The 55,938-nt window shown below is 68.9% G+C and carries 51 protein-coding genes (2 of these 51 only partly in view); 29 read left to right on the top strand and 22 right to left on the bottom strand.

The window, feature by feature from the left end; translation table 11 throughout:
• The 3 genes in view from HRJ34_RS07715 to HRJ34_RS07705 are tightly spaced (at most 11 nt apart) and all read left to right on the top strand, a layout consistent with a single transcriptional unit that may run on beyond the window.
• Positions 1–297, top strand: partial view of an alpha/beta fold hydrolase gene (locus tag HRJ34_RS07715; protein ID WP_208633764.1) — the end only. The gene continues 909 nt to the left of window position 1, outside the view; only the last 297 of its 1,206 coding nucleotides appear in the window; its start codon lies beyond the left edge, outside the window; the stop codon is at positions 295–297.
• Positions 298–308: 11 nt separating this feature from the next.
• A complete protein-coding gene (locus HRJ34_RS07710; RefSeq protein WP_011951859.1) occupies positions 309–1,118 on the top strand; it encodes an enoyl-CoA hydratase/isomerase family protein in 810 nt (269 codons plus the stop codon).
• Complete coding sequence (locus HRJ34_RS07705) at positions 1,115–2,275, top strand: acyl-CoA dehydrogenase family protein (RefSeq protein ID WP_011951858.1); 1,161 nt, start codon at positions 1,115–1,117, stop codon at positions 2,273–2,275. Before HRJ34_RS07710 ends, HRJ34_RS07705 begins: the two co-directional genes overlap by 4 nt.
• Positions 2,276–2,345: 70 nt before the next feature.
• Here the strand turns inward: HRJ34_RS07705 and HRJ34_RS07700 are convergent, their stop codons facing one another.
• The gene (locus tag HRJ34_RS07700; protein WP_208633763.1) at positions 2,346–3,140 is read right to left on the bottom strand and encodes an enoyl-CoA hydratase/isomerase family protein; all 795 of its coding nucleotides are present in this window, start codon (positions 3,138–3,140) and stop codon (positions 2,346–2,348) included.
• A 181-nt stretch (positions 3,141–3,321) separates the two neighbouring features.
• Here HRJ34_RS07700 and HRJ34_RS07695 point away from each other — a divergent pair, with 181 nt between their 5' ends.
• Genes HRJ34_RS07695 through HRJ34_RS07685 form a run of 3 tightly spaced genes read left to right on the top strand, consistent with a single transcriptional unit; the run spans position 3,322 to position 6,586 of the window.
• On the top strand, positions 3,322–4,209 hold the full coding sequence (locus HRJ34_RS07695; protein WP_208633762.1) for a crotonase/enoyl-CoA hydratase family protein: 888 nt from the start codon (positions 3,322–3,324) through the stop codon (positions 4,207–4,209).
• Between the two features lie 25 nt (positions 4,210–4,234).
• Positions 4,235–5,764, top strand: coding sequence for an enoyl-CoA hydratase-related protein (locus HRJ34_RS07690; RefSeq protein WP_208633761.1), 1,530 nt, complete (start codon positions 4,235–4,237; stop codon positions 5,762–5,764).
• 42 nt (positions 5,765–5,806) lie between these two features.
• Positions 5,807–6,586 carry an SDR family NAD(P)-dependent oxidoreductase gene (locus HRJ34_RS07685; RefSeq protein ID WP_011951854.1) on the top strand — a complete coding sequence of 260 codons (780 nt, stop codon included), beginning with the start codon at positions 5,807–5,809 and terminating at the stop codon, positions 6,584–6,586.
• A 46-nt stretch (positions 6,587–6,632) separates the two neighbouring features.
• Here the strand turns inward: HRJ34_RS07685 and HRJ34_RS07680 are convergent, their stop codons facing one another.
• Complete coding sequence (locus tag HRJ34_RS07680) at positions 6,633–7,355, bottom strand: alpha/beta fold hydrolase (RefSeq protein WP_029994024.1); 723 nt, start codon at positions 7,353–7,355, stop codon at positions 6,633–6,635.
• Positions 7,356–7,357: 2 nt separating this feature from the next.
• A complete protein-coding gene (locus HRJ34_RS07675) occupies positions 7,358–8,095 on the bottom strand; it encodes an SDR family oxidoreductase (RefSeq protein WP_208633760.1) in 738 nt (245 codons plus the stop codon).
• A 104-nt stretch (positions 8,096–8,199) separates the two neighbouring features.
• Between HRJ34_RS07675 and HRJ34_RS07670 the strand changes: the two genes are divergently transcribed.
• The 5 genes from HRJ34_RS07670 to HRJ34_RS07650 all read left to right on the top strand — a co-directional run bounded on the left by HRJ34_RS07670 (position 8,200) and on the right by HRJ34_RS07650 (position 13,985).
• Positions 8,200–9,375 (top strand): acetyl-CoA C-acetyltransferase, encoded by a 1,176-nt coding sequence (locus HRJ34_RS07670; protein ID WP_208633759.1) that lies wholly within the window; start codon positions 8,200–8,202, stop codon positions 9,373–9,375.
• Between the two features lie 90 nt (positions 9,376–9,465).
• The gene (locus tag HRJ34_RS07665) at positions 9,466–11,133 is read left to right on the top strand and encodes an FAD-binding protein (RefSeq protein ID WP_226949099.1); all 1,668 of its coding nucleotides are present in this window, start codon (positions 9,466–9,468) and stop codon (positions 11,131–11,133) included.
• A gap of 1 nt (position 11,134) precedes the next feature.
• Entirely contained in the window at positions 11,135–12,271 is a 1,137-nt protein-coding gene (gene ribB / locus HRJ34_RS07660; protein WP_208633757.1) for a 3,4-dihydroxy-2-butanone-4-phosphate synthase, read from the top strand.
• Between the two features lie 50 nt (positions 12,272–12,321).
• Positions 12,322–13,386, top strand: a complete 1,065-nt coding sequence (locus tag HRJ34_RS07655) for an NADH:flavin oxidoreductase (protein WP_226948671.1) — start codon at positions 12,322–12,324, stop codon at positions 13,384–13,386.
• On the top strand, positions 13,383–13,985 hold the full coding sequence (locus HRJ34_RS07650; protein ID WP_208633756.1) for an NAD(P)-dependent oxidoreductase: 603 nt from the start codon (positions 13,383–13,385) through the stop codon (positions 13,983–13,985). The genes HRJ34_RS07655 and HRJ34_RS07650 overlap by 4 nt, the downstream gene beginning before the upstream one ends.
• A 122-nt stretch (positions 13,986–14,107) precedes the next feature.
• Here HRJ34_RS07650 and HRJ34_RS07645 read toward each other — a convergent pair whose 3' ends face one another.
• Both HRJ34_RS07645 and HRJ34_RS07640 read right to left on the bottom strand, forming a co-directional pair.
• The gene (locus HRJ34_RS07645) at positions 14,108–16,204 is read right to left on the bottom strand and encodes a PQQ-dependent dehydrogenase, methanol/ethanol family (protein WP_208633755.1); all 2,097 of its coding nucleotides are present in this window, start codon (positions 16,202–16,204) and stop codon (positions 14,108–14,110) included.
• Positions 16,204–17,688, bottom strand: a complete 1,485-nt coding sequence (locus HRJ34_RS07640; RefSeq protein ID WP_208633754.1) for an aldehyde dehydrogenase — start codon at positions 17,686–17,688, stop codon at positions 16,204–16,206. The genes HRJ34_RS07645 and HRJ34_RS07640 overlap by 1 nt, the downstream gene beginning before the upstream one ends.
• 359 nt (positions 17,689–18,047) lie before the next feature.
• Here HRJ34_RS07640 and HRJ34_RS07635 point away from each other — a divergent pair, with 359 nt between their 5' ends.
• The 6 genes from HRJ34_RS07635 (at position 18,048) to HRJ34_RS07610 (ending at position 24,014) form a co-directional block, all read left to right on the top strand.
• Positions 18,048–20,162, top strand: a complete 2,115-nt coding sequence (locus HRJ34_RS07635) for a TonB-dependent receptor (RefSeq protein ID WP_226949097.1) — start codon at positions 18,048–18,050, stop codon at positions 20,160–20,162.
• A gap of 10 nt (positions 20,163–20,172) precedes the next feature.
• Positions 20,173–20,493, top strand: a complete 321-nt coding sequence (locus tag HRJ34_RS07630) for a 2Fe-2S iron-sulfur cluster-binding protein (protein ID WP_016746291.1) — start codon at positions 20,173–20,175, stop codon at positions 20,491–20,493.
• Positions 20,494–20,521: 28 nt separating this feature from the next.
• On the top strand, positions 20,522–21,724 hold the full coding sequence (locus HRJ34_RS07625) for a cytochrome P450 (protein ID WP_208633752.1): 1,203 nt from the start codon (positions 20,522–20,524) through the stop codon (positions 21,722–21,724).
• Positions 21,724–22,473 carry an SDR family NAD(P)-dependent oxidoreductase gene (locus HRJ34_RS07620; RefSeq protein WP_208633751.1) on the top strand — a complete coding sequence of 250 codons (750 nt, stop codon included), beginning with the start codon at positions 21,724–21,726 and terminating at the stop codon, positions 22,471–22,473. The genes HRJ34_RS07625 and HRJ34_RS07620 overlap by 1 nt, the downstream gene beginning before the upstream one ends.
• 209 nt (positions 22,474–22,682) lie before the next feature.
• Positions 22,683–23,081, top strand: a complete 399-nt coding sequence (locus HRJ34_RS07615) for a PRC-barrel domain-containing protein (RefSeq protein ID WP_011951840.1) — start codon at positions 22,683–22,685, stop codon at positions 23,079–23,081.
• 75 nt (positions 23,082–23,156) lie between these two features.
• The gene (locus tag HRJ34_RS07610; RefSeq protein WP_016746089.1) at positions 23,157–24,014 is read left to right on the top strand and encodes an alpha/beta fold hydrolase; all 858 of its coding nucleotides are present in this window, start codon (positions 23,157–23,159) and stop codon (positions 24,012–24,014) included.
• Here HRJ34_RS07610 and glcF read toward each other — a convergent pair.
• From glcF to HRJ34_RS07580, 6 genes are all read right to left on the bottom strand, one after another.
• On the bottom strand, positions 24,001–25,296 hold the full coding sequence (glcF, locus tag HRJ34_RS07605; protein WP_208633750.1) for a glycolate oxidase subunit GlcF: 1,296 nt from the start codon (positions 25,294–25,296) through the stop codon (positions 24,001–24,003). The genes HRJ34_RS07610 and glcF overlap by 14 nt on opposite strands.
• Positions 25,286–26,458 carry an FAD-binding protein gene (locus tag HRJ34_RS07600; protein ID WP_208633749.1) on the bottom strand — a complete coding sequence of 391 codons (1,173 nt, stop codon included), beginning with the start codon at positions 26,456–26,458 and terminating at the stop codon, positions 25,286–25,288. The genes glcF and HRJ34_RS07600 overlap by 11 nt, the downstream gene beginning before the upstream one ends.
• A complete protein-coding gene (locus HRJ34_RS07595) occupies positions 26,458–27,939 on the bottom strand; it encodes an FAD-linked oxidase C-terminal domain-containing protein (protein ID WP_226949096.1) in 1,482 nt (493 codons plus the stop codon). The genes HRJ34_RS07600 and HRJ34_RS07595 overlap by 1 nt, the downstream gene beginning before the upstream one ends.
• A gap of 301 nt (positions 27,940–28,240) precedes the next feature.
• Entirely contained in the window at positions 28,241–30,586 is a 2,346-nt protein-coding gene (locus HRJ34_RS07590; protein ID WP_208633747.1) for a TonB-dependent receptor, read from the bottom strand.
• A gap of 218 nt (positions 30,587–30,804) precedes the next feature.
• Entirely contained in the window at positions 30,805–31,842 is a 1,038-nt protein-coding gene (locus tag HRJ34_RS07585; RefSeq protein ID WP_208633746.1) for a phenylacetaldoxime dehydratase family protein, read from the bottom strand.
• A gap of 39 nt (positions 31,843–31,881) precedes the next feature.
• Positions 31,882–32,907: a carbon-nitrogen hydrolase family protein gene (locus HRJ34_RS07580; RefSeq protein WP_208633745.1), complete on the bottom strand. Its 1,026-nt coding sequence runs from the start codon at positions 32,905–32,907 to the stop codon at positions 31,882–31,884.
• A 188-nt stretch (positions 32,908–33,095) separates the two neighbouring features.
• On the opposite strand from HRJ34_RS07580, the gene HRJ34_RS07575 reads away from it, so the two are divergent.
• The 8 genes from HRJ34_RS07575 (at position 33,096) to HRJ34_RS07540 (ending at position 42,359) form a co-directional block, all read left to right on the top strand.
• Positions 33,096–34,058: an AraC-like ligand-binding domain-containing protein gene (locus tag HRJ34_RS07575; RefSeq protein WP_226949095.1), complete on the top strand. Its 963-nt coding sequence runs from the start codon at positions 33,096–33,098 to the stop codon at positions 34,056–34,058.
• 94 nt (positions 34,059–34,152) lie between these two features.
• Positions 34,153–34,626: an Lrp/AsnC family transcriptional regulator gene (locus tag HRJ34_RS07570; RefSeq protein ID WP_011951830.1), complete on the top strand. Its 474-nt coding sequence runs from the start codon at positions 34,153–34,155 to the stop codon at positions 34,624–34,626.
• A gap of 244 nt (positions 34,627–34,870) precedes the next feature.
• Entirely contained in the window at positions 34,871–35,509 is a 639-nt protein-coding gene (locus HRJ34_RS07565) for a YqaA family protein (RefSeq protein WP_011951829.1), read from the top strand.
• Between the two features lie 122 nt (positions 35,510–35,631).
• Positions 35,632–36,867 (top strand): FkbM family methyltransferase, encoded by a 1,236-nt coding sequence (locus HRJ34_RS07560; RefSeq protein WP_226949094.1) that lies wholly within the window; start codon positions 35,632–35,634, stop codon positions 36,865–36,867.
• Between the two features lie 56 nt (positions 36,868–36,923).
• Positions 36,924–37,307 carry an OsmC family protein gene (locus tag HRJ34_RS07555; RefSeq protein WP_029995217.1) on the top strand — a complete coding sequence of 128 codons (384 nt, stop codon included), beginning with the start codon at positions 36,924–36,926 and terminating at the stop codon, positions 37,305–37,307.
• A gap of 155 nt (positions 37,308–37,462) precedes the next feature.
• Entirely contained in the window at positions 37,463–39,886 is a 2,424-nt protein-coding gene (locus HRJ34_RS07550; protein WP_208633743.1) for a TonB-dependent receptor, read from the top strand.
• A 132-nt stretch (positions 39,887–40,018) separates the two neighbouring features.
• Positions 40,019–41,029 carry an AraC family transcriptional regulator gene (locus HRJ34_RS07545; RefSeq protein WP_226949093.1) on the top strand — a complete coding sequence of 337 codons (1,011 nt, stop codon included), beginning with the start codon at positions 40,019–40,021 and terminating at the stop codon, positions 41,027–41,029.
• Between the two features lie 73 nt (positions 41,030–41,102).
• On the top strand, positions 41,103–42,359 hold the full coding sequence (locus HRJ34_RS07540; RefSeq protein ID WP_208633742.1) for a bifunctional alpha/beta hydrolase/OsmC family protein: 1,257 nt from the start codon (positions 41,103–41,105) through the stop codon (positions 42,357–42,359).
• A gap of 106 nt (positions 42,360–42,465) precedes the next feature.
• Here the strand turns inward: HRJ34_RS07540 and pcaD are convergent, their stop codons facing one another.
• The 4 genes from pcaD to HRJ34_RS07520 all read right to left on the bottom strand — a co-directional run bounded on the left by pcaD (position 42,466) and on the right by HRJ34_RS07520 (position 45,888).
• Positions 42,466–43,254 (bottom strand): 3-oxoadipate enol-lactonase, encoded by a 789-nt coding sequence (pcaD, locus tag HRJ34_RS07535; RefSeq protein ID WP_030089608.1) that lies wholly within the window; start codon positions 43,252–43,254, stop codon positions 42,466–42,468.
• Between the two features lie 193 nt (positions 43,255–43,447).
• Positions 43,448–44,380: a catechol 1,2-dioxygenase gene (catA, locus tag HRJ34_RS07530; protein WP_029995212.1), complete on the bottom strand. Its 933-nt coding sequence runs from the start codon at positions 44,378–44,380 to the stop codon at positions 43,448–43,450.
• Positions 44,381–44,410: 30 nt separating this feature from the next.
• The gene (gene catC, locus HRJ34_RS07525) at positions 44,411–44,701 is read right to left on the bottom strand and encodes a muconolactone Delta-isomerase (protein WP_208633741.1); all 291 of its coding nucleotides are present in this window, start codon (positions 44,699–44,701) and stop codon (positions 44,411–44,413) included.
• The gene (locus tag HRJ34_RS07520) at positions 44,701–45,888 is read right to left on the bottom strand and encodes a muconate/chloromuconate family cycloisomerase (protein ID WP_029995211.1); all 1,188 of its coding nucleotides are present in this window, start codon (positions 45,886–45,888) and stop codon (positions 44,701–44,703) included. The genes catC and HRJ34_RS07520 overlap by 1 nt, the downstream gene beginning before the upstream one ends.
• Positions 45,889–45,964: 76 nt before the next feature.
• Here HRJ34_RS07520 and HRJ34_RS07515 point away from each other — a divergent pair, with 76 nt between their 5' ends.
• Positions 45,965–46,864 carry a LysR family transcriptional regulator gene (locus tag HRJ34_RS07515; RefSeq protein ID WP_011951819.1) on the top strand — a complete coding sequence of 300 codons (900 nt, stop codon included), beginning with the start codon at positions 45,965–45,967 and terminating at the stop codon, positions 46,862–46,864.
• Between the two features lie 3 nt (positions 46,865–46,867).
• Here HRJ34_RS07515 and HRJ34_RS07510 read toward each other — a convergent pair whose 3' ends face one another.
• Positions 46,868–48,058: an aromatic ring-hydroxylating oxygenase subunit alpha gene (locus HRJ34_RS07510; protein ID WP_011951818.1), complete on the bottom strand. Its 1,191-nt coding sequence runs from the start codon at positions 48,056–48,058 to the stop codon at positions 46,868–46,870.
• Entirely contained in the window at positions 48,055–48,402 is a 348-nt protein-coding gene (locus HRJ34_RS07505) for a hypothetical protein (RefSeq protein ID WP_226949092.1), read from the bottom strand. Before HRJ34_RS07505 ends, HRJ34_RS07510 begins: the two co-directional genes overlap by 4 nt.
• Before the next feature lie 258 nt (positions 48,403–48,660).
• Here HRJ34_RS07505 and HRJ34_RS07500 point away from each other — a divergent pair, with 258 nt between their 5' ends.
• On the top strand, positions 48,661–49,401 hold the full coding sequence (locus tag HRJ34_RS07500) for an aspartate/glutamate racemase family protein (RefSeq protein ID WP_029548834.1): 741 nt from the start codon (positions 48,661–48,663) through the stop codon (positions 49,399–49,401).
• 31 nt (positions 49,402–49,432) lie between these two features.
• Positions 49,433–50,464, top strand: coding sequence for an AraC family transcriptional regulator (locus tag HRJ34_RS07495; protein WP_011951815.1), 1,032 nt, complete (start codon positions 49,433–49,435; stop codon positions 50,462–50,464).
• Positions 50,465–50,578: 114 nt separating this feature from the next.
• Here HRJ34_RS07495 and HRJ34_RS07490 read toward each other — a convergent pair whose 3' ends face one another.
• Genes HRJ34_RS07490 through HRJ34_RS07470 form a run of 5 tightly spaced genes read right to left on the bottom strand, consistent with a single transcriptional unit; the run spans position 50,579 to position 54,152 of the window.
• Positions 50,579–50,884 carry a non-heme iron oxygenase ferredoxin subunit gene (locus HRJ34_RS07490; protein ID WP_011951814.1) on the bottom strand — a complete coding sequence of 102 codons (306 nt, stop codon included), beginning with the start codon at positions 50,882–50,884 and terminating at the stop codon, positions 50,579–50,581.
• Entirely contained in the window at positions 50,881–51,369 is a 489-nt protein-coding gene (locus HRJ34_RS07485; RefSeq protein WP_011951813.1) for a nuclear transport factor 2 family protein, read from the bottom strand. The genes HRJ34_RS07490 and HRJ34_RS07485 overlap by 4 nt, the downstream gene beginning before the upstream one ends.
• Positions 51,366–51,743, bottom strand: a complete 378-nt coding sequence (locus HRJ34_RS07480; RefSeq protein ID WP_029995209.1) for a hypothetical protein — start codon at positions 51,741–51,743, stop codon at positions 51,366–51,368. Before HRJ34_RS07480 ends, HRJ34_RS07485 begins: the two co-directional genes overlap by 4 nt.
• 17 nt (positions 51,744–51,760) lie before the next feature.
• Positions 51,761–52,954 (bottom strand): aromatic ring-hydroxylating oxygenase subunit alpha, encoded by a 1,194-nt coding sequence (locus tag HRJ34_RS07475; RefSeq protein ID WP_011951811.1) that lies wholly within the window; start codon positions 52,952–52,954, stop codon positions 51,761–51,763.
• A gap of 31 nt (positions 52,955–52,985) precedes the next feature.
• Positions 52,986–54,152 (bottom strand): acetamidase/formamidase family protein, encoded by a 1,167-nt coding sequence (locus HRJ34_RS07470; protein ID WP_208633740.1) that lies wholly within the window; start codon positions 54,150–54,152, stop codon positions 52,986–52,988.
• Between the two features lie 390 nt (positions 54,153–54,542).
• On the opposite strand from HRJ34_RS07470, the gene HRJ34_RS07465 reads away from it, so the two are divergent.
• Positions 54,543–55,938, top strand: partial view of a TonB-dependent receptor gene (locus HRJ34_RS07465; protein WP_226949091.1) — the 5' portion only. It continues 1,010 nt past the right edge of the window; the window shows 1,396 of its 2,406 coding nt (coding positions 1–1,396); its start codon is at positions 54,543–54,545; its stop codon lies off the right edge, out of view.

The raw sequence follows: 55,938 nt of genomic DNA, 5'->3' as shown, positions 1-55,938 counted from the left end.
AGCTACGACCATGCCCAGTTCGACTCGGTCGTCTCCGGCCCGCGCATCAGCGTGCCGGGCATGGTGATGACGGCCGGCGCCGACGATGCCTGCCCGCCCGAGCATACCGACAAGATGTTCGATGCGATGGGATCGCAGGACAAGGTCAAGATCACCATCGACCACGCCAACCATTATTTCAGCGGCGAGGACGGCAAGTCGCATCTGTCGGAGGCGGTGGGGATCATCTCCCGCTGGCTGGCCGACCGCGGCTTCGCCAACGACGCCGTGCTCGCCGGCATCGGCGCCGACGCCTGAGAGGAGTGACCATGTCCCTGTTCGACGATTACCAGACGATCCTCTTCAACCGCCGCGGCCGGGTGCTCGAAGTCACGCTCAACCGGCCCGACAAGCTCAACGCCACCGACGCGGTGCTGCATAGCGAACTGGCCCGCCTGTTCGTCGACATCTCGAACGATCCCGACAGCGACATCGTCGTGCTGACCGGCGCGGGCCGGGCCTTCTCGGCCGGCGGCGACGTCGCCTGGATGCAGGAGGCGATCGACGAGCCCGAGCGTTTCGAGCAGACGGTGCGCGAGGCCAAGCAGATCGTGTTCGGCCTGATCGACTGCGAGAAGCCGGTGATCGCCAAGCTCAACGGCCATGCCACCGGGCTGGGCGCCACCATCGCCCTGTTCTGCGACGTCATCTTCGCCGCCGACCATGCCAAGATCGGCGATCCGCACGTCAGCATCGGCTTCGTCGCGGGCGACGGCGGCGCGGTGATCTGGCCGCAGTTGATCGGCTATGCGCGCGCCAAGGAATATCTGCTGACCGGCGACCTGATGACCGCGACCGAGGCGGCGCGGATGGGGCTGATCAACCATGCCGTACCCGCCGCCGAGCTCGACGAGCGGGTCGACGCCTTCGCCGACCGGCTGGCCAACGGCGCGACCAAGGCGATCCGCTGGACCAAGATGTCGGTCAATATCGGCCTGCGTGACCTCGCCACCTCGATCATGGACGCCTCGCTCGCCTATGAGGCGCTGTCGAACGTCACCGCCGACCATGCCGAGGCGGTCAAGGCCTTCTCCGAGAAGCGGCCGCCGCTGTTCGGCCGCGCGCGGGGCGGCGCATGAACTTCGACGAGGGCGAGGTCATCGCGTCGCTGCGCGAGACGCTCGAACGCTTCGTCGAGAAGGAGATGCCGCGCAGCGCCGCCCAGGACTGGGACGCGCGCAACCATTTCCCGCGCGACGTCCACCGCAAGCTCGCCGACATCGGCGTGCTGGGGCTGACCATCCCGGAGGCTTATGGCGGCTTCGGCCGCGACATCGTCGCGACGATGGTGGTGATCGAGGAGCTGTCGCGCCGCAGCCTCGCCGTGTCGGTGCCCTATATCATGGCGGCCTGCTATGCTGGCATGAACATCGAGGAATGCGGCACCGAGGCGCAGAAGCGCGAGCTGCTGCCCAGGATCGTCGCAGGCGACCTTCTGTTCGCCTATGGCCTGACCGAGCCCGACGCCGGCGCCGACCTGGCCAGCATCAAGACGCGGGCCGAGCGCGATGGCGACATATTGCGCATCAACGGCGCCAAGCGCTTCTGCTCGGGCGCGGGGATCGCCGATTATGTCTATACATTGGTGCGCACCGGCCCGGCCGAGGACCGTCACCGCAACCTGTCCTTCGTGCTGATCCCGCCCGACGCGCCCGGCGTCACCATCACCAAGATCGAGTCGATGGGGATGAAGGGCGCGCCGACCACCGACACGAGCTTCGACAATGTCGAGGTGCCGATCGCCAATCTGGTCGGCGGCGAGGCGGCGTGGAACAAGGGCTGGCCGATGCTGGTCGGCCCCGGCCTCGACGTCGAGAAGCTGGAGGTCGCGGCGATCGGCATCGGCATCGCCCGCGCCGCGCTCGACGATGCCTGGGCCTATGCGCTCGAACGGCGGCAGTTCGGCAAGCACATCGCCGATTTCCAGTCGATCCAGCACAAGCTGGCCGACATGAAGACGCAGATCCACGCCGCGCGGCTGACCCTCTACCACGCCGCCTGGCTGGCGAACGAGCGGCGGCCGTGCAGCGTCGAGACGTCGATGGCCAAGCTGTTCGCGACCGAGGTCGCCAAGGCGGCGGCGCTCGAATGCCAGACGATCCTGGGCGCCTATGGCTATGTGAAGGACTTCGACGCCGAGCGCTACGTTCGCGACGCGCTGCTGATGCCGATCATCGGCGGGTCGTCGGCGGTCCAGCGCAACAACATCTTCAAGCTGGCCAACGCGCGGCGTTAAGGGGGCGTCCACGCCCTTTCGTCATTCCCGCTTTCGCGGGAATGACGATGGAGGAGGATGGTGCCGCCGATCAATAGCGCGCTGGCCGCTTCTCCCGGAAGGCGGCGATCCCCTCGGCAAGGTTGCCACCGAGCGCGCACAGCACCTGGGTGCGGTCCTCCATCGCGATCGCGCTTTCGAGGCTCGGCGCGTCGATGCTGGCGCGCAGGCATTCCTTGGTCATGCGCAGGCCGATCGGCGAGGCGGCGAGCATCGCGGCGATGAAGGGTTCGGCCGCCGCGACGAGATCGGCCTCCTCGACGACGCGCGATACGAGCCCGGTCGCGAGCGCGCGGTCGGCGGCGATGAAGTCGCCGGTGAACAGCAGTTCGGACGCGACCGACGCGCCGACCAGCCGGGGCAGCAGATAGGAGACGCCGACGTCGCAGCCCGACAGGCCGAGGCGGATGAAGGCGGCGTTCATCCGCGCGCCGGTCGCGGCGATGCGGATGTCCGACGCCAGCGCCAGGGCGAAGCCGCCGCCGCACGCCGCGCCGTGGATCAGGCCGACGATCGGCTGCGGCGCGCGGCGCAGCGCCAGGATCAGCCCCGATATCGCGGTCTGCCGGCGCAGCAGCGCGTCGGCGGTCAGCGCGTCGCCGGATCGCATCCCATCGAGGTCGAGCCCGGCGCAGAAGGCGCGGCCCGCCCCGCGCAGCACGACGACCCGCGGCGCATCGGCATCGTGCAGCCCGCGCGCATAGTCGGCCAGCGCCGCGACCAGCCGGTCGTCGAGCGCGTTGAGCCTGTCCGGCCGGTTCAACGTCACCCAGTCGACGCCGTCGGTCCGTTCGATCCGCAACACCTCCGGATTTTTATCATTCATAGTATGATTCCTATCCTGATAATCCACTAGAGAGGGCTTCTCTCCAGCGGTCAAGCCTCCCTTCGATCTACAGGATATACGCAGGTAAAATGGAGGAATCGTGAAATGGAATGCGGCGATTGACCTTGCCGGATCGTCGATCTATCGATGTATGATTATTAAAGCGAAACGGGGAGGCGGCATGGACTATCGGACGATCGACTATGCGGTCGAGGCGGGGATCGCGACCGTCACCCTGTCGCGGCCCGAGAAGCTCAACGCCTTCAGCTATGCGATGATCGACGAAGTGCTCGACGCGCTCGACCGGATCGACGCCGACGACGATGTCCGCGCGGCGATCTTCACCGGGGCGGGGCGGGCCTTCTCGGCGGGGACCGACATCAGCGACGGCACCGCCGTCTTCACCCGCGACGACGAGCGGGATGCGCTGCGCAACCCCGACGGCAGCTTCGCCTATGGCGCGGAGGCGGCGCGCGACGGCGGCGGGCTGATCGCGCTGCGGCTGTTCCGCTGCCTGAAGCCGGTGATCGCGGCGATCAACGGCCCGGCGGTCGGCATCGGCGCCACCATCACCCTGGCGATGGACATCCGCCTGGCGAGCGAGGAGGCCGGGATCGGCTTCGTCTTCGCGCGGCGCGGCATCGTGCCCGAGGCGGCGTCGGCCTATTTCCTGCCGCGCATCGTCGGCATCTCCCAGGCGCTCGACTGGTGCTACAGCGGCAAGCTCGTCCCCGCCGGGGAGGCGCGGGCCGCCGGGCTGGTCAAGGCCGTCCATGCGCCCGACGAGCTGCTGCCCGCCGCCCGCGCCATCGCGCGCGAGATCGCCGATCGGACCGCGCCGGTCGCGATCGCGCTGATCCGCCAGATGCTATGGCGCGGCCTCGGCTACGACCATCCGATGGAGGCGCACCGGGTCGACAGCCGCGGCATCCTCGCGCGCGGGTGCAGCGCCGACGTCGCCGAGGGCGTCGCCGCCTTCCTCGAAAAACGGCCGGCGCGGTTCGCGGACCGCGTCTCGACCGACATGCCCGATTTCTTCCCCTGGTGGTCCGAGCCTTCCTATCGCTAGGCCGACCGCCCTGCCGGAGTATTGCATGGCCGAAACGCTTGCCCCTTCCGTCGTCAGCGACACCGTCCGGGACGGGATCGCGCTGATCGTCGCCGATTCCCCGCCGGTCAACGCGCTCGGCTTCGCGGTGCGATCGGGGCTCCATGAGGCGCTCGGCCGCGCGATCGCGGCGGACGCGGTGGAGGCGATCGTCATCGCCTGCGACGGGCGGACCTTCTTCGCGGGCGCCGACATCGCCGAGTTCGCCGGCCTGATCCCCGAGCCGGGGCTCAACAGGATCTACGCGCGGATGGACGCCTCGCCCAAGCCGATCGTCGCGGCGATCCACGGCACCGCGCTGGGCGGCGGGCTCGAACTGGCGCTGGCCTGCCACTACCGCGTCGCCGCCGCCGATGCGAAGCTCGGCCTGCCCGAGGTGCAACTCGGCCTGTTGCCGGGGGCGGGCGGCACGCAGCGGACGCCGCGCCTGATCGGCGTCGCCGCCGCGCTCGAGCTGATGATCTCGGGCCAGCCCGTCGACGCCGCCCGCGCGAGGGCGATCGGGCTGGTCGACGACGTGGCCGGGGGCGACCTGCGCGAGGCCGCGATCGCGCTGGCGCGTCGGGTGACGGCGGAGGGCACGCCGCGGCGGACGCGCGACCAGTCCCCGGACGTGACCGGAGATGCGGCCGAGGCGCTGTTCGCCCGCTTCCGCGCCGATCATGAAGCGGCCTTCACCGGCTTCAAGGCGCCGGGCCATATCCTGCGCGCGATCGAGGCGTCGACCCGGCTGCCGTTCGACGAGGGACGCGCCGTCGAGCAGGCGCTGTTCGAGGAACTGATGGAGAGCGATGAATCGCTCGCCCAGCGCCACATCTTCTTCGCCGAGCGCGCCGCCGCGAAGGTCCCGGCACTGGGCCGCGATGTCCGCCCGCTGGCGAATCCGTTGGTCGCGGTACTGGGGGAGGACGAAAGGGCCGATGCGCTGCGCAACGCCCTTGCCCTTCCTTCGGCGCCGGAGGGCGAAGCCGATCTGATCGTGATCGCCGATCCGGCCATCGAGGTCGATGCCGTCGCCGCGCGGGCGGCGCGGCCGGAGGCGGTGGTCGCGCTGCACCTGCCGATCGAGGTCGCGGGCAATCGCTTGTTGGAGATCGGGCGCGGGACGCGGACGAGCGATGTCGCGCTTGCCACGGCGCTGGCGCTGGCGCGGCGGCTCGGCCGGGCGCCGGTGGTGTCGGCCGGCACGGCCGGCCTGATCGGGACCCGCGTGCTCGCGGCGGGCCGTGTGGCGGCCGAGGCGTTGGTAGGCGAAGGGATTTCGGCATCGGCGATCGACCGGGCGATGACCGGCTATGGCTTCCCATCGGGCCTGTTCGGCCCGGCCGGGGGCGAGGCCGTCGATGACGCCGCGATCGTCCGGCGGCTGCTCGCCGCGATGGTCGAGGAGAGCGCGCGGATCGTCGAGCAGGGCGTCGCGCCGCGCGCCTCGGACGTCGATGTCGCGATGGTGCTCGGCTTCGGCTGGCCCGCCTGGCGGGGCGGGCCGCTGTTCCGGGCCGAGCGCGCGACCTGACGGTCGCGCACGGATTTCACTGAGGGATCGAGAGGGAAAGCTATGGAACTGAAGGGTTTGGCAGCGGTCGTCACCGGCGGCGCGAGCGGGTTGGGCGAGGCGACGGCGCGGCTGCTCGCCGCCAATGGCGTCACGGTCGCGATCTTCGACCTCAACCGCGCGGCGGGCGAGGCGGTCGCCGCGGCGATCGGCGGGACCTTCTGCGCGGTCGACGTCACCGACGACGCCTCGGTCGATGCCGGCTTCGCGGCGGCGCGCGCGGCGCAGGGGCAGGAGCGCATCCTGGTCAATTGCGCGGGCACCGGCAACGCGATCAAGACCGCCGCGCGATCGCGCAAGGACGGCACGATCCGCCATTTCCCGCTCGCCGATTTCGACCGGATCATCCAGATCAACCTGGTCGGCACCTTCCGCTGCATCGCCAAGTCGGCGGCGGGGATGCTGGCGCTCGATCCGATGGCCGACGGCGAGCGCGGCGTGATCGTCAACACCGCCTCCGCCGCGGCGCAGGACGGGCAGGCGGGGCAGGCGGCCTATTCGGCCTCCAAGGGCGGCATCGTCAGCCTGACCCTGCCGGTGGCGCGCGACCTGATGGACGACGGCATCCGGGTGAACGCGATCCTGCCGGGCATCTTCAACACCCCGCTGATGAACGCCGCGCCCGATCCCGTGAAGGACTCGCTGGCGGCCAGCATCCCCTTCCCGAAGCGTTTCGGCGATCCGGCGGAATATGCCTCGCTGGTGCTGGAGATGTGCCGCAACAGCTATTTCAACGGCGAGCATGTGCGGCTGGACGGAGCGATCCGGATGGCGCCGCGCTGAGGAGGCGAAAGGCAAAGCCCCTCCCTTTCCGGGGAGGGCGCCCGCGTCAGAGCCCCGCCAGCAGAGTGGCCAGCTCTCCCGGTCGCGACAGGAAGGCCGAGTGGCTCGCGTCGATCTCGCGCGCGTCGATGCCGGGGCAGGCCGAGCGGAAGCTGATCTGCGCCTCCATCTCGATCGCCCGGTCGCGCAGGCAATGGACATAGGTCTTGGGGACGCGGCCAAAGCGATCGGCCGAGAGCGTCACCGGCTGGGCGAGATAGCCGAGGTCGGTCGGCACCAGCGCTTCGATCGCCGCCGCCGCGACATCGTCGGGGCAGTCGGCGTAGAAGAGGTCGCGCGCGCGATCGGCCTTCACCGCGATCCGCTGCCCGTCGTCGAGCAGATAGCTGCCGACCTCGGCGCGCAGGCCGGGCGTGGCCGCCAGCGCTGCGCCGGTCTCGCCGTCGCGCGGCAGCAGCGCCGAAAGATAGACGAGCCGCTCGATTGTTTCCGGAGCCCGCTCGGCGGCGCCCGAGATCGTCATCCCGCCCAGCGAATGGCCGACCAGCAGCGCCGGCCGGTCGAAGCGGCGCAGCGTTTCGACCACGGCAGCGATCCCATCGTCCAGCGTCTTCGGCGCCGGATCGGCCGCCGGGTCGCGGCCATGGCCGGGCAGGTCGATCGCGACCGCCCGGCGGCCGAGCGCTTCCAGCGCGGGGACCAGGAGGCGCCAGCAGTCGCCGCGATGGCAGCCGCCATGGATCAGCAGGATCGGCGCGTCGCTCGTCATCGTCACATCTCCTGCGCCTGCGGGCGGATCACGATCTCGTTGATGTCGACCGCGTCGGGCTCGTTCATCGCATAGAGGATCGCGCGGGCGACGCTATCGGCGGGCAGCGCGATCTCGGACGCGCCTTCGAGGCGCTTCTGCGAGGCGGGGTCGTGGATCTTGCCGAACAGCTCGCTCTCGGTCGCGCCGGGGGAGATCACGGTGACGCGGATGCCGTCCGCCGTCACCTCCTGTCGCAGCGCCTCGGAGATCACGCGCACCGCATATTTGGAGGCGGCATAGACCGCCGAGCCGCCGTTGATCTTGTGCCCCGCCACGGAAGCGATCGAGATGATGTGGCCGCCGCGCTGCCGCTTCATCTGCGGCAGCACGGCGGCGATCGCGTAGAGCACGCCCTTGATATTGGTGTCGATCGTCCGGTCCCAGCCGTCGACGTCGAAGACGTCGAGCCGCGAGATCGGCATGACGCCGGCATTGTTGACGATCGCGTCGATCCGGCCGAACCGCTCGATCGCAAGGGCGGCGAGGCTTTCGAGGTCGGCGCGCCGGGTCACGTCGCACGCCCGTGCCGCGACCGCGCCGCCTTCGCCCGCGATCCGCGCGACCAGATCGTCGAGCCGCTCCGCGCGCCGAGCGCCGAGGACCACCGCCGCGCCTTCCCGCGCGAGCCGCAGCGCGACCGCCTCGCCGATCCCGCTGCTGGCCCCCGTGACGATCACGACCCGCCCTGCGATGCCCATCCGCTCCTCCATCTTTCTGCGTCGGAAAGTTTATCTAACATTGATTGGCAAATATGTGGCTGATATGCCCTTGCCGATCAATGATAGATTTATGGAGGAGCCAGATGGCCCAGCCGACCGCCTATATCGTCGACGCCCTTCGCACCGCCGGCGGCCGCCGCAACGGCAAGCTCGCCGGCTGGCACCCCGCCGACCTGGGCGGGGCGGTGCTCGACGCGATCGTCGCGCGCAGCGGCATTGATCCGGTCGCGATCGACGACGTGATCATGGGCTGCGTCAGCCAGGGCGGCGAGCAGGCCTTCCAGATCGGCCGCAACGCGGTGCTGGCCTCCAGCCTGCCCGAATCGGTGCCGGCCGTGTCGATCGACCGGCAGTGCGGCAGCTCGCAGCAGGCGATCCAGTTCGCCGCGCAGGCGGTGATGTCGGGCACCCAGGACGTGGTGATCGCCGCCGGGGTGGAGAGCATGACGCGCGTGCCGATGTTCTCGACCGGGCAGCTGTTCGAGCAGGCCGGGCTCGGCGTCGCCAAGTCGCCGGGGCAGGAGCGGCGCTATCCCGGCATCGCCTTCAGCCAGTTCGTCGGCGCCGAGATGATGGCGCGGAAATATGGGCTGAGCCGCGACGATCTCGACCGCTATGCGCTCGAAAGCCACCGCCGCGCTGCCGCCGCCGTCGAGCGGGGCGACTTCGACGCGGAGATCGTGCCGCTGGAGGTCCAGGCGCCCGAGGGGCCGGCGCTCCACGACCGCGACGAGGGCATCCGCTTCGACGCCTCGCTGGAGGCGATCGGATCGGTCCGGACGCTGCAGGAGGGCGGCGTCGTCACCGCCGCCAACGCCAGCCAGATCTGCGACGGCGCATCGGCGGTGCTGGTCGTGTCGGAGGCGGCGCTCAAGGCGCACGGGTTGACCCCGCTGGCGCGCATCCACAACCTCACCGTCACCGCGGGCGACCCGGTGATCATGCTCGAAGAGCCGCTGATCGCGACCGAGAAGGCGCTGCGCAGGGCGGGAATGGCGATCGGGGAGATCGATCTCTACGAGGTCAACGAGGCCTTCGCCCCGGTTCCGCTCGCCTGGCTCCAGCATAGCGGCGGCGACCCCGAGCGGCTCAACGTCAACGGCGGCGCGATCGCGCTCGGCCATCCGCTCGGCGCCTCGGGCACCAAGCTGATGGCGACGCTGGTCCACGCGCTGCGCCGGCGCGGCGGTCGCTATGGCCTGCAAACCATGTGCGAGGCGGGCGGCGTCGCCAACGTCACCATCGTCGAACGGCTCTGACGCACCCCGAGGAGGGGCGCCGAGCAGGATCGATATGGTGCGCTTGTTATATAACAGTGTAAGATTTATACGTCGACAGAGGAGAGGATGATGTCGCCGATCGTGATCGAGGATGGTGATGCCCTCGCATGGGACAGGGAGGCCGACGTCGTGGTCGTCGGCTTCGGCGGGGCGGGCGCATCGGCCGCGTTGCAGGCGCGGGAGGGCGGCGCCGAGGTGATCCTGATCGACCGCTTCGGCGGCGGCGGCACCACCGCCTATAGCGGCGGCGTCATCTATGCCGGCGCGACCCGCTTCCAGCGCGAGGCGGGGTTCGACGACACGGTCGACGACATGCTCGACTATCTGCGGCAGGAGGTGGGCGACGTCGTCCGCCCCGAGACGCTCGAGCGCTTCTGCCGGGGCAGCGCGGCCGACGTCGACTGGCTGATCGAGCACGGCGTCCGCTATTCGGGTGCGGCCTATCTCGACAAGATCACCTATCCGCCCGAGGGCAAGTTCCTCTATTATTCGGGCAACGAGAAGTCGCCCGCGTTCGAGGCGAAGGCCAGGCCTGCGCCGCGCGGCCATCGCGCGGTCGGCGCGGGCTTCGGCGGCGCCCACTACATCGCGGCGCTGCGCCGCTCGATCGAGCAGGCGGGCATCGCGCTGATGCTCCACACCCGCGCCGACCGGCTGATCTGCGACCGCGCGGGCCGGGTGCTGGGGATCGAGGTGGTGGCGCTCGACCGGTCGCAACATGCCCGGCAGCAGGCGCTCTACGGCCGCGCCAGCCCCTATGTCCCGCACAACCATGGCCGTACCGAGCGCGCGCTGAAGGCGATGCGGGCGATGGAGGAGCGGCACGGTACGGCGCTGCGGCTGCGCGCGCGGGGCGGCGTCGTGCTCGGCACCGGCGGCTTCGCCTATAGCCGCGCGCTGATCGACCGGCACGATTCCGAATTCGCACGCCATTACGACGTCACCCATCGCCTCTCGACGATGGGCAATGACGGATCGGGGCTGGAGATGGGCCTGTCGGCGGGCGGCGCGGTCGGGCGGATGGAATCGCTCTACATCGCCCGCAACATCGCCCCGCCCGAAGCGCTGCTCGACGGCATCATCGTCAATCGCGAAGGGCGCCGCTTCGTGCCCGAGGACGCCTATGTCAGCATGATCGGCGGCGAGGTGGCGAAACAGCCGGACGGCGACGCCTGGCTGATCGTCAACGCGAGGAGCTTCCGCCGGTCGATCGGCGAGGCGCTGACCTGCGGCTGGCAGCGGTTCAAATATTTCGGCGTGCCGATGCTGGTGAACTATGCGCTGGGCGGCACCCGCCGGGGCGGCGGCGCGACGGCGCTGGCGCGCAGGATCGGGATCGACCCGGCCGCGCTGTCGGCCGCGATCGAGCAACATGACCGCGACATCGCCGAGGGGAAGCCCGATCTGGTCGGCAAGAGCGAGGCGCTGCGCAAGCCGCTCGGCCGGGGCGCGCTCTATGCCGTCAACATGTGCATGAGCAACCGCCACGCGCTGACCAAGTTCATGACGCTCGGCGGTCTCGAGGTCGACGAGGACAGCGGCGCGGTGCTGCGCGCGGACGGTTCGCCGATCGCCGGCCTCTACGCGGCGGGCATGGCCGCCAAGGGCCTCCATTCGAACGGCTATATCAGCGGCCTGTCGATCGCCGACGGCGTCTTCTCCGGCCGCCGTGCCGGGCGCCATGCCGCCGATGCGGCACAGGCGTTGAATGATCGCCGCCCCATCGAGGCCGCCTGACATGGCCGGGCAGGATGCCATAGCGACCATCGACGAGATCGTCGAAGAGGCGCGCAACGGCCGGATGTTCATCCTGGTCGACGACGAGGACCGGGAGAATGAGGGCGACCTCGTCATCCCCGCGCAGATGGCGACGCCCGACGCGGTCAACTTCATGGCGCGCGAGGGGCGGGGGCTGATCTGCCTGTCGATGACGCGGGCACGGGTGGCGGAACTGGGCCTGGACCCGATGAGCCGCGACAACCGCTCGCCCTACGAGACCGCCTTCACCGTCTCGATCGAGGCGCGCGAGGGGGTGACCACCGGCATCTCCGCCGCCGACCGCGCCCGGACGATCGCGACCGCGATCGACGCCGCCAACGGCCCCGACGCGATCGTCACGCCGGGCCATGTCTTCCCGCTGATCGCGCGCGACGGCGGGGTGCTGGTGCGCGCCGGGCATACCGAGGCGGCCGTCGACATCGCCCGGCTGGCGGGGCTCAACCCGTCCGGCGTGATCTGCGAGATCATGAAGGACGACGGCACCATGGCGCGGATGGACGACCTGATCGGCTTCGCGCGCCGCCATGGGCTGAAGATCGGCACGATCCGCGACCTGATCGCCTATCGCCTGCGCCGCGACCATAATCTGGAGCGGGTGGGGGAGGCGCCCTTCCACAGCATCTTCGGCGGCGACTGGACCGCCGTCACCTTCCGCAACAAGGCCTATGACAGCGAGATGCTGGCGCTGGTCAAGGGCCGGATCGACCCGGCCAGGCCGACGCTGGTGCGGATGCACGTCGTCGACGTGTTCACCGACATGCTGGGGGTGGAGGGCGAGCGCCACGGCCTGCTCCAGAGCGCGATGGCCGAGATCGCCCGCGAAGGGGCGGGCGTGATCGTGATGATCACCCAGCAGATGCCGAACATGCTGACCCGCTTCGTCCGCCGCAAGGCCGACGAGAGCCCGGCCAAGAGCGACCTGGAGGAGCTGCGCGACTATGGCGTGGGGGCGCAGATATTGTCGGCGCTCGGCGTCCACGACATGATCCTGCTGACCAATTCGCCGCGCACGCTGGTGGCGTTGCAGGGCTTCGCGCTCGACGTCGTCGGGCATCGCCCGATGCGCAGCACCGCGCCGCGGAGCTGGATTCGGTGACGGGCCGACATTCGCTGCATGACCGGCTCACATTCCGTCGCGGGCCGCCGATGGCCAACCGTCTCGCGCTCGCGCCGCTCACCAACCTCCAGAGCAATGACGACGGCACCCTCAGCGAGGACGAGCTGGGCTGGCTGGTGAAGCGCGCCGAAGGCGGCTTCGGCATGGTGATGACCTGCGGGGCGACGACCCACCCGCTCGGCAAGGGCTTCCCCCGCCAGCTCGGCGTGCATGACGACATCCATCTGCCCGGGCTCGAACGGCTGGCGCGCGCCTTGCGGGCGCGAGGCGCGGTGTCGTCGGTCCAGCTCCAGCATTCGGGAATGCGCGCGGCGCGCGAACTGATCGACGGGGCGCCGGTCGGCGTGGCCGACGATCCGGCACGCGGCGTGCGCGGCCTGTCGACCGGCGAGGTCGAACAGGCGATCGAGGATTTCGTCCAGGCCGGGCTGCGCGCCGAGGCGGCCGGCTTCGACGGCGTCGAGGTCCACGGCGCCCACGGCTATCTGCCGTGCCAGTTCCTCGACATTCGCCGCAACCGGCGGGACGACCGCTATGGCGGCTCGCCCGAGAACCGGGCGCGGATGCTGCTCGACATCGTCGCCGGCCTGCGCGACCGGGCGGGCCCCGGCTTCCAGATCGGCGTCCGCCTGTCGCCCGAGAATTACGGCGTCGACCTGGGCGAGATCCGCGCGCTCGCCGCGCGGCTGATGCGCGAGGGTCGGGTCGACTATCTCGACATCTCCTGCTGGGACACGTCGAAGCGGCCCGAGGACCCGGCCTATCGGGAGCGGCCGCTGATGGGCTGGTTCACCGATCTCGACCGGCACGGCGCGCGGCTCGGCGTCGCGGGCAAGCTGCGGACCGGGGGCGATGCGCGCCGCTGTCTCGACCAGGGCGCCGATTTCGTGCTGATCGGGCGCGGCGCGATCCTGCACCATGATTTCGCGCGGCGGGTGCATGAGGACGGCGATTTCCGAAGCGCGCCCTTGCCCGTCAGCCGCGACCACCTGGCGCGCGAAGGGCTGGGCGAGCATTTCATCGATTATATGGCGAGTTGGGAAGGCTTCGTGGAGCAGCCCCAGGCGCTGCGGGAGAGAAGGAGACGGCCATGAAGATCGCGATCATCGGCGCCACCGGCAATGTCGGCCGGCGGCTCGTCGACGAACTCGAACGGCGCGGGCACGAGGTGACGGGCATCGCCCGGTCGCGGCCCGCCGACGACCCCGGCGTGCCGCTGCGGCTGGCCGACGCCAATGATCCGGCGGCGCTGGCGACGGCGATCGCCGGGCAGGACGCGGTGATGCTGGCGGGGCGCTTCGTCTCGACCAATGCCGATGCGATCGTCGCGGCGGTGAAGCGCGCCGGCGTGCCCCGGCTGCTGGTCGTCGGCGGCGCGGGCACATTGTTCGCGACGCCGGGCGTGCAGTTGATCGACATGGGGGTGATCCCCGAGGCCTTCCTGCCCGAAGTGTCGGCGGGCCGCGATTTCCTGGAGGGGCTCAAGCGCAGCGACGTCGACTGGACCTTCCTGTCGCCCGCGGCCAGTTTCGTCCCCGGCGAGCGCACCGGCCACTACCGGCTGGGCGGCGACGATCTGATGCGCGACGCGTCGGGCGACAGCCGCATCTCCTATGAGGACCTGGCGATGGCGCTGGTCGACGAGCTGGAGCAGCCGCGGCACAGCCGGCGGCGTTTCTCGATCGCCTATTGATCGCTCCCAGCTCCTCGTCGCCCCGGCGGAGGCCGGGGTCTCGGGAGAGTCGGGCAGCGCTCATCTCCTGAGGCCCCGGCCTCCGCCGGGGCGACGAGGAGAGGGCCGGGCGACGTGGGCGGCTACTTCCCCGCCGCCTGGCCCTTCCGCGCCTGGCGCAGCACATAGGCGCGGATGTCCTCGGCGCGTTGCGGGGTGAGGATCTGGGCGAAGGACACCATGCCCATGTCCTTGAGCGCGCCGTCGATCACGATCGCCTTCCACAGCGCCGGATCGGCGAGCGCGCCCGAGCGGCGCAGGTCGGCGGTGTAGGCGACCGAGGCGTTGCCGCCGTGGCAGACCGTGCAGGTGCGGTCATATTCGGCCATGCCCGCGTCGGGATCGCCGGTCGAGGTCAGTCCGGTCACGTCGATCGGCGCGCGCGGGGCGGGGGGCTCGCGCGTCAGCTTTGCCGTGCCGCCGAGCTTGAACACCAGCAGCCGGCCGTTGCGGCGCGGATTGTCGGGCACGACCCGGCCGACCAGCGCGCCGGCGCCGCCGAACCCCGAGAGGACGGCGACATATTGCTGGCCCTTGATCCGGTAGCTGATCGGCGGCGCGATGATCGCGGTGCCGGCGTCGAACGACCAGAGCTTCGCGCCGCTGGCCGCGTCATAGGCGGCGAGCATGCCCTCCATGTCGCCCTGGAACACCAGATCGCCGGCCGTCGCCAGCGTGCCGCCATTGACGAAATAGCGCTTCGGCACCGACCAGCGCGCCGCTTGCGCCACCGGGTCCCAGGCGAGGAGCTGGCCGGTCATCGCCTTGCGGATCGCGTCGAGCTGGTCCTCCGGGAATTCCTTCATCGCGATGCCGGCATTCTGGCCGATCGGGCGATGCTGGAAGGCGGGGAGCTTCTCATATTCGCCGGGGGTGAGCTGGACCGGGATATAGACCAGCCCGGTGCGCGGGCTGTACGACATCGCCTGCCAGCTATGCGCGCCGAACGGTCCCGGCTGCTGGATCGAGGGGCCGTCCTGATAATGGACGTTCTTCGCCAGGATCGGCCGGCCGGTCGTCATGTCGATGCCGGTCGACCAGGTGACGGGCGCGAACGGCCTGGCCGAGAGCAGCTCGCCCGTCTTGCGGTCGAGCACATAGAAATAGCCGTTCTTGGGCGCCTGCATCACCACGTCGCGTGGCTTGCCGCCGATGACGAGGCGCGCGCCCATGATCTGCTGGGTCGCGGTATAATCCCAGCTGTCGGACGGGGTGGTCTGGTAGTGCCAGGCATATCTGCCGGTGTCGGGATCGACCGCGACGATCGACGAGATGAACAGGTTGTCGCCCTTGCCGCCCGAGCGGACCTGATAGTCGAACGGCCCGCCATTACCGGCGCCGATGTAGAGCAGGTCGGCGTCTGGATCGTAGGTCAGCGCGTCCCAGGCGGTGCCGCCGCCGCCGCTGTTGCGCCATTCGCCGTCGCCCCAGGTCGACTGCGCCCTGGCGAGCAGCACCTCGTCGGAGGCGGCGCCGTCCGGCTTCCCCTGCGGATTGGGGGTCAGGTAGAAGCGCCAGGCGAGCTTGCCGGTGGCGGCGTCATAGGCGGTGACGAAGCCGCGCACGCCGAACTCGGCGCCGCTGTTGCCGATCACCACCTTGTCCTTCACCGCGCGGACCGCGCCGGTGATGGTGTAGCGCATCGTTTTGGGCTGGCCGGCGAGCGTGTCGACCTGCCAGGCGAGCTTGCCGGTCCTGGCGTCGACCGCGACGAGGCGGCCGTCCAATGTGCCGACGAACACCTTGCCGCCATGCACGGCGACGCCGCGATTGACCGCGTCGCAACAGGCGCTGGCGAGCGACTCGCGCGGCACCTGCGGATCGTAGGACCAGAGCTGCTTTCCGGTCGCCGCGTCGAAGGCGTAGACCAGCGACCAGGCGGTGCTGACATAGATCACCCCGTCGACCATGATCGGGGTCGCCTCCTGGCCCCGGTCGCTGTCGAGCTCCGCGCTCCAGGCGAGGCCGAGCTTCGCCACGGTGGCGCGGTTGATCTGGTCGAGCGGGCTGAACCGCTGTTCCTTCTCGTCGCGGCCATAATAGGGCCATTCGTCGGCGCTGACGGTCGAGGCGCTGCCGCCTTCCTGCGCGGTGACGTGCGATGCGGCGATGGCGAGCGCGGCGGCGCCGGCCAGGCCGATGACGAGACGCTTCATGCCCATTCCCCCGATCGCGCGCATCAGGCCAGCTCCGCCGGCGCTTCGTCCATGATCACCGTCTTGGCCTCCAGATAGGGCATCAGTCCCGGCCGGCCGCCCTCGCGGCCGATGCCCGATTTCTTGAAGCCGCCGAAGGCGATGCCGAAGTCGCTGCGGAAGGCGTTATGGCCGACCGTGCCGGCGCGCAGCCGCCGGGCGACCGCCATGGCGCGCTCGGCGTCGCGGGTGAACACCGAGCTGTTGAGCCCGAAGTCGCTCTGGTTGGCGAGGCGGATCGCCTCCTCCTCGTCGCGCGCCGGGATCACCGCGATGACGGGTCCGAAAATCTCCTCCTGCGCGATCCGGGCGTCGTTGCGGACATGGCCGAACAGGGTGGGCTCCAGATAATAGCCGCGATCGAGGCCGGCCGGGCGTCCGCCGCCGGCCGCGAGGGTGAAGCCGTCGGCCTTGCCGCTGTCGATGAAGGATCGGGCGCGGTCGAGCTGTCGCTTCATCGCCATCGGGCCCATCTGGGTCGCGGCGTCGAACGGATCGCCGACCTTGACCTGGCGGAGCGCGGCGGCGAGGCCGTCGAGCAGATCGTCATGGCGGTGCGCGGGGACGATCACCCGGCTGAGCGCCGAGCAGAACTGCATCGCCAACATGCCGACCTGCGGCGCGATCGCGCCGACGACGACGTCGAGCGGCGAGTCGTCGAGGACGACCGCGGCCGATTTGCCGCCCAGTTCCAGCGTCGCGCGGGCCATCCGGCCGCCGCAGATCGAGGCGACATGCTGGCCGACCGCACTTGATCCGGTGAAGCTGATCTTGTCGACGTCGGGGTTGCGGACGAGCAGTTCCGACTCCTCGCGGTCCGCCATCAGGATGTTGACCACGCCCGGCGGCAGGCCGAGCTCCTCGACGATCTCGCCCAGCAGCACGGCTTCGAGCGGCGCCTCGGGCGAGGTCTTCACCACCAGCGTGCAGCCGGCGACCAGCGCGGGCGCGATCTTCGACGCGAGCATCAGGATCGGCCCGTTCCACGGGATGATCGCGCCGACCACGCCGACCGGCTCATGGACCAGCATCCCGACCGCGCCGCCAGCGGTCGGCGCCTGGCGCTCGATGAAGGGGAAGTCGCGGCCCAGGCGCGCATAGTCGCGGATCACCGCGGTCGAGGCGGCGACCATATGGCCGCCATGGGCGAGGACGCCGCCCACCTCATGCGTCCAGATCGTCGCGAACAGGTCGCTCCGCGCGTCGATCGCGTCGGCCAGCCGGTCGAGGACCGCGCCGCGCTCGGCCGGGGCGAGGCCGGGCCAGGGCCCCTCGTCGAACGCGCGGCGGGCGGCGGCGACCGCGCGGGCGACGTCGTCGGCGGTGGCGCAGGGCACCGAGGCGTAGAGGTTCTCGTCGGACGGCGTGACGATGTCGAAGCGGCGGCGGTCGCCGGGCTCGATCCATGTTCCGTCGATCAGGAAACGGCCGCGCTTCACGCGGTCGAGCAATGCGTCCTTGGTGGTCATCCCGTCCTCTGAATCGTGCAGGCCTGTGCCGGCCCGTCGGTCATTTCGCCTAACACTGTTCCATTGACCGGGCAAGGGGCGTCGCAAGGGAGGGCGTTGCCGGGAGCCTTGCCTCTTCGCGCCTGCGAAATGCGGGTTTTCGATCCGCTTCGGTGGAATCGGGATTTTTCGGCACTCCATAATATCCCGGTTGCATCGCTCCGCCGGAGTCGATATCAAGCCTAACATCGTCTGGTTCGATATTGAGCCGGACGCGGAGGATCGCCCATCGATAGGGCGCCCCGGAGAGGATGTGGGGAGGTTGTATGAAGACTCATGCACTATTGCTGGCGGGTGTCGCTCTCGGGGCCTGCATCGCGATGCCGGCCTTTGCGCAGGCTGCTCCCGATGCCGACACGGATACGGGCCTGCAGGACATCGTGGTCACCGCGCAGCGCCAGTCGCAGTCGCTGCAGCGCGTCCCGATCGCGGTGACCGCGGTGACGGCCGGCGACCTCGCGTCGCGGCAGATCACCAACACGCTCAACCTCGAATCGGCGGTGCCGAACCTGACCCTGACCCAGAACGGCGTGTCGGTGACGCCCTTCCTGCGCGGCGTGGGATCGAACCAGTCCAACCCGAACGACGAGGCGTCGGTCGCGACCTATATCGACGGCGTCTACATCCCGTCGGTGACCGGCAACATCTTCAAGTTCAACAATGTCGAGCGGATCGAGGTGCTGAAGGGGCCGCAGGGCACGCTGTTCGGCCGCAACGCCACCGGCGGCGTCATCCAGATCGTCACCCGCGATCCCGACATCGACGCGCCGCTGCTCGACGTCAGCATCGGCGCCGGCAAATACGGCACGATCGAGGCCAATGGCTATGCCTCGACCGGGCTGGGCGAGAAGGCCGCGATCGACCTGGCGGTCAGCTTCGACCGCAACGACGGCTATGGCAAGGACATCAACCGCAACGCCGACATCTTCAAGCACAACCAGCTCGGCCTGCGCTCCAAGCTGCTGTTCAAGCCGGGCGAGAACACCGAGATCCGGCTGACCGCCGACTATAGCCGGCTCAATTCGACCGGCACCGACTATCAGCTCCGCCAGGGCGTGATCGGCGCCGACGGCGTCACCAGCTATCCCGGCAAGCGCCGCACCAACACCGACTGGAAGAACACCGGCGACAACGACATCTACGGCGCGTCGCTGCGCATCGACCAGGACATGGGCTTCGCGCGGCTCGCCAGCATCACCGGCTATCGCCATGTGAAAGGCGACTTCCACCTCGACCAGGACGCGACGCCGACGCCGATCGTCCAGGCCGACATCAACCAGTTCGCCGAGAGCTATTCGCAGGAATTGCAGCTCCTCGCGCCGACGGACTCGAAGATCGACTGGCTGGTCGGCGGTTATTATTTCCACGCCAAATATGCCTATACGCCGCTCCGCCTCGGCGGCCTCGCGGCGGCGCCGCTGCCCGCGATCGACCTGTTCGGCGATCAGAAGACCAAGTCGCTGTCGATCTACGGCCAGGCGACCGTGCCGGTCACCGCGACGACCAAGATCACCGGCGGCCTGCGCTACACCTATGAGAAGCAGGATACGGACGGCCGCACCGAGAGCGGCGGCGTCGTCTTCCCGCACGCGCCCAACGCGCTCTGCCCGGGGGCGACCACCGATTGCCCGCAGTCGCAAGACATCAAGAAGCTGACCTGGCGCGTCTCGATCGACCAGGAGCTGGGCGACGGCGTGCTCGGCTATCTCTCCTACAACCGCGGCATCAAGAGCGGCGGCTTCAACATGATCAACGCCGGCACCCCCGGCTACAAGCCCGAGATCCTCGACGCCTATGAGGCGGGGCTGAAGATGCAGCTGTTCGACCGCAGGGTGCGCCTGAACGCCGCCGCCTTCATCTACGACTATCAGGACATCCAGGTGTTCAACATCACCGGCGGCGGCGCGGTGCTGACCACCAACGCGGCGGCGGCGCGGGTCCACGGCTTCGACGCCGACATCGCGATCAAGGCGACGTCGAACCTGACGATCAGCGGCGGCTTCGGCTGGCTCGACGGCAAGTATACCGACTTCCCCAACGCGACCTACACGCCGCCGTCGCCGCTGATGGGGCCGCAGGTGCCGATCGACGCGACCGGCAACCGCATGATCTACGCGCCAAAATATAGCGGCAACGTCACCGTCGACTATCGCATGCCGACCAGCGTCGGCGAGTTCGGGGTCAACGTCTCGGCGGCGGTGCGCAGCCGGGTGTTCGTGACGGCGGCCAACCGGCTGGCGATCCCGGGCTATACGGTGGTCAACTCGACGCTGAGCTGGACCTCGCAGGATCAGCGCTTCGGCGCGCAATTCTGGGTCCGCAACCTGTTCGACAAGAATTATTACCTGAACCGCACCGAGCAGGCGCTCGGCGACATCCAGTTCCTGGCGCCGCCGCGCACGATCGGCGTGACGCTCAGCTTCAAGAGCCGCTAAGGCAGGAGGCATGGTGAAGATCAGCTATCTCGATCAGGACGGCACCCGGACCGATCTCGACGCCGGCGAGGGCACCAACCTGATGGAACTGGCGGTGCGGGGCGGCGTCACCACGATCGAGGGCGAGTGCGGCGGCGCGCTCGCCTGCGCCACCTGCCACGTCCATATCCCCGACGAGTGGCGCGGCGTGACCGGCGAGCCGTCCGACGACGAGCGCGAGATGCTCGAGTTCGGCGTCGGCGTCGACGAGCGCAGCCGGCTGTGCTGCCAGATACGCGTCACCGCGGCGATGGACGGGCTGGTCGTGCTGACGCCGGCCAGCCAGCGATAGTCGGACCAGGGACAGGCGGAGAAGCGGGATGCCGGACAGGAATTTCACCCAGGCCGACTACAACCATCACGATCCGAAGATCGCCCAGGACCCCTATGGCTTCCTGGCGAAGGTGCGCGGCGGCCAATGTCCGCTCGGCCATTCGGACGAGCTGGGCGGCTTCTATTTTCCGACCACCTATGACGGGGTGAAGCGGGTCTTCTCCGACTATCGCACCTTCACCTCGAACGAGGGGGCCGGGCTTCCCGCGCAGCTCGTCCGCTTCTTCCCGGTCGATCTCGATCCGCCGAACCACACCCGCTGGCGGCGCACGCTCAACCGCTTCTTCACCCAGGAGGCGGCGGAGGCCGACCGGCCCCGCATCCAGGGGCTGGCCGACAAGCTGATCGATGCCTTCGTCGAGCGCGGCAGCGCCGACCTGGTCAACGAATTCACCCGGCCCTTCCTGGCGATGACGATGCTGCCGGTGATCGGCTGCCCCGACGACGACCGGCCGATGCTGTCCGAAAAGCTGATGTGGATGGTCCACAACCGGCTGGTCGACCATGACGGCTGGGTCCGGCGCTATACCGAGATCGGCGATTATCTGATGGGCCTCGCCGCCGCGCGCCGGGTGGCGCCGCGTCGGGACGACCTGCTTCAATGCCTGATCGAGGAGGAGTTCGACGGCAAGCGTCTCAGCGACATGGAGGTGTACCAGGTCCTGATCCTCGCGCTGTTCGGCGCGCTCGATTCGACCAGTTCGGCGATGAGCGGATCGCTGTTCCACCTCGGCCAGCATCCCGAGGACAAGCGGCGGCTGCTGTCGGGCGAGGTGGCGTGGCCGGTCGCGATCGAGGAGTTCCTGCGCTTCACCACGCCGATCCAGACGCTGCGCCGCACCGTCGTGCAGGAGACCGAGCTCGACGGCGGCGCGCTCCATCCGGGCGACATCGTGCTGTGCATCAACGGCGCGGCCAATCGTGATCCCGACAAGTTCGCCGATCCCGACCGCTGCATCATCGACCGTGACGCGCGCGACCATATGTCGTTCGGATCGGGCGCGCATGTCTGCATCGGCCGCCATTATGCGCGGGTGATGATCGACACCTGCCTGAAGACGATGCTGGGCCGGATCGGCGACTATCGGATCGCGCCCGGCTTCACGCCCGACTATACTTCGAGCGAGGCGCGCGCGCTCAAGACGCTGATGGTGGAGTTCACGCCCGGACCGCGCCTGTCGGCCGGCTGATGGCCGATCTGACGGGCGAGGTGGCGCTGGTCACCGGCGCGACGGCGGGGCTCGGGCTCCGCTTCGCCCGGACGCTGGCGGCGGCCGGGGCGAGCGTCGCGGTCGCGGCGCGGCGCGGCGACCGGCTCGACGCGCTGGTCGCCGAGATCGAGGGGGCAGGCGGCCGCGCGCTGGCGATTCCGGCCGACCTGACCGACGCCGCCACGCTGGAAGGGGTGGTGGACGCCGCCCAGGCGAAGCTCGGCCTCGTCACCATCCTGGTCAACAATGCCGGCATCCCCGACGCGCAGCTCGCGACGCGGATGTCGCTCGAGCTGATCGACCGGGTGATCGCGCTCAACCTTCGCACCCCCTTCGTCCTGTCGCGCGAGGTGGCGAAGCGGCTGATCGCGGCGAAGCGGCCCGGTCGCATCGTCAACATCGCCTCGATGGCGGCCTTCCACAGCGCGCGGGCGGGATCGTCGCTCTATGCGACGACCAAGAGCGCGGTGGTGCGGATGACCGAGGCGCTGGCGGTCGAATGGGCGGCCTATCCGATCAACGTCAATGCGATCGCCCCCGGCGCCTTCCGGTCGGAGATGATGGAGGGGATGATCGAGCGGGTCGGCGACATGTCGCAGGGCTTTCCGCGCAAGCGGCTGGGCGACCCCGCCGACCTCGACGGCACCTTGCTGTTCCTCGCCTCGCAGGCCTCGGCGTATGTGACGGGCACCTGCATCAAGGTCGACGACGGCCAATATCCGCGATAGCCGTCCGGCCCGTTATGTGGGACAATGGCGGCCGAAGCGCGGCCTTGGGAACGATCCCGGCCGGCTTCGGTTGAATCCTAGAGTGATTTCGAGGCAGATGGAATCATCTGCCGGCTCGGAAATCACGGCAAGCAAAGCAGACTCGATCCGGTTCAACCTGAACCGGATCGAGTCTGGCATCGCCCCGTTGGGCGGACAGGAGAGACGCCATGAACCAAGCCGTTTCGGGCACGCCGGTGGAGACCAGCCATCGGCTGATTTTGGGCAGCCGGGTGAACGGCACGCCCGTGTTCAACAAGGATGGCGAGCGCATCGGCCATGTCGACGACCTGTCGATCGAGCGCGGCACCGGCCGGATCGTCTATGCGATCATGTCGTTCGGCGGTTTCCTGGGGATCGGGGAGAAATTCCACCCGCTCCCCTGGTCGCTGCTCGACTATGACGTGGAGCATGACGGCTATGTCGTGCCGCTCGACCGCTCGGCGCTCGAAGGCGCGCCGCATTACGGACGCGACGAGCTGGTCGAACTGGGCGGCGCGAGCATCCGCCATTACGACCAGCGCATCTTCGAATATTACGGGCCCTATGGCCCGCTGCCCTATTGGTGATAGCCGGCTTGCATCGGGCGGCAATGACGTCGTCGGACGGTTGATTTTCGCGCGCCGCCGTGGAAGGCGGTGAGGATGAGCGATATCGAAACCCGGCGGTTCGCCGCCCATGGCCTCACCCTGGTCGGCGACGTCGGCGGGCCCGAGGGCGCGCCCGTCGTCGTGCTGCTGCACGGCGGGGGGCAGACCCGGCATAGCTGGGCCGGCACGATGCAGCGGCTGATCGCCCAGGGCTATCGCGTCATCAACCTCGACGCGCGCGGCCATGGCGAGAGCGACTGGGCGCCCAACGGCAGCTACCGGCTGTCGGACATGGCGCAGGACCTGCGGATGGTGCTCGACACGGTCGACCGGCCGATCGCGCTGGTCGGGGCGTCGATGGGCGGGATGACCGCCTTCCACGCGATCGGCAGCAGCGACCGACCGATCGCCGACGCGCTGGTGATGGTCGACATCGTCCTCAAGCCCGCCGAGGCGGGGGCCAAGCGGATACAGGCGTTCATGCGGGCCTATCCCGACGGCTTCGCCTCGGTCGAGGAGGCCGCCGACGCCGTGTCCACCTATTATCCCGAACGGCCCCGCCCGAAGGACGTCAGCGGGCTGCGCAAGAATCTGCGGCTGCGCGAGGACGGCCGCTTCCGCTGGCACTGGGACCCCCGCATCCTCGACATGGGCCAGCGCGCCGAGCCGCCCGGCCCGTTCGAGACCCTCGCCATGCTGGCGTCGAAGGTGACGCTGCCGACCCTGCTGGTGCGCGGCGGCAAGAGCGACATCGTCGACGATGCGGGCGTGGCCGAGATGGTGCGGTTGGTGCCGCAGACCGAGATATTCGACGTGCCCGGCGCGGGCCATATGGTGGCCGGCGACATGAACGATCCCTTCAGCGCGGGGATGATCGCCTTCCTCGAACGCCACCTGCCTACCGGCGGCTGAGGCTTTCGGGGGCGGGGCCGCCGCTGGCCCAGTCGACCAGTTCGACGACATGGGCGATCGGCGTCGCGCTGCGCATGCCGATCTGCATCGCGCAGCCGATATTGCCGGTGGCGATGACGTCGGCGTCGAGCCGGTCGATCGCCGCGGCCTTGCGGTCGCCGAGCTTCCCGGCCAGTTCGGGCTGGAGGATGTTGTAGGTTCCCGCCGAACCGCAGCACAGATGCGCCTCGGCCGGCGTCTTCACCCGATAGCCCATGCGGGCGAGCAGCCGCTTCGGCGCCTCGGTGATCTTCTGGCCGTGCTGGAGCGAGCAGGCGGGGTGATAGGCGACGGTCAGCCCGCGCCCGTCGCCGGCCGGCAGGGCGAGCGTGTCGAGGAACTCGCTGACGTCCTTCGCCAGCGCCGAGACTCGCGCGGCGCGGTCGGCATAGGCCGGGTCGTCGCGCAGCAGGAAGCCATAATCCTTGATCGTCGTGCCGCAGCCCGACGCGGTGATCAGGATCGCGTCGAGCCCGCCGGCCTCGTCGATCTGGCGGCTCCAGGCGTCGACGTTGCGCCGGGCGGCGTCGCGCGCGGCCTCCTCGCGGCCCATATGGTGGACCAGCGCGCCGCAGCAGCCCTCGCCCGGCGCCAGCACCGCCTGATAGCCGAGCCGGCCGAGCAGCCGGATCGTCGCGGCGCGGACCTCGGGCTTGAGCACCGGCTCGGCGCAGCCCTGGAGCAGCACGACGCGGCCGACCGGGGTGGCCGGGCGCGGCGTGTCGCGTGTCGCGGCCCCGCTGCCGTGGCGTGGGGCGAGGCGGAGCATCGCGGCGAGCGGCCGGGCCCAGCCGATCCGGGCGAGCAGCGGCGCGGTCGGGCGGGCGAGCCGGGCGAGCGCGAGAGCGAGGCGGAAGCGGCCGGGATAGGGCAGCACCGCCGCGAGCAGGCCGCGGATCAGCCGCTCGGCCAGCGGGCGGCGATAGCGCCGCTCGATATAGGCGCGGGCATGGTCGACCAGATGCATGTAGTTCACGCCCGACGGGCAGGTCGTCATGCACGACAGGCAGGACAGGCAGCGGTCGACATGGCGCACTACCTGGGGCGTCGGCTCGGCCTCCTTCTCCAGCATGTTCTGGATCAGGTAGATGCGGCCGCGTGGGCTATCGAGCTCGTCGCCGAGCAGCACATAGGTCGGGCAGGTCGCAGTGCAGAAGCCGCAATGGACGCATTTGCGGATCACCGCCTCGGCGACCGCCGTCGCCGGATCGGCGAGCTGTTCGGGCGAGAAGTCAGTGCGCATGTACGTGGTCCAGGAAGCGGCCGGTCTCGAAGATGCCGGCGGGATCGAAGGCGCGGCGGACGCGCGCCTCGAGCGCCATCACCCCGGCTGCGCGCGGATGCTGCATCGGCACGCGGTCGCGCAGCTCGGCGGGGCCGCGCAGCAGCATGGCGTGGCCGCCTGCCGCCTCCGCCATGCTGCGGACCAGTGCGGGATCGCCGTCGAAGCCGAGCCAGACCAGCCCGCCGGCCCAGTCGAGCAGCCAGCGGCCACCGAGCGGATCGAACGCCGCGACGAAGCCCGGTGCGGCGGAGGGCGGCAACGCGACCCGCCACAGCGTCGCGGCCTCGGCGAGCGCTTCGGCTCGGCCGATCGACGCCCAGAGCGGCGCGGCCTCGTCGCCGGGCAGCTCGACCGTGTGGCCATGGCGTTCGAGCAGGCGGGGCAGGGCGGCGCAGCGCGCCTCGACCGAGGGCGCGAAGCCCTGCACCCGGAACAGGGTGACGGCGGCGCGGCCATCGAGCGGCGGGCGGTGCGCGGCGGCGGCGATCTCAGCCGGGCCGCCCATGGCATCGGCCATTGCCGCCTGCGCGGCCTCGGCGCCGAGCCCCTCGATCGCCATGGTGCGGACGACCCTGGGGCGGGGCAGCACCTTGAGGGTCAGCTCGGTGATCGCCGCGAGCCGGCCCCAGCTTCCGGCAACCAGCTTGGGCAGGTCGTAGCCGGTGACGTTCTTGACCACCTTGCCGCCCGCGACGAAGCGCTCGCCGCGCCCCGAGACGGCGGTGAAGCCGAGCAGATGGTCGCGCGCGCCGCCCGCCGTCAGCCGCCCGCTGCCCGCGACGCCGGCCGCGACCACGCCGCCGATCGTCGCGGCGCCGGATGCCTGCCCGAACAACGGGCCATGATCGAAGGGCTCGAAGGCGAGCATCTGCCCCTGATCGGCGACCAGCCGCTCGACCTCGGCCAGCGGGGTGCCGGGGCGGACGGTCAGCACCAGCTCGGGCGGGTCATAGTCGACCACCCCGGCGAAGCCGCGCAGGTCGACGATCTCGGCCTCGCGCGCCGCGCCGATCGCCGCCTTGCTGCCGCCGCCGCGCAGTTCGAGCCTGCCGCCGCGGCCGGCGGCGTCGGCGAACAGCCCTTCGAGGTCCTCGGCCGTGGTCGGACGGTGGACGGTCATCAGAAGCGCGGAAGATCGGGGAAGGGCAGCGCGCCGCCATGGACGTGCATCCGTCCCAGCTCGGCGCAGCGGTGCAGCGTCGGGAAGACCTTGCCCGGGTTGAGCAGCGAGGCCGGGTCGAAGGCGCATTTGACCCGCTGCTGCTGCTTCAGGTCGATGTCGCTGAACATCTCGGGCATCAGGTCGCGCTTCTCGACGCCGACGCCATGCTCGCCGGTCAGCACCCCGCCGACCTCGACGCAGAGGCGCAATATGTCGTTGCCGAATTCCTCGGCCCGCTCCAGATCGCCGGGCTTGTGCGCATCGTAGAGGATCAGCGGGTGGAGATTGCCGTCGCCGGCATGGAAGACGTTGGCGACGCCCAGCCCGTGATGCGCGGCCAGCTCGGACATGCGGCGCAGCACCTCGGGCAGGCGGCGGCGCGGGATGGTGCCGTCCATGCAATAATAATCGGGCGCGATCCGGCCGACGGCGGGGAAGGCGGCCTTGCGCCCCGCCCAGAAGGCCAGCCGCTCGGCATCGTCGTTGGAGACGCGCAGCGACACCGCGCCGTTGGCGTCGGCGATCCGCGCCACCTCGTCGACCAGATGGTCGCATTCGGCGGCGGGGCCGTCCATCTCGACGATCAGCAGCGCCTCGACGTTGAGCGGATAGCCGACCTGGACGAACGCCTCGGCGGCGTGGATGGCGGGGCGGTCCATCATCTCCATGCCCGCCGGGATGATGCCGGCGGCGATGACGTCGGCGACGCACTGGCCGGCGCTCTCGACGGTCGGGAAGCCGATCAGCGCGGCGCGCGCGGTCTCGGGCCGGGGCAGGATGCGGACGGTCACCTCGGTGACGACGCCGAGCAGCCCTTCCGAGCCGACGACGACGCCGAGCAGGTCGAGCCCGGCCGGATCGAGGTGGCGGCCGCCGAGGCGCAGCACCTCGCCCTCGATCGTCACCAGCTCGACGCCGAGGACGTTGTTGGTGGTCAGCCCATATTTCAGGCAGTGCACCCCGCCCGAATTCTCGGCGACGTTGCCGCCGATCGTGCAGGCGATCTGGCTCGACGGGTCGGGGGCGTAGTAGAAGCCCTGCTCCTCGACCGCGCGGGTGATGGCGAGGTTGGTGACGCCGGGCTGCACCACCGCGATCCGGTCGGCATAGTCGATGGCGAGGATGCGGTTGAAGCGCGCCATGCCGAGCAGCACAGCGTCGGCCAGCGGCAGCGCCCCGCCCGACAGCGACGTGCCCGCGCCGCGCGGCACGACCCGGACGCCGTTGGCGTGGCACCAGCGCAGCACCGCCGCGACCTGATCGACCGTCTCGGGCAGGACGACGACCATCGGCGGCTGGCGATAGGCGGTCAGCCCATCGCTCTCATAGGGGCGCAGCTCGTCGGCATCGTCGATCACGCCTTCGCCGGGCACGATCGCCCGCAGCGCCGCGACGATCTCCGCGCGGCGGCCGAGCACGGCCTCGTCCGGTGTCGGCATCCTCAACGTCATGCTCGATCATCCACCCCCGCCGCCGACTCCGCAACGGTCTTATCGGGCGGGTGATTTTTGCGGTAGCGGATATGATCGAAAAAGAGTTGTTCCTGCGTGGAACGAATGAGTGGCGGGCGCGGCCCATCCTCCCCCACCGTCATTCCCGCGAAGGCGGGAATCCACCAGGCCGCCTGGTCGTGTCTCTGTTGGTTCGGGACTCGTGTGTCGGTGGATTCCCGCCTTCGCGGGAATGACGAAGAAGAAGTCGCCGGCCGGTCCGCTGCGAACCGGCCGGGGAGCATCAGGCTCAGAAGGTGAAGCCCAGCGTCGCGCCCCATTCGCGGGGGCGGTTGTAGTTGGCTTCGTGGAAGCCGATGCCGTAATTGCTGTCGCCCGAGACGATGTAGCGCTCGTCGGTGAGGTTGTCGACGAACAGGCGCAGCGACCAGCGGCGGTTGGGCGCGGCGTAGCCCGCCGACAGGCCGAGCGTCTGATAGGCCTTCTGGTTGAGGAAGCGCGAGTTGACCGCGTCGTTGGCGTAGCGCGACGAGAAGTGGAAGTCCGCCCGCGCGTCGAGCCTGGCGTCGTTGCCCAGCGTGTAGGTGTAGGCGGCGCTGATCGTCCCCTGCCATTCGGGCGCCTTGGGCAGGCGGGTCGAGCGGCTGATGATCTGCTCGGGCGTGCTGACCAGCGCCGGATTGGCGCGGATCGCGGTGTAGTGACTGTCGAGATAGCCGAGATTGGCGGTGAGCTCGAGGCCGGGGAGGGGGATGGCGGTCAGCTCCGCCTCGAACCCCTTGATCCGCGCGTCGCCGGCGTTGAGCGTCACCGGCGCGCCGAGGTTCTCGAACACGGTGACCTGGATGCCCTTATAGTCGGTGGTGAAGGCGGCGAGGTTGAGGCGGAGCTTGCGGTCGAACGCGTCGATCTTGGTTCCGACCTCGAAGGTGGTGGCGTTTTCGGGGCCGAAGGACAGCACCGACGGGCGCGGCGCGACGTAGCGCAGGTTGAAGCCGCCGCTCTTGAAGCCCTTGCTGTAGGAGCCGTAGACCAGCACGTCGCCGATCCGATAGTCGACGCTGGCGCGCGGCGAGAATTTCTCGAACGACTGGGTGGTGACCGAGTTGCGGGGCACGAGCGGGATCAGCGTGCCGGCCGGCGCGCCGCCGAACAGGAAGGGCGAGGCCGATCCGGTGACGATATACTGGTCGGAGACAAAGCGCTTCTTGTCCTTGGTGTAGCGCCCGCCGGCGGTCAGCGACAGGCCGTCGACGATCGTCCAGGTCGCCTGGGCATAGGCGGCATAGCTCTTGTTCCGGACGTCGGCGATATCCTGGTAGATGGTGCCGACCACCTCGGGCAGGCGGACGACCAGCGGGTCCGATCCCTTCTCGTCGAAATAGAACAGGCCGGCGGCATATTTGACCGCGCCGTCGGCGACGTCGCCGACCGCCTGCAATTCCTGGGTGAACTGCTTGTGGCGATAGCCGTAGTTGGAGGTTTCGGTGATCACCAGCGGCGATCCGTCGGCGTCGCGGTTGAACGATCCGGTGGTCTTGCGATAGGCGGTGATCGACTTGATCGACAGGTTCTCGCTCGCCTCGAAGTCGAGCGTCAGCGCGGTGCCCCAGGCGTCGATGCTGCTGCCGTTCGGTCCGGTCGAATAGGTCCGGTCGCGGCCGGTGATGTAGTTGGCCGGGGTGTAGCGGTCGTTGCCGATCACCGGGATGACCGAGGGCGTCGACCCGAACGTGTTGTAGGCGAAGACCAGCGGCCCGTCCGCCAGCGTGCCGGTGATCCCGGCGAGCCGGTCGGCGGCGTTGTTCTCGCGCAGGCGGCTATAGTCGCCCGACAGGGTCGCCTTGAACCGGTCCGAAAAATCATGGACCAGCACCATCCGCGCGGCCTGCCGGTTCTCGTTGCCGAGGTCGGTCAGCGGCGTTCCGCCGAGCAGCGACTTCTGCTGCGCTGTATAAGCAGACTTGACGAAGCCGTTCTTATCCTTGGAGGAAACCGAGATACGGACCGCCGTGTCGGGGCCGAGCGGCAGGCTGACCGAACCGCGCAGATAGCGGCGGCCATAATTGCCGAGCGAGGCTTCGAGCGAGCCGCCGAATTCCTTCTCCGGCATCTTCGAGATGATCGAGATGGCGCCGCCGATCGTGTTGCGGCCGAACAGCGTCCCCTGCGGCCCGCGGAGGATCTCCATCCGCTCGATGTCGAGCACGTCGAGCACGCCGCCGACCGATCGGGAGACATAGACGCCGTCGACATAGGTGCCGACGCCGGGATCGGTGGTCAGCGCGAAATCCTGCTGGCCGATGCCGCGGATGAACACCGACGCGGCGTTGGACGCGCCGCTGATCGGGGAGGTGAAGTCGAACGAGACGTTGGGCGCGAGGCGCGACACCTGCTGGATGTCGGACAGCCCCTTGCGGCTGATCGCGTCGGCGGTGAAGGCCGAGATCGCGATCGGTGTCGACTGCATATTCTCGTTTCTTTTCTGGGCAGTGACGACGATTTCTTCAATCGTGTCCGAACTACCGGCAGCCTCCTGCGCGACGGCCGGGGCCGCCGCCGCGAGTAGCGCCGCGCCAGCCAGCGCGAGGCCGAGCGCCCGATCGCTCGCACCCGATGTGAGGAATGGCTTCATCATGATCTCCCTGTCCTTTTGGTTTCGGGGAGGAGTGTATGCCGATGGGCGCGGGGCTCTTGCTTGCACCGGAGCGATGCTTTGTTCGGTGCGGCGTCCATCGCGCCGTCATCCTGACGAAAGTCAGGATCTCCCTGTTCTTCGTCCCCGCCTGAAGCGCGCAAAGGCAGGGAGATCCTGGCTTTCGCCAGGATGACGATGGAGGGAGGAAGCCCGCCTCAGCGCGGCATCTGTTTCAGGAAGCCGGTGTCCGGGTGGCAGTTGCGATAGTCGTAGAGCTGCTGGTCGGGGGTGACGACATAGACCTCGTGCCACAGGCGCAGCTTCAGGTCGAAGTTGAGCTGCTGCACGATCCGCATGAAGGTGCCGAAGATGGCGAGGTGCGAGGGGTGCGCCTCCGACCAGTTCTCCATGTCGCCGAGCGAGCGCCAGTAGCTCCAGCCGAAGCTCTTCTCCTGCGGCGCGCCGTCCATGTCGACGATGCGCATGTAGCGGTTGAGGTAGCAGCCGCATTCGCCGCCCCGGTCGCGCAGGAAATCCATGCCCGCGCGCAGCACCGGCTCGATCTCGGCGAGGTAGAGGCGGCGTTCCTCGCCGCCGGTCGGGCCCCAGTCCTGGCCCGAGCGGATGATCGCGATATTGTCGTGGCCGCGCACCGTGACGCGGCCGGCGCCGTCGGCCGCGAAGCCGAGCTGGCCGGCCGGCTCCAGCGCGTCGGTCTGGGCGATCGGGAAACGGTCGCGCGCCGAGCCCCAATAGGCATGTTCCTGCACCGGCGGGCTGCGCCGTTCGAGCGCGCGGCCCAGGCCCTCCATCTCGTCCTCGGTGCTGTAGAGCGTCTCCAGCCGCTCGACCGTCGGCGTCAGTATCTCGCGGAACTGGCCGAGGCCGGTCTCGGCGGCGAGGAGCGCGGCGACGTCGGCGCGCGCTTCCCAGCGGCGGAAGGCGGCGGGGTCGGTCCAATAGGGCTGGAGGACGAGCGTGTCGTAACCGGCCTCGTCGACATAGCGGGCGAGGTCGACATGGCGGACGCCGCCGTCGGTATCGAGCGTCGCGCGCAGCGCACCGACATGCGCCAGCGCGGCGGCGGGGTCGCGGGGCTCGCGCCACTGCACGCCGTAGCTCGCCATCACCACCTGCCCGATGGCGGGATCGATCCGCGCCGACCAGGCGGGGTAGGGCGGCGCATAATCGTCGGCGATCCGCCGCGGGCGCGAGCGCGGACAGGCGAGGTGCGGGGTGATCGACGAGTCCATGGTGCCTCCCTGCGGTGATCCTGCCCGCGATGCCCTTGTTTAGGAACCGGCCTTTTCGGCGATGTCCTCGAACGCGGCCGGCGGGACGGGCGGGTCCTGCGGTGATCCGAAAGGCTGGCCGAAATGCTGGACCGGGCGGCTGCGGTGCGGGTTGAACAGCAGCCGGGCGACGTCGGGCCGCGAATAATGGCCGGTCGGGTCGGCGGCGGTCTTGGCATAGGCGATCATCGACAGGTCGATCTCGGCATAAAGCAGCCCGTCCTGGTCCTCGGGGATCGGATCGCACAGCGCCCGGCCGTCGGGGCCGAAGATCATCGCATGGCCGCCGCCCGGCGCGAGCAGCTCGCGCTTGGCGTCGCTGTCGCACATCAGCTCGATCATCTCGGGCGAGATGATGCCGCAGGAGGCGACGACGAAGCACTGCCCCTCGACCGCATACATCCGGCTCGCCGCCAGGTTGACCTCGGGCCCCAGCGCATAGGCCTTGCCCGGATAGAGCGAGAAGCTGGGCCAGGAGGCGACATGGACCTGCTCGTCCTGCGCATACATGGCGTAGCGATTGAGCGGGTTGAGATGCTCCCAGCAGCACAGCGCGCCGAGATTGCCGACCTCGGTTGGATGGACGGCGAGGTCGCTGCCATCGCCCTCGCCGAAGATGGTCCGCTCGACATGGGTCGACTTGAGCTTGCGGCGTGGGGTGATCGTGCCGTCGGGGGCGATGATGAGCTGGGCGATGTAGAGGCTGCCGGCGGCGCGCTCCGAATAGCCCATGACGACGCGGATGCCGTTGTCGCGCGCGCAGGCGGCGAGTCGTTGCGCCTCGGGCCCGTCGGCGGTCATGCAGTTGGCGAAGTGGCGGGTGACGAACTGCATCCCCCAGGCCGGCGAATCCAGCCAGGCCCACCAGGGATAGCCGGGCAGCCAGCATTCGGGAAAGGCGATCAGCCGGGCGCCCTGCGCCGCCGCCTCGCGGATCAGGCCGATCGCCTTCTCCACCCCCGCCTCGAGATCGAGGAAGGCCGGGGCGGCCTGGACCGCGGCAACCTTGAACGGACCGTCCGACATGCAATCTTCTCCCTGGAACCACGTCTTTCGCCGATCGGCGGACCGGCCATGTCCGGAACATCCACGGTTGGATCGTGGCCGTCTTTGCTCCACGGGCCCCGGCCTTTGTCGCGAGCGGCATGGGGGGCAAATCGGCAATGCATTCGGGTTTCGACTGATCTATGCTCCGGGTTCAGGGGGACGTTGCCATGTCCGAACATCTGCTGAGCACCGACACGGTCCGCGCGAAGGAACGATTGCCCTATTGGTGCGACATGGTGTGCGACACCTTCGTCGAGCTCGACTGCGAGAGCCAGGAATCCGACAGCTTCTCGGGCGAGCTGCGCAACATCGCGTTCGGCGCGATCCAGATATCGATGGTGGAGTCGGTCGCGCAGCGGGTCCGCCGCACGCGCAGCCGCATCGCCGGATCGACCCGCGACCATTTCCTGCTGAGCCTGCAACTGCGCGGTACCGGCGCGATCTGCCAGGACAGCCGCGTCGCGAAGCTCTCGCCCGGCGATTTCGCGCTCTACGATTCGATCCGGCCCTATGAGCTGCGCTTCGACGACAGCTTCTCGCAGGTCGTGCTGCGCCTGCCGCGCGAGACAGTGACCGGGCGGCTGATCGACAGCCATATGCTGACCGCGCGGCGGATCGACGGGCAGCGCGGCGTCGGGCTGCTGGCGTCGAGCTTCATCCGCCAGCTCCACGAGCAGCGCGCGGACATCGACGATCTCAGCCTCGGCCGGTTGCAGGCCAATGCGGTCGACCTGATGGCGACCGCGCTCGCCGAGCAGACCGGCGGCCAGGCGCGGACCAACGAGGGGCAGGCGATCATCCGCCAGCGGGTCTGCGCCTTCATCGACCGCAACCTCGGCGACCATCGCCTGACCTGCGAGGGGATCGCGGCCGCGCACGGCATCTCGCAGCGCTATTTGCGCAAGATCTTCGAATCCTCGTCGACGACGGTGTCCGACTGGATCTGGTCGCGCCGGCTCGAACAGGCCAAGGCCGACCTCTCCGACCCGCTGCTCGCCCATGTCTCGGTGACGGCGATCGGCTTCGACGTCGGCTTCAAGGACGCGGCCCATTTCAGCCGCGCCTTCCGCTCGCGCTTCGGCATGTCGCCGCGCGAATGGCGCAACAGCGCGGGGTCGCGGCACAACTGACGGAAGACATTCCAATTTCATGCGCTAGTTGGCAAAATTCTTGCGCATAAGTCGCCTTCCGAGATATGGTTTTGCCATGATCGGAGGGTGAGGGATGGCGGCGGAACTCGATGCGTTCGATCGCAAGATATTGGCGCTGCTCCAGGAGAATGCCGACCAGTCGACCGCCGAGATCTCCGAGGCGGTCGGCCTGTCGCCGTCGCCCTGCTGGCGGCGCATCCAGCGGCTCCGCGAGGAAGGCTATATCAAGGCGCAGGTGGCGCTGGTCGACCGGCGCAAGATCGGGCTCAACACGCAGGTGTTCGCGCAGGTCAAGCTCAACGCCCATGGCCGGTCGCATCTGGAGGAGTTCAGCGACGCGATCCGCGGCTTTGCCGAGGTGCTCGACTGCTACGTCACCATGGGGCCGACGGACTTCCTGCTGCGCATCGTCGCCGCCGATATCGACGCCTATGAGCGTTTCTTCTTCGACAAGCTGTCGCGGGTGCCGGGGGTACAGGAGATCAATTCGATCGTCGCGCTGTCGGAGATCAAGTCGACCACCGAGCTGCCATTGACCGCGGTCTGAGCACGACGGCCGACGGAGGCGATTGCGATCGGGCCACGCGACCTCTAGAGCATCGTGCGCTTAATTTGACGCATCCGCGTCCGCTCATCCTGAGGAGGGACTGAGCCTTGGCGAAGGCCCGTCTCGAAGGATCCCGTGTCCTTCGAGACGCCATTTCGCCTTCGCTCAATGGCTCCTCAGGATGAGCGGTTCAGATAAACCGCACGATGCTCCAATCGGGGCGCGATCTTGCCGAGGGGACCCCATGCTGCGCCGCCTGTACGACTGGACGATGGCCAAGGCGGCGCACCGCCATGCCGAATGGTGGCTGGCCGCCTTCGCCTTCATGGAGGCGAGCTTCTTCCCGGTGCCGCCGCATCCGCTGCTGGGGCTGATGTGCCTGGCCGAGCCGAAGAAGGCGATCCGCTTCGCCGCCGTCGCGACGCTCGCATCGGTGGCGGGCGGCCTGCTCGGCTATGCGATCGGCCATTTCGCCTATGAGGCGTTCGGCGAGGCGCTGTTGCGCGCGCTGGGCCTGGCGGAGAGCTTCCCCAAGGCGGCCTGCTACCTGCGCGACTATGGCGCGGAGATCATCGTCGTGAAGGGCGCGACGCCGATCCCGTTCAAGCTGCTGACGATCACGGCGGGCTTCATCGGCATGAACCTGCTGGTGTTCATCGGCGCGTCGATCATCTCGCGGTCGATCAGCTTCATGATCGTCGGTGTCCTGTTCCGCCTGTTCGGCGCGCCGATCAAGGCGATGATCGACAGGCATCTCGGCAAGGTGACCGCTGCCTTCGCGGTCCTCGTCGTCGCGGGCTTCCTCGCTATCGCCCTGCTCGGTGGCGGGGCGAAGCAGACCAGCGAGAAATGCGCTGGCGTGGCGTCGGTGACCGCCGGCTGAAGGGTGCTCGAAGCGGCTCCCTCGGTTAGATTGTTGTTTTGCCGCGACTTCCCGACCGCCGGATGTTTCCATCCGCCCCGAAATGGCTCTACTAGGCCGAACCCCCGATGATGGAACGACAGGTGACGCTCTTGACCCATGACCACGACCTGGCCCTGGGCCGCCCCGCCGAGCAGAGTTCGGCCTGCCATTGGTCGGCGGCCGGATCGACCCGCGAGGATGCCGCCTTCGTCGTCGAAGGCATCATCGACCGGACCGATCGCGAATATGCCAACCACACTGCCGAGGAGCTGTTCCCCTGGTGGCAGGTCGATCTCGGCGCGGCCTATCGGATCGACATGGTCCGGCTGTTCAACCGGCGCAGCCATGCCGAGCGCCTTTCCCGCTTCACCATCCTCGGCTCGGTCGACCAGGCGAACTGGACGGCGATCCACCGCCATGACGGCCAGCCGGTGCTGGGGGCCGGCGACGAGGGCGCGGCGATCGCGATCGATCGCCCCAATCTGGCCCGCTATGTCCGGGTGCGGCTGGACGGTTTCGCGCCGCTGCACCTGCGCGCGGTCCAGGTCTTCGGGCATCTTCCCGATGAGAAGGACGCCGACGCCCTGGCCGCGTTCGTCGCCCGGCTTGCCGCCGAGCGCGACGCCGTCGTGGCCGGGCGCACCGGAAGGATGCTGAAGATCGGCAATCTTCAGATATTCGCCGACGAGGAGCGCTACAGCCCGCCGATCATCCGGTCGCTGGAGGATGGCGGCTATGAGGGGCCGGAGCGCAGCATCCTCTACGCCGCGCTCCGCCCGCAGGATCGCGTGCTGGAGATCGGGACCGCGGTGGGCGTCCTGTCGATGACCGCCGCGTCGATCGTCGGTCCGGAGAGCGTCGCCACCTACGAAGCCAATCCCTATATCCTGGAGGATGCCCGCCGGAACTTCGCCGCCAACGGCTTCGGCGCGATCCGCTCGACCAATGCCGTGTTGCAGGCGCGGGCGAAGATGGCGGAGGTGCCGCCGACCATGCCCTTCGCCCTGTCGCGGGATTTCTGGGCGTCCCGGCTGGGCGCCACGATCGGCGACCCGGACATCGTCGAGGTCGTCGACATCCCGACCGCCAGCCTCGAGGATGCGATCGAGGCGCATCGCGCCAATGTCCTGGTCTGCGACATCGAAGGCGGCGAGGCCGGCCTGCTGCTGGAGGCGGACCTGAGCGCGATCGACACGATCGTCATCGAAACCCATTATTGGGCGGCCGGGCGGCGGGCCATTTCCGACCTGATCCGCAAGTTCGTCTCCGACGGCTTCGATCTCGACCTCGACCTGAGCGCGCATCATGTGAGCTGTTTCCGCCGGGGGCTTTCCTGACGGCGGGGTCCGTGAGATCGTCGGGCGTCGCCTGAAGCCCGGAGGATCGTCCCGCCATGACCCACGCCACCGCCACCATCGGCCGCGACCGCTATGCCGTCCAGATCGACGCGAGCGGCCATGCGATCACCGCCGACGAGCCCGAGAAGCTGGGCGGCGCCAATGCCGGGCCGGCGCCCTACGACCTGCTGCTCGCCAGCCTGGGCGCCTGCACCGCGATCACGCTGCGCATGTATGCCGATCGCAAGCAATGGCCGCTCGAATCGCTCGACGTGTCGCTGCGCCTGACCGGCGGGGCCGAGGACCGCCGCATCGTCCGGACGATCGCGCCCAGGGGACTCGATGGCGAACAGGCTGCCCGTCTCGCCGACATCGCCGAGCGGACCCCGGTCACGCTGACGCTGAAATCGGGCATCGCCATCGACACCAGCCTGGCCTGATCAGGCGCCGGAAGCGGCGAGACCGTCGCAATTCGGCAGGAACGACACAGTCGATGCAGCATGTGAATATCAGCGATCGCTGAGCCGTGACGTGATGCGCCTCCGACAGGCCGGACGGGTAGAGCCCGCCGGCCGTTCAGGACGGAGGGGACCGCATGACGAATTCGAACGGAACCGCGCGGCGCATGGCGATCATCGCCACCTTGTGCGCCTCGATCGCCTTGCCCGCGACGGTGCAGGCGCAGATGCAGACGCAGGCCACCCAGCCCGGCGACGGGGCATCCGAGGGGAGCGCGGGCGCCGATCCGCTGATGAACGACATCGTCGTGACCGCGCGGCGGCGGAGCGAGACGGCGCAGAGCGTTCCGCTCGCCATCTCCGCCTTCTCGGCGGAATCGATCGAGGCGCGGGGAATCCAGAAGATCGATGGGCTCGCCGGCTTCACCCCCAACATGACCTTCCAGAACAACCCCAGCTTCGGCGGGGCGGGATCGTCCGCCGCCATCTATATCCGCGGCATCGGCCAGAAGGAGTTCCTGCCGACCACCGAGCCCGGCGTCGGCGTCTATGTCGACGGCGTCTATGTCGCCCGGTCGGTGGGGGCGCTGCTCGACCTGGTCGACATCGACCGGGTGGAGATATTGCGCGGGCCGCAGGGGACGCTGTTCGGCCGCAACACGATCGGCGGCGCGATCAGCATCACCACCCGCAAGCCGGGCGATCAGCCCTATGCCAATGTCCAGCTCACCACCGGCCGCTACAGCCGGATCGACGTGAAGGCGGTGGGCAACCTGCCGCTCACCGAGACGCTGTTCACCAAGCTCTCGGTGGCCTCGTTCAACCGCGACGGCTATGTCCGCCACCTGTCCGACGGCCGCAAGCTCGGCAATGTCGACACGCTGACCGGGCGGCTCGACCTGCGCTGGCTGGCGGGCGACGGGCTGGAGATCAACCTGGCGGTGGAGGGGACGCGCGACCGGTCGAACGGGCCGGCCCTGGTCCTTGCCGGGGTCAACTATGGCTCGGCGATCTTCAATCCGGACCAACTGCCGATGCTCCCGCCGGGCAGCCCGGCGACGCCCGGCGCCTATGTGCTGAACCCGCCCTTCGATGCCCCGACCGACAATTTCACCTTGCTCCACAATTATTTCGCCACGCTGCTGGGCGGCCAGCCCTGCCTGGGCTTCGCGCCCTACAGCCCGCAGGGCAGCGCCGCCGCCTGCTTCGGCGACCGCTTCGTCGTCGGGCGGAAGGCGGATGCGGGAACCGGCGCGCAATATTCCAGGAACGACCTCTGGGGCACCCAGGCGATCGTCGACTGGGACGTGGGGCCGGTCCAGCTCAAGTCGATCACCGCCTATCGCGAGGTCGACGGGACATATGCCCGCGACGGCGATCATTCGCCCTTCACCATCCTGCATTTCGCCGACGTGCTGAAGCAGAAGCAGTTCAGCCAGGAGGTGCAACTGCTCGGCGCGACGGCGGACCGGTCGCTCAAATATGTCCTCGGCGCCTATTATTTCCGGGAGAAGGGCAACAACATCAACACGCTGGACTTCACGCCGGTGATGTTCCGCTCGGGCGGCCGCTTCGACACCGAAAGCTATGCCGCCTTCGGCCAGACGACCTGGTCGCCGCTCTCGGTCGTCGACCTGACGGTCGGCCTGCGCTACACCCGGGATCGCAAGTCCTTCCTGCCCGACCAGGAGATATTGGTCGACAAGACCGGCGGAGCGCTGATCGCGGCCAGCCCCAACACGCCGCAGACCCGGGTGCTGCCCTTCGCCACGGTGAAGCGCGTCGAGGAGGCGGTCACGCCCAGCGTCAACCTCGCCTGGAAGGCGGCCGACGACATCCTCGCCTATGCGTCCTTCTCCAAGGGGTTCAAGAGCGGCGGCTTCGTGCAGCGGGTCTTTCCGGCGCAGGCGACGGTGCCCGAATTCGGCGCCGAAAAGGCGGAAGCCTATGAGCTCGGCTTCAAGTCGCGCCTGTTCGACCGGCGGCTGACGCTCAACGGCGCGATCTTCCTGACCCGCTATGACGATCTGCAGGTGCAGGTCTTCACCGGGATCGCGCCGGTGACGAAGAATGCCGCGTCGGCGGAGATCCGGGGCGCCGAGCTGGAAGGGCGCTTCTCGGCGGGCGACGGCTGGTTCCTCGAAGCCAGCCTCGGCTATCTCGATCCGAAGTTCACCAAGGTCGATCCCGCCGCGACCGAGATCACCCGCGCGTCGAAGTTCGAGCGGGTGTCGAAATGGACGATCAGTGGATCGCTGTCCAAGCGCATCGGCCTGGCCAATGGCGGCAACGTCGTCGGCCGGATCGACTGGTCCTACCGGTCGGGCGCCTTCATGGACGCGCTCAACTCGCCCCAGCTCTATCAGCCGGGCTACAGCCTGTTCAACGCCAACCTGACCTACAACCTGCCCGGCGATGCGATCTCGCTGTTCGCGGCGGTCAACAACCTGACCAGCAAGACCTATCTGCAGACCGGCGTCTACGGATCGTCCTTCGGGCTTTACGAGCATATGTACGCCCGGCCGCGCGAATGGTCGGCCGGCGTCCGCTGGGCGCTGTGACGATGGCAGGACAGTGCGGGCGATGTCCCTTCCGCGCAGCATAGCGCGGCGGCGGCGCGCCCGCGACCGGCGGACGATTGACTCTCCGGAATGCCGGACGGATCATCCGGCTCCGAAGGATCAGGAGGAACGGTGGCCGGCGATCCCGCTCTCGACATTCCCGCCGGTGCGGCACGGGGGCCTCGCGAGATGATGGCCGGCTTCGCGGCGTTCGCGTCCGAGGACATCTTCGAGGTGCGCGAGCATATCGCGCAGACCTATTGCCCGCACGACCTGGCCGTGGCCCGGCGGGGCGACGCGCTCGATGCCTGGCTCAACCACCGGCGGCTCGCCAAGCTCGGCATCGGGGCGATGGCCTATGGGGCCGAGGTGGCGATCGAGCGGATCGAGGACCAGGACATGCTGCTCCTCATGCACCCGACCGCCGGCGCGGCGGAGATCGGCACGGCGGCGGAGACGATCGACAGCCATGCGCGGCGCGCCTCGGTGGTCGACACGGGCGAGCTGCGCCGGATGCGCTGGTCGGAGGATTGTGTTCAGCGCGTCGTGCAGATCAGCAATGCGGTGCTCGACCATCATGCGACGATGATGATGGGCCGCCCGCTCAGCCGGAAGCTGCGCTTCGCCGCCGAGATGCCGGCCGGCGCGGAGGGCGCCGACTGGTGGCATTACGCATCGCTCCTCTGCCTGGAGGTTTCGGCCGAGGCGCAGGGGCAGGCGGTGATCGACAGCCTCGAGACGCTGCTGATCCTCAAGCTGCTCGAAAGCCACCCCAGCAACTATTCGGACCAGCTCCGGCCGCAGCGGTGCAAGATCGCGCCGCAGCATGTCCGCAAGGTCGAGCAATATATCATCGCCCATGCCGATCGTCCGATCACGCTGGAGCAGCTCGTCGAGGTGAGCGGCGTCAGCGCGCGGGCGCTGTTCGACGGTTTCCGCCGTTTCCGGGGCACTTCGCCGATGGTCTTCCTCAAGTCGGTCCGCCTCGAGCGCGCGCGCGACGATCTGCGCAACGCGCTGCCGGGGGAATCGGTGACGGAGATCGCCTGCCGCTGGGGCTTCTATCAGTTCGGGCGCTTCGCGGCCCATTATCGGCGGCTGTTCGGGGAACTCCCCTCGGAGACGCTGCGCAAGCTCAACTGAGGGCTGCCCCGGTTACGCCGGCGGACGAATCGGCTATCCAGGGGCATCCCCCCTGTTCCGATGGAGACCCGCCGTGCCGACCGAGACCTTCGACTTCGCCGGTGGCGGCGATCATCGCCTGGCCGGCCGGCTCGAACGGCCCGAGGGGACCGCGCGGGGCTGGGCGATCTTCGCCCATTGCTTCACCTGCGGGAAGGACCAGCGGGTGGCGGTGCGGATCGCGCGGGCGCTCGCCGCGCAGGGGATCGGCACGCTGCGCTTCGACTTCGCCGGGATCGGCGGCAGCGAGGGATCGCTGGCGGAGAGCAGCTTCGCTGCCGACCGCCGCGACCTGATCGCCGCCGCCGAGGCGATGGCGGCGGCGGGCCATGCGCCGTCGCTGCTCGTCGGCCACAGCTTCGGCGGGGCCGCCGCGCTCGCCGCCGCCGGGGACATGCCGTCGATCAAGGCGGTGGCGACGATCGCCGCGCCGTTCGACGTTGCGCACGTCCTGCGCCATTTCGACGCGGCGGCGGTCGAGACGATCGAGCGCGAGGGCGCGGCGGAGGTCGTGCTGGCCGGCCGGACCTTCCGCATCGGCAAGGCCTTCGTCGACGACCTGCGCCGCCACGACCAGGGCGCCAGGATCGAGGCGCTGCACCGCCCGCTGATGATCCTCCACGCGCCGTTCGACGAGGTTGTCGACATCGAGAACGCGACCCGCATCTTCCTCGCCGCGCGCCACCCCAAGAGCTTCGTCTCGCTCGACAAGGCCGATCACCTGCTGACCGGGGCGGGACAGGCCGAGCAGGTCGCGGCGCTGGTCGCCGCCTGGGCCGCGCCCTATCTGCCGCGCCCCGAGCCGACCCGCGACGAGGGGGAGGCCGACGTCGTCGTGGAGGAGACCGGCGCCGGCCGCTTCCAGGTCGCGATCCAGGCGGGCGGCATCCGCTTCCTCGCCGACGAGCCGGCCGCGGTCGGCGGGCTGGGGTCGGGGCCGACGCCCTATGACCTGCTGTCGGCGGGGCTCGCCGCCTGCACGACGATGACGCTGCGCATGTATGCCGACCAGAAGGGCTGGGAGATCGGCCGCATCCGCACCGCCGTCGGCCATGCCAAGCGCAAGGGCGAGGCGCCGGCCGACCTGTTCACGCGGCGGATCGCGTTCGGCGGCGAGGTCGACGCGGAGCGGCGGGCGCGGCTGCTGGAGATCGCCGACCGCTGCCCGGTGCACCGTACCCTGGAAGCGAGCGCGCGGGTCGAGACGAGCCTGGGCGGACCGCCGGCCGCGGCCGAGCCGATCGAGGCGCATATGACGGCGGTCGAGGGGCTGGTGGAAAGTGCCGAGTAGCTTCGTTCCGGGTTGGAGGGAGGCATGTTCTTCACCGCTATCGTCATTCCCGCTTTCGCGGGAATGACGGAAAGAGGTCTGACGGTCACCCGCCCCGAGCGATGGATCAGGCGAGGAAGTCCAGCAGGGCCGCCGCGAATTTCTCCGGCTGCTCGATATTGGACAGATGCGCGGCGTCGAAGGTCACGCCCCTGGCGCCCGGGATCGCGGCGACGATCTCCTCGCCCTGGGCGGGCGGGGTGGCGGGGTCGCGGCCGCCGATGATCACCAGCGTCGGCGTGCGGATCAGGCCGATGACGGGGCGCAGGTCCATGTCGCGGATCGCGGCGCAGCAGCCGGCATAGCCGACCGGGCTGGTGGCGAGCAGCCAGGCCTCGACCGTCGCCTTCACTTCGGGCGATCCGGGCAGGAATTCGGGCGTGAACCAGCGTTCGAGCACCGCCGAGGCGATCGCCGCCATGCCCTTGTCGAGCACCACGCCGATCCGCGCCTGCCAGCCCGAGGGCGGGCCCATATAGGCGGCGGTGTTGGCGAGGACGATGCGCCGGAAGCGCTCGGGCGCGTGGACGCCCAGCCACTGGCCGGTCATGCCGCCGAGCGACAGGCCGCAATAGTCGACCGTCTCCAGCCCCAGCGCGTCGAGCAGCTCGACCGCGTCGCGGCCCAGCCGGTCGAGGCTGTAGCCGCCGGCCGGCGCGTCCGACGCGCCATGGCCGCGCTGGTCGTAGCGCAGCACGCGGAAGCGTTCCGTCAGCACGGGAAGCTGCGGCAGCCACATGTCCATCGTGGTGCCCAGCGAGTTGGAGAGCATCAGCACGGGGGCATCCGCGGGCCCGTCGAGCCGCCAGGCGATGCGGCAGCCGTCGCCAACGCTGGCGAATCCCTGGTCGGTCATGGTCGTTTCACTCTTCGCGAAAATGCCGCGGGCAATGGTTTGAGAGTCGAGAGCTCTCTTCACGATAGGATCGTCATCCCGGACTTGATCCGGGATCCAGAAACGCAACGCTGCGGCAAGAAGCGCAACGTTGCGGTTCTGGATGCTGAAACAAGTTCAGCATGACGACCCGGAGGCGATTGCTTCGTTCTCGTCAGGCGCCGGCGGGCGCCGGAGCCCGGTTGCGGGCCATGACCTCGGTGTCGGCCGTGTCGGCCGCCTTCTGCAGGGTGAAGTCGAAGTCGATCTGGCTGAACGGCCCGTTGAGCTGCTCGGCGCGGATCTGCTCCGGGTCCTCCTGGCGGACGACCTCGGGGATCAGGTCGTTGTGGGTCGCGAAGGCGAAGTCGTCGTGCAGATAGGGATCGCCGTCGATGTTGATCTGGGTGGTCAGATGGCGATAGCCCGGCGCCGACACGAAGAAGTGGATGTGCGCCGGACGGTTGCCGTGGCGGCCGACCGACTGGAGCAGGCGATCGGTGCTGCCCTGCGGCGGAACCGAATAGCCCGAGGGGACGACGCTGCGGAAGACATAGCTGCCGTCGGCTCCGGTCTCGATGCGGCGGCGGTTGTTATAGGGCTTCTGCGACGGGTCGAAGCCCGAATAGCCGCCCTTGGTGTTGGCGTGCCAGACGTCGACGATCGCGCCGGCGACCGGCTTGCCGTTCAGGTCCTTGACGGTGCCGCGCATGATCAGCACCTCGCCGGTGTCCTCGCCGTCGTCGAGGCGGGCGCGGCCCTTCTCGATCGGCGCGCCGGGGATGTAGAGCGGGCCCTCGATGGTGCGCGGGGTGCCGCCGGTGGTGCCCGCCTTCTTGTCGGCGAGGTCCATGCGGACGTCGAGGAAATGGTCGAAGCCGAGGCCCGGCGCGATCAGGCCGAATTCGGGCGCGCCCTGCTGCATGAAGTGCAGCGCCGCCCAGAATTCCTCGGCGCTCACGTCGAAATCGTCGATCGTGGTGAACAGGTCCGACACGACGCGGCGGAGGATCTGCTTCATGCGCCGATCGCCGCCTTCCTGGTCGAGGCCGGAAATGCGATCGAGATAGGCTTGGATTTCAGGGCTTTGCACCAGTTCGGATGCCATCACGTCTCTCCTTGGGAAATGAATGTCGTTTCAGCGGTCGTCGTCATGGATGGACGAGGGGTGCCGGCAGAGCGGAATGACCTCGATGTCCATGAACGGGTACAGGGGAAGCCCCATGAGCAGGTCGTGGAGCGCCGCGTTGCTCTCCACGTCGAAGATGCTGGTGTTCGAATATTGGCCGACATGGCGCCAGATGTGACGCCATTTGCCGGCCTTCTGGAGCGCCTGGAAATAGGCCTTCTCGCGCGCCTTGATCTCGTCGAACTCGGCGGCGGGAAGATGGGTCGGCACGTTGACGTGCATATGGACCTGAAACAGCATCAGGCGGACTCCTCGATCGGCTGGCCGACGACGGTCCGGCTGGGTCCGTCGCGGCGGAAATGGTGGACCTTGTCCATGTCGAGCGCAACGCCCAGGCCGGGCCCGGTGGGAAGATCGAGGCCGAACTCGCGGAAGGCGAGCGGCTCGGTCAGTATCTCCTCGGTCTGGAGCAGTGGGCCGAACAGCTCGGTGCCCCATTCGAGCTTGGCGAAGGTCGCGTAGAGATGGGCGCAGGCGATGGTGCCGACGCTGCCTTCGAGCATCGTGCCGCCATAGACGCCGATATGCCCGGCCTCGGCGATCGCCGCGAGCTGCCCGCCCGCGAACAGGCCGCCGGCCTGGGGCGGCTTGATCGAGAAGGCGTCGGCGCCCCGGTTGCGCGCGAAGTCGAGCGCGTCGGACGGGCCGCGCAGCGCCTCGTCCGCCATGATCGCGATCGGCGAATAGGCGGTCAGCCGGCGCATCCCCTCGCGGTCGGCGCGGGGCAGCGGCTGTTCGATCAGGTCGACCCCGGCGTCGGCGAGCATATGCGCGCCGCGGCGCGCGGTCGGCTCGTCCCAGGCCTGGTTGACGTCGACTCGCACCGAGGCGCGGTCGCCCATCGCCCGCTTGATCGCGGCGACATGGGCGACGTCGTCGGCCAGGGCGCGCTTGCCGATCTTGAGCTTGAAGACGTCGTGGCGGCGCTGCGCCAGCATCTCCTCGGCTTCCTCGATGTCGCGGCCGGTGTCGCCGCTGGCGAGCGTCCACAGCACCGGCAGGCGATCGCGCAGCCGGCCGCCGAGCAGCTCGCTGAGCGGCACGCCGGCGCGCTGCGCCTCGGCGTCGAGCAGCGCGGTCTCGACCGCGTTCTTGGCGAAATGGTTGCCGACGACATATTGGCGGACCAGCGTCATCAGCGACGCGGTGTTCGTCGCCTCGCGACCGATCAGCAGCGGCGCCATATATTCGTCGATCGTCAGCTTCATGCCCTCGGGGCTCTCGTCCCCATAGCTGAGCCCGCCGATCGTCGTGCCTTCGCCCATTCCGACGATTCCGTCGGAGCAATGGACGCGCACGATCACCATGACCTGCTTGTTGATCGCGATCATGGACAGGACATGCGGCCGAATCGTCGGTATATCGACGATCCAGGTATCAATCTTCTCGACCTTGAAGGGCATGCTCTCTCTTATGGTTCGCTTCAAATGCCGTGATTTCCTAAGCTGGTCCTATGCGATAGCACAGGACTGTTTCGGTCCGGTTTGATACTCGTCAAGTATCATGGAGCTACGCCACCTTCGCTATTTCGTCGCCGTCGCCAACGAGCGCAACTTCACGCGCGCGGCGGAGGTGCTCAACATCGCCCAGCCGCCGCTGAGCCGCCAGATCCGCCAGCTCGAGGAGGAGGTGGCGGCCGAGCTGTTCGATCGCGACGCCCGGCCGCTGCGGCTGACCGAGGCGGGGCGGCTGCTCTACGAGCATGCCGTCCACGTCCTCGCCGGGGTCGACCAGCTTCGCGGCATGATGCGCGACCATGCCGGCAAGGGGCGGCGACGCTTCGTCATCGGCTTCGTCGGGTCGACCCTGTTCGGGCTGCTGCCCGAGGTGATCCGCCGCTTCCGCGCCACCGCCGACCATGTCGAGGTGTCGGTGATCGAATGCTCGACGGTCGAGCAGATCGCCGCGCTCAAGGAAGGGCGGATCGACGTCGGCTTCGGCCGTCTCCGCTTCGAGGACGCGGCGATCCGCCGGATCGTGCTGATGGAGGAGCCGCTCGTCGCGGTGGTTCCGGTCGATCATCCGCTGACCCAGGTGGGACGGCCGCTCCACCTCGCCGAGCTGATGGAGGAGCCGCTGATCATCTATCCGCGGCCGGCGCGGCCGAGCTATGCCGACCAGATATTGAGCATCTTCCACGACCTCGGCCTCCAGCCCGAGATGGTGCAGGAGGTGCGCGAGCTGCAGACCGCGATCGGCCTGGTCGCCGCGCACACCGGGCTTTCGATCGTCCCGGAATCGGTGCAGCGGCTGAAGCGCGACGACGTCGCCTATCTGCCGATCGCCGAGAAGGCGGCCCATTCCCCGATCATGATGATCCACCGCGCCGGCGACATCTCGGCCGAACTCGCCCGGCTGATCGAGATCAGCTGCGAGCTGCACGCGATCCGCGCCGAGGGATAGGGATCAGGCGAGGCCGCGCACGCAGCGGTCGACGCCGTTGCTCAGGTGGCGGGCGAGCATCTCCTCGTCCTGGAAGAAGATGTGCTGCTTGGCGCCCGACTTGAGCTGCGCGCAGATCAGCTCGTGGGTGAAGCAGTCCTCCATCATCGGATCGCGCAGGCCGACCTTCGAATATTCGCGGGCGAACAGCTCGCCGGCGGTCTTCACCGGCGGATAATAGCCCTTGATCTCCCACACGCTGCGGTCGACCGCCTGCGGCCAGATGTTGAAGGTGAAGAACAGCCCGTTGAGCAGCCCGACGAAGAAGTTCGGGAAGATGTGCCAGAAATCGAACGAGCCGCGGAAGCGATAGCCTTCGCCGTTGCCGTCGAGCTTGGCGCCGAACGCCTGGACGGTGCCCGTCCCGAAGCGGCTGGCGAGCATCGCGGTCGGCGGCGGGGTGAAGCTGTCGGGCGGCGGCGAGCCGAGCACGCCGTGCATCCCGTGCAGCTCGATCGCGGCATGGCGATACTGGTTGCCGTCGACCTTCACCGCGCGGGCCAGCGTCTTTTCGTGGAGATAGGGCAGGTGCCAGCCTTCGAGCTGCGCCTCCTGCAACGTCTTCCAGTTCACATTCTCGTCGATGCGGTAGGAGAAGGCGGGGGTGAAGCCGTCGAAGTCGAACCGGCCGACCTCCTCGGCGACGGGGCCGAGATAATCGAGCAGGGTCTCCTCCGGCTCGGCCGCCATGTTGACGAAGATGAAGCCCTTCCACACCGCGCAATGGACCGGGGTCAGGCCGTTCTCCTCGGCCTTCACGCCGGGGAAGTTGGCGGCGTCGCTGATCTGCACCAGCTTGCCGGTGGTGTCGTAGACCCAGCCGTGGAAGCGGCAGGCGAGATAGCCCTTGCACGAGCCCTGCGCATCCCAGGCGACCGGTGCGCCGCGGTGCGAGCACATGTTGTGGAAGGCGCGATACCGGCCGTCCTTGCCGTGGATCACCAGCAGCGAGGTGTCGAGGATCTTGAGGTCGGCGACGAAATAGTCGCCGGGCTTCGGTGCCTGGAGAATCTGGCCGACATTCAGCCATTTGCGGCGGAATATTCGCTCGCGTTCGAGGTTGAAATAGTCGGGCGAGGTGTAGCGCTCGACCGGGATCGGGTCGCGGCCCTCCTCGGGATAGCGCTCCATGAAGCGGCAAGGCTGGGTGCTCATGCGCGGCCTCCCATTCCGGCGAGCGGCCAGGCGTCGTGGGTCGGCACGAAGCGGGCGATCGGGAAGACATATTTGGGGCGCGGATCGCCGTACATCTCGATCGTCGCCGAACATTCGGCGAGGGCGAGGCACAGGTCGAGCAGCCGGCGGTCGGCGCCGCCGATCGCCGAAAGCTCGAACGGCGCGAGATATTCGAGCGCGGCGGGCCCGCGCTCGATCATCCGGTCGTAGAAGGCCTGGCTCTCCTCCAGCGAGGCCGACCAGCGCTTGTCGTTGCGTTCGAGCTCGGTCGGCTTGGCCCAGTCGATGAAGGGCAGCAGATCCTCGAATCCCGGGGGCAGCATATCGGCCATCGCAACCTCTTTTCTCCCTGTTCGCACCAAGCCTGCGTTGCCGGGGACGGCGGCGGCTATCCTCCCTGTGCAGGCGCTGGCCGCTCACTGCGGAATATGGCGACGGGGCGGCGAGCGCGGCTTGTCGCGCCGATGTCCGCTGATAAGCCCGTCATGAACAATAATAACTTCAGGGTTGGACATCGTGGCGAACGGCGATCGACGCCGCCGCCACGGGAGAGGCCGGGCCCCGGGACGAGGGAGGGACCGATGAACAGACGGATCAGGATGATCGTGCCGGTGCCGGTGCCGGAGGCGGCGCTGGCCGGCTTCGCGAGCCAGATACCCGCGCATCTGGTGCGGCCCGACATCTCGGTCGAGTTCACCTGCGCGGCGCGCGGCGGGGCGACGCTCGATTCCCCTTATGAAGGCGCGATCGCCGACGCCTTCTGCCTGGAGGCCGGGGCGCGGGCGGAGGCCGAGGGCTTCGACGCGGTCTGCATCAATTCGATGAGCGATTCCGGCGTCACGGCGCTGCGGTCGCGGCTGTCGATCCCGGTGGTCGGGACGGCGCAGGCGACCTATCTGCTCGCCTGCCAGCTCGGCCGCCGCTTCTCGATCATCAGCATGTGGGACCGCTGGCGCTGGCTGTACGAGAAGGTGCTGGGCGAACAGGGGCTGGAGGACCGGCTCGCCTCGATCCGCTCGATCGGGGTTCGGCCCGACACCGCCGAGCTGCTGGCCGGCAAGGAGGACAGCGTCTTCCCGCTGCTGCTCGACGCGGCGCAGGCGGCGATCGAGCAGGACGGCGCCGACCTGCTGATCCTCGGATCGACCACGATGCACCAGTCGCACGCCTTCCTGGCGGAGCGCCTTTCGGTGCCGGTCCTCAATCCGGGCTTGGTCGCATTCAAAAGTTGTGAAATGCTGCTCGACCTGGGTCTCGCGCACAGCAAGCGTCGCTATCCGGGTCCGGAACGGACGGCCGACGGGATATTCGACGGCCGATGAGGGGATCTAACCGGAACGTGGAGGTTAGGTTATGATGATCACCAACCTGGATGCGCCCCGCGACTGGGACGGGACCGGCATGCCGCTGTCGCGGCTCGCCCGGCTCGTGACCACCGACATCGACGAGGTTCATGATCATATGAGCCGGATGTTCTGCCCGCACGACCTGCGGATCGAGGGCGGCAATCCGCCGATCGCGTTCCGCCACCATCAGGCGTCGCTCAAGTCGGTGACGTTCAACGCCACCGATTACGGCAATCCCTATGGCCGCGTCGTCGTCAACATCCCGCCGGCCAACGCGCTCTACCTGGTCCAGTTCTCGCTGTCGGGCGTCGCCCAGATCGCGCAGGAGAACAGCACGATCGAGCTGTCGCCCGGCCAGATGTGCGTGCTCGATCCCGACGCGCAGGTGAAGCAGACCTTCGGGGAAGGCTACAAGCACTTCACCGTCAAGATGTCGAAATGCGGGATCGAGGCGGTGCTGGCGCAGGAGCTGGGCTTCCGCCCGCGCGAACTGCACTTCTCGGCCCAGCCGGTCCGCCTGCAGGGGCCGGCGGCGGCCTTCGCCCATCTCGTCCGCACGATCTGCGACGATCTCGACTCGGGGATCGCCGGTTTCACCCATGCGCGCGCCTGCGGCACGGTCGAGGAGGCGTTGCAGCGGCTGCTGCTGGCGGCGGTGCCGCACAATTATTCGGAGCTGTTCGACGCGCCGCCGTCGAGCCCGGCGCCCTATTATGTCCGCCGGGTCGAGGATTATATCCGCGAACATTCGCGCGATCCGATCTCGCTGGAGGAGATGATCGCGGTGTCGGGCGTCAGCGCCCGCTCGCTCCACGCCGGCTTCCGCCGCTTCCGCGACACGACGCCGATGGTCTATCTGAAGAACCACCGGCTCGACCTGGCGCACCGCCAGCTCAAGATCGCGGCCGACGACGGCCTGTCGGTGACCGAGGTTGCGCTCGCCTGCGGCTTCACCCATCTCTCGAAGTTCGCGCGCGACTATCTCGACCGCTTCGGCGAGCGGCCCTCGGCGACGCTCAAGCGGATGAACGCGCACTAGGCTTCCCAACCCGTCATCCCGGCGGAGGCCGGGATCTCGGGAGAGAGGAGACGGGGTCGAGGCAGGAGCCGCCCGAGATCCCGGCCTCCGCCGGGATGACGTTGGGAGGGAAGCTCAGTCGAGCAGCAGGACGTCGTCCCCGTCGACCGCCAGCCGGTAGGTCTTGATCGCTATCGAGCAGGGTGCGGCGCAGGCCTCGCCGGTGCGGATGTCGAAGCTGCCCATATGATAGGGGCAGAGGATCTTGCCGTCCTCGATCTCGCCCTCGGAGAGCGAGGCGTCGCCATGGGTGCAGAGATCGTCGGTGGCGAAATAGTCCCCGTCGACGCGGTAGACGGCGAGCGTCCGTCCGTCGTCGACCGCGAACTGGCGGACCTCGCCCTCGGGAATATCATCGGTCGCGCAAAGCCTGATCGTCACATCTGCACCGGTTTCTTGAGTTGCCATGGCGGATTCGCCTCTCCCTGGATGCGGACGTCGAGGGTCACGCGCGTGAAGCGCCAGCCCTCGCCGGTCCGCCTGAGTTCGCTGTCGTACCAGCCGCCGAACCAGCTGTCGGTCGGCCCCGCCGCCTCGGACAGGGTGCACAGCTCCCACAGATACCAGTGGCAGCGGGCGGTCGCGCCGTCGTCGGACAGCTCGACGAGCGGCGCGGTCATGTAGTGGATCGACCAGAGCACCCGGTCGGCGGCGAGCGCGGCGAGGCCGGTGGCGATCGCGGCCCGGCCGGTCAGGGCGGCGAAGCCCTCCGCCGACCACAGCGCGTCCTCGGCGAACAGCGGCCCCAATATAGCGGGGTCGTTCTTGCGGTCGGCGCCCCGGGCGTAGCGCGCGACGAGATCGGTGATCTCGGCGCGCGCTTCGATCCGGGCCAGCCGCTGCTCGATCGACGGGCCGGCGCTCATGGCGCCGGCGTCATCATCGGCTGCGGCGTGCTCCAGGTCGGCTCGCCGCCATGGACGGCGATGAACCGCCCCTCCTCGAAGGCATAGGGCACGCCCACCGCGCCGTCGTACAGCTCGATATGCGGCGCCACCTCGGCCAGCGAGAGGGCGATGTCGTAGAGCGGGCGCAGCGCCGCCGGCAACTGGCCGAGCGGGTGCTTGTCGACCTCGGCGAGGATATCCTCCAGTCGGGGCAGCACCGCGTCGTAGAAGCGGCGGAGCGTGTCGGAGGTCGAGGCCAGCCGCCTGGCCTGGCGGCCGTCGGCGGTGGGCAGCGCCCAGTCGAGCCACGGCGCCAGGTCGGCGAACGCCGCGGGCAGCGTCAATTCGGTCATTCTTCCATTCCCCCGGATCAGGCGTTCACATATTGGTCGACGATGATCGCGCCGTGGCGGATCAGGATCTCGTCGTCCTGGAGGTGCTGCTGCATCTTGGCGCGCGACTGCATCGCCCGCTGCGTGTCCTCCATCGTCGCGGTGTCCTCCAGCCAGGCGTTGCGCTGCAGCGTCATCGCATGCTCGATCGCCCAGCGGCCGGCGTTGCTGGTCGGCGCCTTCACATAATAGCGGCCCTCCCACAGCGTCCGGTTGTGCGCGAGCGGCCAGAACTGGTGGGTGAACCAGATGCCCTCGGACACGTGGAGCAGCGTGTTCGGGAACAGCACGCTCAGCTCGAAGGCGAAATCGGGCCGGTGATCGGGGTTGATCGTCGCGGGCAGCATCGATTTGCCGCGCTGCGAGACGAGGCTGGCGCCCGCGATCCGGTTGGCGATGCCGGCCACCGGGGTCGGCTTGGCGTCGAGCGTCAGGCACACCGCGCAGGTCCGGTGGGGACCCATCAGCTTGACGTTCTGCAGGCCGCTCGAAAAGACGTTGGGGAAGGAGCCGGCATGGATGGTGTCGACATGATAGGCCTCCGCGAAGGCGTCGTGCGCGACCTTCCAGTTGCAGTCGAGCTCCGTCCGGTAGGTGAAGCCATAATCGAGCTCCTCGAACGGGAAGCCGCGGAAATGCTCGGCATAGTCGCCCAGGAATTCCGCCAGGCTGTGCTCCGGCTTCTCGGCGACGTTGACGAACAGGAAGCCTTCCCAGGTGTCGAGGTGGATCGGCGCCAGGCCGTTGTCGCCCTTGTCGAAGCAGGAATAGAAGCGCTCCTGGCTCGGCACGCTGCGCAGCGCGCCGTCGGCGGCGTAGACCCAGCCGTGGAAGCGGCAGGTGATCACGCCCGCCCGGTTGCGGCCGTAGGTCTCCTGGCCGTTCTCGGTGACGACGGTGTTGCCGCGATGCGCGCACATGTTGTGGAAGGCGCGGATCTGGCCGTCCTTGCCGCGCATCACGATCACCGAGGTGTTCGCCGCCTCGATCCGCTTGACCTTGTAGTCGCCCGGGCGCGGCAGCTCGTTCGCGCGGCCGACGCACAGCCAGACCTTGCTGAAGATCTTCTCCTTCTCCTTCTCGTACCATTCGGGCGAGATATAGGGTTCGGTCGAGATCGGCCCGGAGCCGAGCTCCGGATAGGCTTCGAGCCAGCGATGTTCAGCGTTCATGGTTCACTCTCCGATGGTGCCGCGGTCGGGCTCACTCGACGAAGATGTCGAGCGGGATCACGGCGGAAACGATGATGTTGGGGACGTCGACGAGCTGGCCGATGCGCAGGTCGACGGCGGCGGCGCAGATCGCATAGGCCTGTTCGCGGCTGTAGCCCCTGGTCTCGGAAATCCAGTCGATCATCCGCAGCAGCGCGTCGCGCGCCGCCAGCGTCAGGTCCTCCGACAGGTTGGTGAGGGCGGCGACCTTGGGGCTGTCGAGATAGGCGAGGTGGGGCGGAACCTCGCCCTTCTTCTTCACCGGCATGCCGACGATCGCGTGGAAGCGGCCCGGCTCGGTGGTGCGGAGCTGGCCGTTGCCGGTGACGTGCGGGAAGACGATGTTCTTGCCGCCGCCCTTGATCACCTCGCACTTCAGGGTGACGCGCGCCGCCATCTCGACGGCGGTGCCGCAGACCTCGCCGTCGCCCTGGGCGAAGTGGATGTCGCCGGTCCACAGCCCCGCGCCTTCGACCAGCACGGGGAACAGCACGGTGGAGCCGACCTGCATCGCCTTGATGTCCATGTTGCCGCCATTTTCGCGCGGCGCCACGGTGCGCAGCCCCTCGGCCGCATAGGGCGCGCCTTCGGCGAACAGGGCGGCGGGCAGGGCGCGGGCGGGCTCGGGCATCAGCGCGAAGCCGCCGGCCGCCGCCAGCGCGCCTTCGCGTTCGAGCGCGGCGGCGACCTCGGGCTTGCCGGGGAGCACGCCGATCGAGCCGGGGAAGGCGCACATCGGCACGCGGACGCCGGGGATCTGGTCCGACACCGCGCAGAGCCGGTCGAGCTTCCAGTTGGCGATGAACGGCCCGGGGATGACGTCGCGCAGGAAGCCGAAGCCGGGAACGATGACGGTATAGCCATAGTCATAAGGGGCGATGTCGACGATCGTCACCGCCAGCGCGTCGCCGCGCTCGGCGCCCTCGATATGGACCGGGCCGGTCATCGGGTGGACCCGGTTGAGGTCGCAGGCGGCGACGTCGGCCGGGGTGGTCGACCAATTGAACTGGTCGTCGAAGGCGTCGCGGGTCTCGTAGACGATATAGTCGCCGGGCCGGGCATGGGCGACCGGCTCCAGCGCCCAGTGCAGGCGGTTGAAGCAATTGGGATCGTCCTTGGCCGTCGCCCCGCTGCGCTTGATTTCCACCGTGTTCGCCATCTGCTTCCTCACGCTGTTCCGTCGTCCGATGTCGGATCGTGTCAGGATGATGATCGGGGGCGGGCTTTCGCGGCTATCCCTCTGCCGAGCCTAGTAGCCAGTTACCGCATCAAAGCGGCCGCAACGGGCCTGCGAAGCGACGTCATGACCGCGCGTACGCTCGCGCGCGAGGGACGGGGAGCCCGGAAAATGGGGGTTTTGGCGGGTTCTCATTCGATCGCGCTGTGGTGCTGCTGATCGCGCCCTGAGGCTAGCGCATCGGGGGTCCGATGATGTTGCATGTACCCGTCACCAGCCTTCGGGTTCGTGATCGACGGGCGCGCGGGGGCGTGCCCGCACCGGCCCCGAACTGGCGGCGCCGGCGGCAACCGGGAGGAAGGGATAATGAACATGGCAAGGCAGAATGAGATGGGGGCGATCGCAGCGCCGCGGCGCTGCCGCGGCCTGCTGCTGATCGGCGCGTCGCTGATCGGGCTGGCGGCGCCGGCCGGCATGGCGAGCGCGCAGCAGGCGCCGGCCGAAGCCGCGTCCGCCGACGCGGTCGACGGCGTCGAGGTCATCACCGTCACCGCGCGGCGCCGCGCGGAATCGCTGCAGGACACGCCGATCGCGATCTCGGCGGTGACGTCCGAAGGGCTGACCGCGCGCGGCATCGACAACGTCACCCAGATCGGCGACTTCACCCCGAACGTGAAGTTCAACAGCTCGGTGCCGGTCTCGGCGAGCAACGCGACCGCCGCGATCTTCATCCGTGGCATCGGCCAGAACGACTATCAGCTCTCGGCCGATCCCGGCGTCGGCCTCTACCTCGACGGCGTCTACATCTCGCGCGGGGTCGGCAACGTCCTCGACGTGCTCAACGTCGAGCGGATCGAGGTGCTGCGCGGGCCGCAGGGCACGCTGTTCGGCCGCAACACGATCGGCGGCGCCGTCAGCGTCGTCACCAAGAAGCCGGGCGACAAGCTGGCCGGATCGCTGGAGCTGACCACCGGCCGCTTCAACCGCATCCAGGCGAAGGGTTCGATCGACGTGCCGCTCGCCGAGGGCGTCTATTCGAGCTTCGCCGGTTTCTACCACAAGCGCGACGGCTATGTGAAAGGCGTGGTCGCGGGCGCGCCCGACCTGGGCGACACCGACCAGCTCGCCGGCCGCTTCGCGCTGCGCCTCGAACCGTCGAGCGACGTCACCATCGACCTGGCGGTCGACGGATCGCGGGCGCGGGAGCAGTCGGCCCCCAACGTCGCCATCGCGATCGACGAGAACGCGCCGGCCGCCCAGGTGTGGAACGCGGTCTATTCGGGCGCGCCGGGCATCTGCGCCAACACCGCCGATCCCAGCCGCTTCACCGACCAGCGCTGCTTCAACAACCAGTGGGCCCTCGGCCCCTATCGCCACGGCGGCACCTTCACCTCGGTCTCGGGCGTGTTCACCAACGGCAATCCCAAGCGCTACCAGTCGGCGTCCAACCTGAACATCTGGGGCGCGTCGGGCACGATCGAATGGAAGATCGCCGACGGCATCTCGTTCAAGTCGATCACCGCCTATCGCAAGGTCACCGGCTTCTGGACCCGCGATTCCGACCATAGCCCGGCGACGATCGTCGAGACCAACAGCGACTGGAAGCAGGATCAGTTCTCGGAGGAGGTCCAGCTCCAGGGCGACGTCGCGGACGGCCGCTTCAACTGGGTGGTCGGCGGCTATTATTCGAGCGAGAGCGGCAACCATCGCGACCTCGTCAACATCGTCGACGCGGTGTTCCTGAGCGGCGCGGTGCTCGACGGCAAGA

The sequence above is a fragment of the Rhizorhabdus wittichii genome (assembly GCF_017607425.1).
GTDB classification, from domain to species: domain Bacteria; phylum Pseudomonadota; class Alphaproteobacteria; order Sphingomonadales; family Sphingomonadaceae; genus Rhizorhabdus; species Rhizorhabdus wittichii.
Note: the sequence above shows the minus strand (reverse complement) of the source record. Positions and strands in the feature narration are given on the sequence as shown.

What these genes read in the sequence shown, in the direction of transcription:
- HRJ34_RS07610 (WP_016746089.1), top strand. Translation starts at nt 23,157, where the DNA reads ATGAGCGATATCGAAACCCGGCGGTTCGCCGCCCATGGCCTCACCCTG.
- HRJ34_RS07600 (WP_208633749.1), bottom strand. Translation starts at nt 26,458, where the DNA reads ATGACCGTCCACCGTCCGACCACGGCCGAGGACCTCGAAGGGCTGTTC.
- HRJ34_RS07640 (WP_208633754.1), bottom strand. Translation starts at nt 17,688, where the DNA reads ATGACCACCAAGGACGCATTGCTCGACCGCGTGAAGCGCGGCCGTTTC.
- HRJ34_RS07635 (WP_226949097.1), top strand. Translation starts at nt 18,048, where the DNA reads ATGCCGGCCTTTGCGCAGGCTGCTCCCGATGCCGACACGGATACGGGC.
- ribB (WP_208633757.1), top strand. Translation starts at nt 11,135, where the DNA reads ATGGCCGGGCAGGATGCCATAGCGACCATCGACGAGATCGTCGAAGAG.
- HRJ34_RS07705 (WP_011951858.1), top strand. Translation starts at nt 1,115, where the DNA reads ATGAACTTCGACGAGGGCGAGGTCATCGCGTCGCTGCGCGAGACGCTC.
- catC (WP_208633741.1), bottom strand. Translation starts at nt 44,701, where the DNA reads ATGCTGTTTCAGGTCCATATGCACGTCAACGTGCCGACCCATCTTCCC.
- HRJ34_RS07470 (WP_208633740.1), bottom strand. Translation starts at nt 54,152, where the DNA reads ATGGCGAACACGGTGGAAATCAAGCGCAGCGGGGCGACGGCCAAGGAC.
- HRJ34_RS07665 (WP_226949099.1), top strand. Translation starts at nt 9,466, where the DNA reads ATGTCGCCGATCGTGATCGAGGATGGTGATGCCCTCGCATGGGACAGG.
- HRJ34_RS07485 (WP_011951813.1), bottom strand. Translation starts at nt 51,369, where the DNA reads ATGAGCGCCGGCCCGTCGATCGAGCAGCGGCTGGCCCGGATCGAAGCG.
- HRJ34_RS07620 (WP_208633751.1), top strand. Translation starts at nt 21,724, where the DNA reads ATGGCCGATCTGACGGGCGAGGTGGCGCTGGTCACCGGCGCGACGGCG.
- HRJ34_RS07630 (WP_016746291.1), top strand. Translation starts at nt 20,173, where the DNA reads ATGGTGAAGATCAGCTATCTCGATCAGGACGGCACCCGGACCGATCTC.
- HRJ34_RS07625 (WP_208633752.1), top strand. Translation starts at nt 20,522, where the DNA reads ATGCCGGACAGGAATTTCACCCAGGCCGACTACAACCATCACGATCCG.
- HRJ34_RS07645 (WP_208633755.1), bottom strand. Translation starts at nt 16,204, where the DNA reads ATGCGCGCGATCGGGGGAATGGGCATGAAGCGTCTCGTCATCGGCCTG.
- HRJ34_RS07685 (WP_011951854.1), top strand. Translation starts at nt 5,807, where the DNA reads ATGGAACTGAAGGGTTTGGCAGCGGTCGTCACCGGCGGCGCGAGCGGG.
- HRJ34_RS07550 (WP_208633743.1), top strand. Translation starts at nt 37,463, where the DNA reads ATGACGAATTCGAACGGAACCGCGCGGCGCATGGCGATCATCGCCACC.
- HRJ34_RS07580 (WP_208633745.1), bottom strand. Translation starts at nt 32,907, where the DNA reads ATGTCGGACGGTCCGTTCAAGGTTGCCGCGGTCCAGGCCGCCCCGGCC.
- HRJ34_RS07675 (WP_208633760.1), bottom strand. Translation starts at nt 8,095, where the DNA reads ATGGGCATCGCAGGGCGGGTCGTGATCGTCACGGGGGCCAGCAGCGGG.
- HRJ34_RS07475 (WP_011951811.1), bottom strand. Translation starts at nt 52,954, where the DNA reads ATGAACGCTGAACATCGCTGGCTCGAAGCCTATCCGGAGCTCGGCTCC.
- glcF (WP_208633750.1), bottom strand. Translation starts at nt 25,296, where the DNA reads ATGCGCACTGACTTCTCGCCCGAACAGCTCGCCGATCCGGCGACGGCG.
- HRJ34_RS07575 (WP_226949095.1), top strand. Translation starts at nt 33,096, where the DNA reads ATGTCCGAACATCTGCTGAGCACCGACACGGTCCGCGCGAAGGAACGA.
- HRJ34_RS07570 (WP_011951830.1), top strand. Translation starts at nt 34,153, where the DNA reads ATGGCGGCGGAACTCGATGCGTTCGATCGCAAGATATTGGCGCTGCTC.
- HRJ34_RS07565 (WP_011951829.1), top strand. Translation starts at nt 34,871, where the DNA reads ATGCTGCGCCGCCTGTACGACTGGACGATGGCCAAGGCGGCGCACCGC.
- HRJ34_RS07700 (WP_208633763.1), bottom strand. Translation starts at nt 3,140, where the DNA reads ATGAATGATAAAAATCCGGAGGTGTTGCGGATCGAACGGACCGACGGC.
- HRJ34_RS07595 (WP_226949096.1), bottom strand. Translation starts at nt 27,939, where the DNA reads ATGCCGACACCGGACGAGGCCGTGCTCGGCCGCCGCGCGGAGATCGTC.
- HRJ34_RS07690 (WP_208633761.1), top strand. Translation starts at nt 4,235, where the DNA reads ATGGCCGAAACGCTTGCCCCTTCCGTCGTCAGCGACACCGTCCGGGAC.
- HRJ34_RS07500 (WP_029548834.1), top strand. Translation starts at nt 48,661, where the DNA reads ATGAACAGACGGATCAGGATGATCGTGCCGGTGCCGGTGCCGGAGGCG.
- HRJ34_RS07555 (WP_029995217.1), top strand. Translation starts at nt 36,924, where the DNA reads ATGACCCACGCCACCGCCACCATCGGCCGCGACCGCTATGCCGTCCAG.
- HRJ34_RS07510 (WP_011951818.1), bottom strand. Translation starts at nt 48,058, where the DNA reads ATGAGCACCCAGCCTTGCCGCTTCATGGAGCGCTATCCCGAGGAGGGC.
- pcaD (WP_030089608.1), bottom strand. Translation starts at nt 43,254, where the DNA reads ATGACCGACCAGGGATTCGCCAGCGTTGGCGACGGCTGCCGCATCGCC.
- HRJ34_RS07590 (WP_208633747.1), bottom strand. Translation starts at nt 30,586, where the DNA reads ATGAAGCCATTCCTCACATCGGGTGCGAGCGATCGGGCGCTCGGCCTC.
- HRJ34_RS07505 (WP_226949092.1), bottom strand. Translation starts at nt 48,402, where the DNA reads ATGCTGCCCCCGGGATTCGAGGATCTGCTGCCCTTCATCGACTGGGCC.
- HRJ34_RS07515 (WP_011951819.1), top strand. Translation starts at nt 45,965, where the DNA reads ATGGAGCTACGCCACCTTCGCTATTTCGTCGCCGTCGCCAACGAGCGC.
- HRJ34_RS07655 (WP_226948671.1), top strand. Translation starts at nt 12,322, where the DNA reads ATGGCCAACCGTCTCGCGCTCGCGCCGCTCACCAACCTCCAGAGCAAT.
- catA (WP_029995212.1), bottom strand. Translation starts at nt 44,380, where the DNA reads ATGGCATCCGAACTGGTGCAAAGCCCTGAAATCCAAGCCTATCTCGAT.
- HRJ34_RS07710 (WP_011951859.1), top strand. Translation starts at nt 309, where the DNA reads ATGTCCCTGTTCGACGATTACCAGACGATCCTCTTCAACCGCCGCGGC.
- HRJ34_RS07680 (WP_029994024.1), bottom strand. Translation starts at nt 7,355, where the DNA reads ATGACGAGCGACGCGCCGATCCTGCTGATCCATGGCGGCTGCCATCGC.
- HRJ34_RS07695 (WP_208633762.1), top strand. Translation starts at nt 3,322, where the DNA reads ATGGACTATCGGACGATCGACTATGCGGTCGAGGCGGGGATCGCGACC.
- HRJ34_RS07650 (WP_208633756.1), top strand. Translation starts at nt 13,383, where the DNA reads ATGAAGATCGCGATCATCGGCGCCACCGGCAATGTCGGCCGGCGGCTC.
- HRJ34_RS07615 (WP_011951840.1), top strand. Translation starts at nt 22,683, where the DNA reads ATGAACCAAGCCGTTTCGGGCACGCCGGTGGAGACCAGCCATCGGCTG.
- HRJ34_RS07495 (WP_011951815.1), top strand. Translation starts at nt 49,433, where the DNA reads ATGATGATCACCAACCTGGATGCGCCCCGCGACTGGGACGGGACCGGC.
- HRJ34_RS07585 (WP_208633746.1), bottom strand. Translation starts at nt 31,842, where the DNA reads ATGGACTCGTCGATCACCCCGCACCTCGCCTGTCCGCGCTCGCGCCCG.
- HRJ34_RS07480 (WP_029995209.1), bottom strand. Translation starts at nt 51,743, where the DNA reads ATGACCGAATTGACGCTGCCCGCGGCGTTCGCCGACCTGGCGCCGTGG.
- HRJ34_RS07670 (WP_208633759.1), top strand. Translation starts at nt 8,200, where the DNA reads ATGGCCCAGCCGACCGCCTATATCGTCGACGCCCTTCGCACCGCCGGC.